The 55,906-nt window shown below is 68.4% G+C and carries 51 protein-coding genes and 1 tRNA gene; 27 read left to right on the forward strand and 25 right to left on the reverse strand.

The genetic code is table 11. The features are described from left to right. The first annotated feature begins 154 nt into the window (after positions 1–154). Positions 155–1,063, forward strand: a complete 909-nt coding sequence (locus J2847_RS03710) for an aldose 1-epimerase (protein WP_209777075.1) — start codon at positions 155–157, stop codon at positions 1,061–1,063. A gap of 64 nt (positions 1,064–1,127) precedes the next feature. On the opposite strand, the gene J2847_RS03715 is transcribed toward J2847_RS03710, so the two are convergent. Together J2847_RS03715 and J2847_RS03720 are read right to left on the reverse strand one after the other, a co-directional pair. Beyond that, positions 1,128–1,955: a lysozyme inhibitor LprI family protein gene (locus tag J2847_RS03715; RefSeq protein WP_209777077.1), complete on the reverse strand. Its 828-nt coding sequence runs from the start codon at positions 1,953–1,955 to the stop codon at positions 1,128–1,130. Between the two features lie 16 nt (positions 1,956–1,971). Next, positions 1,972–2,886 (reverse strand): hypothetical protein, encoded by a 915-nt coding sequence (locus J2847_RS03720; RefSeq protein ID WP_233474256.1) that lies wholly within the window; start codon positions 2,884–2,886, stop codon positions 1,972–1,974. Between the two features lie 258 nt (positions 2,887–3,144). Here J2847_RS03720 and J2847_RS03725 point away from each other — a divergent pair, with 258 nt between their 5' ends. The 4 genes from J2847_RS03725 (at position 3,145) to J2847_RS03740 (ending at position 12,532) form a co-directional block, all read left to right on the forward strand. Continuing rightward, the gene (locus tag J2847_RS03725; protein WP_209777080.1) at positions 3,145–6,501 is read left to right on the forward strand and encodes a transglutaminase family protein; all 3,357 of its coding nucleotides are present in this window, start codon (positions 3,145–3,147) and stop codon (positions 6,499–6,501) included. Between the two features lie 225 nt (positions 6,502–6,726). Continuing rightward, positions 6,727–8,781: a di-heme-cytochrome C peroxidase gene (locus tag J2847_RS03730; protein ID WP_209777081.1), complete on the forward strand. Its 2,055-nt coding sequence runs from the start codon at positions 6,727–6,729 to the stop codon at positions 8,779–8,781. A gap of 270 nt (positions 8,782–9,051) precedes the next feature. Next, positions 9,052–11,601: a circularly permuted type 2 ATP-grasp protein gene (locus J2847_RS03735; protein ID WP_209777083.1), complete on the forward strand. Its 2,550-nt coding sequence runs from the start codon at positions 9,052–9,054 to the stop codon at positions 11,599–11,601. Further along, positions 11,579–12,532, forward strand: a complete 954-nt coding sequence (locus tag J2847_RS03740) for a transglutaminase family protein (RefSeq protein WP_209777085.1) — start codon at positions 11,579–11,581, stop codon at positions 12,530–12,532. The genes J2847_RS03735 and J2847_RS03740 overlap by 23 nt, the downstream gene beginning before the upstream one ends. Positions 12,533–12,542: 10 nt before the next feature. Here the strand turns inward: J2847_RS03740 and J2847_RS03745 are convergent, their stop codons facing one another. From J2847_RS03745 to J2847_RS03770, 6 genes are all read right to left on the reverse strand, one after another. Further along, positions 12,543–12,923 carry a response regulator gene (locus tag J2847_RS03745; RefSeq protein WP_085556627.1) on the reverse strand — a complete coding sequence of 127 codons (381 nt, stop codon included), beginning with the start codon at positions 12,921–12,923 and terminating at the stop codon, positions 12,543–12,545. Continuing rightward, positions 12,916–14,511, reverse strand: a complete 1,596-nt coding sequence (locus J2847_RS03750) for a sensor histidine kinase (RefSeq protein WP_209777087.1) — start codon at positions 14,509–14,511, stop codon at positions 12,916–12,918. Before J2847_RS03750 ends, J2847_RS03745 begins: the two co-directional genes overlap by 8 nt. Before the next feature lie 262 nt (positions 14,512–14,773). Continuing rightward, entirely contained in the window at positions 14,774–16,381 is a 1,608-nt protein-coding gene (locus J2847_RS03755; protein ID WP_085556625.1) for a peptide chain release factor 3, read from the reverse strand. 146 nt (positions 16,382–16,527) lie between these two features. Next, positions 16,528–16,785, reverse strand: a complete 258-nt coding sequence (locus tag J2847_RS03760) for a phage tail protein (RefSeq protein WP_209777088.1) — start codon at positions 16,783–16,785, stop codon at positions 16,528–16,530. A gap of 183 nt (positions 16,786–16,968) precedes the next feature. Then, the gene (locus J2847_RS03765; RefSeq protein WP_209777090.1) at positions 16,969–18,003 is read right to left on the reverse strand and encodes an aspartate-semialdehyde dehydrogenase; all 1,035 of its coding nucleotides are present in this window, start codon (positions 18,001–18,003) and stop codon (positions 16,969–16,971) included. Positions 18,004–18,283: 280 nt separating this feature from the next. Further along, complete coding sequence (locus J2847_RS03770) at positions 18,284–20,785, reverse strand: glycogen/starch/alpha-glucan phosphorylase (RefSeq protein WP_209777091.1); 2,502 nt, start codon at positions 20,783–20,785, stop codon at positions 18,284–18,286. Positions 20,786–21,046: 261 nt separating this feature from the next. On the opposite strand from J2847_RS03770, the gene rimI reads away from it, so the two are divergent. Continuing rightward, positions 21,047–21,472, forward strand: a complete 426-nt coding sequence (gene rimI / locus J2847_RS03775; RefSeq protein ID WP_209777093.1) for a ribosomal protein S18-alanine N-acetyltransferase — start codon at positions 21,047–21,049, stop codon at positions 21,470–21,472. Positions 21,473–21,942: 470 nt separating this feature from the next. Continuing rightward, positions 21,943–22,416 carry a sigma-70 family RNA polymerase sigma factor gene (locus tag J2847_RS03780; protein WP_085556621.1) on the forward strand — a complete coding sequence of 158 codons (474 nt, stop codon included), beginning with the start codon at positions 21,943–21,945 and terminating at the stop codon, positions 22,414–22,416. A gap of 139 nt (positions 22,417–22,555) precedes the next feature. On the opposite strand, the gene J2847_RS03785 is transcribed toward J2847_RS03780, so the two are convergent. Beyond that, positions 22,556–23,416 carry an SDR family oxidoreductase gene (locus tag J2847_RS03785; RefSeq protein ID WP_209777094.1) on the reverse strand — a complete coding sequence of 287 codons (861 nt, stop codon included), beginning with the start codon at positions 23,414–23,416 and terminating at the stop codon, positions 22,556–22,558. Between the two features lie 347 nt (positions 23,417–23,763). Between J2847_RS03785 and J2847_RS03790 the strand changes: the two genes are divergently transcribed. Together J2847_RS03790 and J2847_RS03795 are read left to right on the forward strand one after the other, a co-directional pair. Beyond that, positions 23,764–23,988, forward strand: coding sequence for an anti-sigma factor family protein (locus tag J2847_RS03790; protein ID WP_085556619.1), 225 nt, complete (start codon positions 23,764–23,766; stop codon positions 23,986–23,988). 210 nt (positions 23,989–24,198) lie between these two features. Continuing rightward, the gene (locus J2847_RS03795; protein WP_209777096.1) at positions 24,199–25,650 is read left to right on the forward strand and encodes a hypothetical protein; all 1,452 of its coding nucleotides are present in this window, start codon (positions 24,199–24,201) and stop codon (positions 25,648–25,650) included. A 25-nt stretch (positions 25,651–25,675) separates the two neighbouring features. Here J2847_RS03795 and J2847_RS03800 read toward each other — a convergent pair whose 3' ends face one another. Further along, positions 25,676–27,010, reverse strand: coding sequence for a tetratricopeptide repeat protein (locus J2847_RS03800; RefSeq protein ID WP_325169324.1), 1,335 nt, complete (start codon positions 27,008–27,010; stop codon positions 25,676–25,678). Positions 27,011–27,624: 614 nt separating this feature from the next. Here J2847_RS03800 and J2847_RS03805 point away from each other — a divergent pair. Continuing rightward, positions 27,625–28,215 carry a transglycosylase SLT domain-containing protein gene (locus J2847_RS03805; protein ID WP_223677885.1) on the forward strand — a complete coding sequence of 197 codons (591 nt, stop codon included), beginning with the start codon at positions 27,625–27,627 and terminating at the stop codon, positions 28,213–28,215. 72 nt (positions 28,216–28,287) lie between these two features. Next, positions 28,288–29,127 (forward strand): 23S rRNA (adenine(2030)-N(6))-methyltransferase RlmJ, encoded by an 840-nt coding sequence (locus tag J2847_RS03810; RefSeq protein ID WP_209777100.1) that lies wholly within the window; start codon positions 28,288–28,290, stop codon positions 29,125–29,127. A 106-nt stretch (positions 29,128–29,233) separates the two neighbouring features. Here the strand turns inward: J2847_RS03810 and J2847_RS03815 are convergent, their stop codons facing one another. The 5 genes from J2847_RS03815 to J2847_RS03835 all read right to left on the reverse strand — a co-directional run bounded on the left by J2847_RS03815 (position 29,234) and on the right by J2847_RS03835 (position 34,996). Next, complete coding sequence (locus tag J2847_RS03815) at positions 29,234–29,896, reverse strand: phasin family protein (protein ID WP_209777102.1); 663 nt, start codon at positions 29,894–29,896, stop codon at positions 29,234–29,236. A gap of 353 nt (positions 29,897–30,249) precedes the next feature. Continuing rightward, positions 30,250–31,482: an ABC transporter substrate-binding protein gene (locus J2847_RS03820; RefSeq protein WP_085556613.1), complete on the reverse strand. Its 1,233-nt coding sequence runs from the start codon at positions 31,480–31,482 to the stop codon at positions 30,250–30,252. Between the two features lie 173 nt (positions 31,483–31,655). After that, complete coding sequence (locus J2847_RS03825) at positions 31,656–32,927, reverse strand: cation:proton antiporter (protein WP_209777104.1); 1,272 nt, start codon at positions 32,925–32,927, stop codon at positions 31,656–31,658. 239 nt (positions 32,928–33,166) lie between these two features. Continuing rightward, entirely contained in the window at positions 33,167–33,640 is a 474-nt protein-coding gene (locus J2847_RS03830; protein ID WP_085556611.1) for a MarR family winged helix-turn-helix transcriptional regulator, read from the reverse strand. 294 nt (positions 33,641–33,934) lie between these two features. Then, complete coding sequence (locus J2847_RS03835; RefSeq protein WP_209777105.1) at positions 33,935–34,996, reverse strand: enoyl-CoA hydratase/isomerase family protein; 1,062 nt, start codon at positions 34,994–34,996, stop codon at positions 33,935–33,937. A gap of 328 nt (positions 34,997–35,324) precedes the next feature. Between J2847_RS03835 and J2847_RS03840 the strand changes: the two genes are divergently transcribed. The 3 genes from J2847_RS03840 to hemB all read left to right on the forward strand — a co-directional run bounded on the left by J2847_RS03840 (position 35,325) and on the right by hemB (position 38,195). Further along, positions 35,325–36,218 carry a diacylglycerol/lipid kinase family protein gene (locus tag J2847_RS03840; protein ID WP_209777107.1) on the forward strand — a complete coding sequence of 298 codons (894 nt, stop codon included), beginning with the start codon at positions 35,325–35,327 and terminating at the stop codon, positions 36,216–36,218. Positions 36,219–36,237: 19 nt separating this feature from the next. Further along, positions 36,238–37,086, forward strand: coding sequence for a metallophosphoesterase family protein (locus J2847_RS03845; protein ID WP_209777108.1), 849 nt, complete (start codon positions 36,238–36,240; stop codon positions 37,084–37,086). 104 nt (positions 37,087–37,190) lie between these two features. After that, a complete protein-coding gene (gene hemB, locus J2847_RS03850) occupies positions 37,191–38,195 on the forward strand; it encodes a porphobilinogen synthase (protein ID WP_209777110.1) in 1,005 nt (334 codons plus the stop codon). 72 nt (positions 38,196–38,267) lie between these two features. Here hemB and J2847_RS03855 read toward each other — a convergent pair whose 3' ends face one another. After that, positions 38,268–39,254: a TerC family protein gene (locus tag J2847_RS03855; protein ID WP_411800560.1), complete on the reverse strand. Its 987-nt coding sequence runs from the start codon at positions 39,252–39,254 to the stop codon at positions 38,268–38,270. A gap of 428 nt (positions 39,255–39,682) precedes the next feature. On the opposite strand from J2847_RS03855, the gene J2847_RS03860 reads away from it, so the two are divergent. The 4 genes from J2847_RS03860 (at position 39,683) to J2847_RS03875 (ending at position 43,599) form a co-directional block, all read left to right on the forward strand. Next, on the forward strand, positions 39,683–39,958 hold the full coding sequence (locus J2847_RS03860) for an HU family DNA-binding protein (RefSeq protein WP_085556605.1): 276 nt from the start codon (positions 39,683–39,685) through the stop codon (positions 39,956–39,958). Between the two features lie 29 nt (positions 39,959–39,987). Beyond that, a complete protein-coding gene (locus J2847_RS03865) occupies positions 39,988–40,395 on the forward strand; it encodes a Ros/MucR family transcriptional regulator (RefSeq protein ID WP_085556604.1) in 408 nt (135 codons plus the stop codon). A gap of 580 nt (positions 40,396–40,975) precedes the next feature. Next, entirely contained in the window at positions 40,976–41,866 is an 891-nt protein-coding gene (gene rpoH, locus J2847_RS03870; protein ID WP_085556603.1) for an RNA polymerase sigma factor RpoH, read from the forward strand. 386 nt (positions 41,867–42,252) lie between these two features. Continuing rightward, complete coding sequence (locus J2847_RS03875) at positions 42,253–43,599, forward strand: globin-coupled sensor protein (RefSeq protein WP_085556602.1); 1,347 nt, start codon at positions 42,253–42,255, stop codon at positions 43,597–43,599. A 325-nt stretch (positions 43,600–43,924) separates the two neighbouring features. On the opposite strand, the gene J2847_RS03880 is transcribed toward J2847_RS03875, so the two are convergent. Further along, on the reverse strand, positions 43,925–44,095 hold the full coding sequence (locus J2847_RS03880; protein ID WP_179166164.1) for a hypothetical protein: 171 nt from the start codon (positions 44,093–44,095) through the stop codon (positions 43,925–43,927). Positions 44,096–44,484: 389 nt separating this feature from the next. Between J2847_RS03880 and J2847_RS03885 the strand changes: the two genes are divergently transcribed. Both J2847_RS03885 and J2847_RS03890 read left to right on the forward strand, forming a co-directional pair. Then, positions 44,485–45,069 carry a GNAT family N-acetyltransferase gene (locus J2847_RS03885; RefSeq protein ID WP_209777113.1) on the forward strand — a complete coding sequence of 195 codons (585 nt, stop codon included), beginning with the start codon at positions 44,485–44,487 and terminating at the stop codon, positions 45,067–45,069. A gap of 67 nt (positions 45,070–45,136) precedes the next feature. Continuing rightward, positions 45,137–45,352, forward strand: coding sequence for a hypothetical protein (locus tag J2847_RS03890; protein WP_209777114.1), 216 nt, complete (start codon positions 45,137–45,139; stop codon positions 45,350–45,352). Positions 45,353–45,425: 73 nt separating this feature from the next. On the opposite strand, the gene gatA is transcribed toward J2847_RS03890, so the two are convergent. The 3 genes from gatA to J2847_RS03905 form a co-directional block, all read right to left on the reverse strand. Continuing rightward, the gene (gatA, locus tag J2847_RS03895) at positions 45,426–46,907 is read right to left on the reverse strand and encodes an Asp-tRNA(Asn)/Glu-tRNA(Gln) amidotransferase subunit GatA (protein WP_209777115.1); all 1,482 of its coding nucleotides are present in this window, start codon (positions 46,905–46,907) and stop codon (positions 45,426–45,428) included. Continuing rightward, a complete protein-coding gene (gene gatC / locus J2847_RS03900; RefSeq protein ID WP_209777116.1) occupies positions 46,907–47,194 on the reverse strand; it encodes an Asp-tRNA(Asn)/Glu-tRNA(Gln) amidotransferase subunit GatC in 288 nt (95 codons plus the stop codon). Before gatC ends, gatA begins: the two co-directional genes overlap by 1 nt. Before the next feature lie 132 nt (positions 47,195–47,326). Then, a complete protein-coding gene (locus J2847_RS03905) occupies positions 47,327–47,632 on the reverse strand; it encodes a hypothetical protein (protein ID WP_209777117.1) in 306 nt (101 codons plus the stop codon). Positions 47,633–47,817: 185 nt separating this feature from the next. On the opposite strand from J2847_RS03905, the gene ruvX reads away from it, so the two are divergent. Continuing rightward, the gene (gene ruvX, locus J2847_RS03910) at positions 47,818–48,384 is read left to right on the forward strand and encodes a Holliday junction resolvase RuvX (RefSeq protein ID WP_209777119.1); all 567 of its coding nucleotides are present in this window, start codon (positions 47,818–47,820) and stop codon (positions 48,382–48,384) included. Between the two features lie 114 nt (positions 48,385–48,498). Here the strand turns inward: ruvX and J2847_RS03915 are convergent, their stop codons facing one another. The 5 genes from J2847_RS03915 to J2847_RS03935 form a co-directional block, all read right to left on the reverse strand. Next, positions 48,499–49,332: an FTR1 family iron permease gene (locus J2847_RS03915; protein ID WP_209777120.1), complete on the reverse strand. Its 834-nt coding sequence runs from the start codon at positions 49,330–49,332 to the stop codon at positions 48,499–48,501. A gap of 54 nt (positions 49,333–49,386) precedes the next feature. Beyond that, on the reverse strand, positions 49,387–49,737 hold the full coding sequence (locus tag J2847_RS03920) for a cupredoxin domain-containing protein (protein ID WP_209777122.1): 351 nt from the start codon (positions 49,735–49,737) through the stop codon (positions 49,387–49,389). Positions 49,738–49,886: 149 nt separating this feature from the next. Further along, entirely contained in the window at positions 49,887–50,300 is a 414-nt protein-coding gene (locus tag J2847_RS03925; RefSeq protein WP_209777123.1) for a GFA family protein, read from the reverse strand. After that, entirely contained in the window at positions 50,297–50,725 is a 429-nt protein-coding gene (locus tag J2847_RS03930) for a GFA family protein (RefSeq protein WP_209777124.1), read from the reverse strand. Before J2847_RS03930 ends, J2847_RS03925 begins: the two co-directional genes overlap by 4 nt. A 5-nt stretch (positions 50,726–50,730) precedes the next feature. Then, complete coding sequence (locus J2847_RS03935) at positions 50,731–50,967, reverse strand: DUF1127 domain-containing protein (RefSeq protein WP_209777125.1); 237 nt, start codon at positions 50,965–50,967, stop codon at positions 50,731–50,733. A 245-nt stretch (positions 50,968–51,212) separates the two neighbouring features. Between J2847_RS03935 and J2847_RS03940 the strand changes: the two genes are divergently transcribed. The 6 genes from J2847_RS03940 (at position 51,213) to J2847_RS03965 (ending at position 55,861) form a co-directional block, all read left to right on the forward strand. Beyond that, the gene (locus tag J2847_RS03940; RefSeq protein ID WP_085556589.1) at positions 51,213–52,103 is read left to right on the forward strand and encodes a transcriptional regulator GcvA; all 891 of its coding nucleotides are present in this window, start codon (positions 51,213–51,215) and stop codon (positions 52,101–52,103) included. A gap of 82 nt (positions 52,104–52,185) precedes the next feature. Next, the gene (locus J2847_RS03945) at positions 52,186–53,148 is read left to right on the forward strand and encodes an aspartate carbamoyltransferase catalytic subunit (RefSeq protein ID WP_085556588.1); all 963 of its coding nucleotides are present in this window, start codon (positions 52,186–52,188) and stop codon (positions 53,146–53,148) included. Beyond that, complete coding sequence (locus tag J2847_RS03950; RefSeq protein WP_209777127.1) at positions 53,145–54,437, forward strand: dihydroorotase; 1,293 nt, start codon at positions 53,145–53,147, stop codon at positions 54,435–54,437. Before J2847_RS03945 ends, J2847_RS03950 begins: the two co-directional genes overlap by 4 nt. A 10-nt stretch (positions 54,438–54,447) precedes the next feature. Further along, a complete protein-coding gene (gene plsY, locus J2847_RS03955) occupies positions 54,448–55,059 on the forward strand; it encodes a glycerol-3-phosphate 1-O-acyltransferase PlsY (protein ID WP_209777327.1) in 612 nt (203 codons plus the stop codon). 133 nt (positions 55,060–55,192) lie between these two features. Continuing rightward, a complete protein-coding gene (locus tag J2847_RS03960; RefSeq protein WP_209777129.1) occupies positions 55,193–55,588 on the forward strand; it encodes a COG4315 family predicted lipoprotein in 396 nt (131 codons plus the stop codon). 197 nt (positions 55,589–55,785) lie between these two features. After that, positions 55,786–55,861, forward strand: a tRNA-Asn gene (locus tag J2847_RS03965). The last annotated feature ends 45 nt before the right edge of the window (positions 55,862–55,906 follow it).

Raw genomic sequence — 55,906 nt, forward strand, 5'->3', positions numbered from 1 at the left:
GTTCCATCGCGCCGGTAAAGGAGGCGTGTACGATGTCGACATTTTTCATCGAATGCACACCTGTTGTGGCGATGCTGCGACAGCGGGGATGGGGCGTTTCCTTCCCACTTCGCATGTGCGATAAGACCGGAGCGGCTGAAAGCGGGGAGCACGCATGATTGGGGTCCACGACATGGTGGCGCTGCGGCACGGCGCCATGGAGTGCCTTCTCGCCCCCGGCTGCGGCGGCTCCATCGCCGCCTGGAGGCGGAGCGGCCCCGACGGGACGATCGATCTGTTCCGGCCGGCGAGCGAAGCGGCGATGGCCGGCGACTTCGCTCCGGACATGGCCTGCTTCCCGCTGATTCCCTTTTCGAACCGGGTCGCCGGCGGCCGCTTCACCTTCCAGGGGCGCCGTGTGGAGATGCCGACCGATCCCGGTTCCCCCCACCGCATCCACGGCCATGGCTGGGCGGTTCCCTGGCGGGTCGAGGGGCAGGTGGAGGAGCGGACCGCCTCGGCGGCGCGCCTGGCCTTCCGCCATCGGGCCGATTCCTGGCCGTGGAGCTACAGCGCGGCGCAGACCGTCGCGCTGGACGACGACGGGCTGACGGTGACGCTGGAACTGGTCAACGAGTCCGACAGCGTCATGCCGGCCGGCTTCGGCCTGCACCCCTATTTCCCGAAGCCGCCGGGCACGCGGGTCACGGCGCGGCTGACCGGGGTGTGGGACAGCGACGAGACCATCCTGCCGCGCACCCGCCGCCCGCTGCCGCCCGCCTGGTCCTTTCCCAAGGGCGTGGCGATGGACGGGCTGGTGCTGGACCACGGCTTCACCGGCTGGGACGGCCGGGCCGTCCTGGAATGGCCGGGGCGCGGGCTGTCGCTGACCATCGTCGCCGACGGGCCGTTCGGCCACCTGATCGTCTACGCGCCGGCCAGCGAGGATTACCTGTGCCTGGAGCCGGTCAGCCACATGACCGACGCGCTGAACCGCCCCCAGGAACCGGACGCCGGGGTGATCGCCCTGCCTCCCGGCGAACGGCTGACCGGCACCGTGCGCTTCCGCGTCGCGGCGCTGTAGACAACCGTCTCGCGGCTCCTTCCGTCATGCCCGTGCCAAGCAACGGGCATGACGTGTCAAGGCACTACCGGCAGCGCACGAAGGTCGCGGCGAAGGTGGCCGGCGGCGCCAGCCGCAGCACCAGACGGTCCAGCCTCGGCGTTTCCGCCGCCTCCAGCCGCAGGCTTCCCACCGGGCCGTTCTCGCCGGTCACCGCCACGCCCTCGGCCGGATCCGCGTCCGCGGCCAGCCGCCCTTCGATCGGGAAAACCGGCAGCCGGGGGTCCACCGCCTGGACGGCCTGCTCCCGCGTGACGTCCAGATAGGAGGTCCGGCAGTCGTCGATCGGCGCCCGGCTGACCGGATCGGCCTTGGCCCAGCGCCCGACCAGCGCCAGCGCCGACACCGGACGGGTCAGGGCCGGCGGCCGCGACGGCACCGCGACCAGCCGGGGAGCGGCCGCGTCGGTGATGATCAACGGCAGGTCGGCCACCGGCCTGCCGCGCGCCGCCCGCTCGGCGTCGAGCGCGGCCACGCGCGCCCTGCTCGCCCGCAGCAGGCAGTCGGTGCGGGCCTTCGCCACCTTGGGATCGGCGAGGTCGGCGGCTGCGACCGGGCAGCTCTCGTCCCGGCGCGAGCGCCACAGGGTCTGGCCGGCCTCGATGGCGGCGCGTCCCAGATCGTCGGTCGTCGCGCCCAGAGCCTTCAGCGCGCCATCCACCGCTTCCGTCGCGGCGGCCAGGGCGGGGTCGCGGCAGATCAGTTCGGAAACCGGCGATTCGTTCGCGGCGCACCCCTTTTCCGCGGCCTTCCCCGGGACAGCCTCCTTGACAGCCTCCTGGGCCGAAGCCTGAACGGAACCCGCCATCAGGAGCCCGGCCAGCAGGCCGACCGGAAGGGAGACAACGCGCATCGATCAAACCCCGAAATCAAGCCGCTGGAAAGGCTTCCAGCACCGCCTTGACCTGACGCTGGAAATCCTGGTCGCTGCGATAGCGCGTCAGGACCGACTTGTCACGCTCGACGAAGAACATCACCTCGTCGCGCCGGGGCATCGAGCGCGGGTTGGGCTTGTCGAGCAGCTCGCCGTTCCAGTCGACGCGCGCCATGAAATAGACGGCGCGGGCGAACAGCATGAACAGCTTGTTGTCGGGCGCCAGCTTCTCCCGCCGCAACAGCGCGTAGTAGTAGTAGTTCCGACCATGGAAATAATTGATGTAGATGGCCTGCAACGCGGCGAAGCGCTCGTCGGGATTGGTGACCTGCTTGATGTGCTTCTCCAGGCGGAAGCCGGCAAAGAAATACTCCCGCGCCTCATGCTCGAAGGAGAAGGGGCTGCCTTTGACCAGCGCCATCTGCTCGCCGTAGCGCTTCAGCGCGCGGGTCATCAGCAATTCCAGGAAACGCCGCTCCATCCCCAGGGCGGCGGGGATCTGGGGCAGCGTCTCGAAGACATGACGCAGGTGGTAGGGGTGGCGCACGACGATGACGGGCACCGACAGTTTCCGGCGCTTCGGCCCCGCCCGCTTCCCCGCCACCAGCGAGGCGGACGGCGACAGCGACGCCATGGTCGCGTGGATGGTGTCGTGCAGCTTCCAGCGCAGCCGCGTCTCCGACGACTGGCTGCCCAGGCTGAAGCGGGCGAGGAAGCGCTTGAACCGGCTGCCGGCGGTTTCCCTGGGCAGCTTGTGGGTCGGCAGGTCGGTGACCACCAGCGGGTTGCCGAGGATGTCGGCGGGCGGCGGCAGCGGCTTGAAGTTGAAGTATTTCCCCGTGACCACGCCGCGCACGGCGCCGCCCGTCCCGCTGCCCGCCATCCCGCTGCCCGCCATCGCGCTGCCCATGGAGGAAGACGCCAGTGACACCATCGCCCCCGCCCCGTCGCGAAACCCCGGACCCAGTGTGAACCGATATAACGGGGAACGCGAACGAATGAAAGCCGAGGCCCACCGGCCGGGCAAGATCGTGACTTTCTCGCAACTGCGATAGAGTCGGTGCGCGGGCACCCTGTCGGGCGGATTTCATCGGTGCTACCGTTTCCGACGAAGCGCCGGACCAACCGGCGGGCGAAGATATTCGAACAGGAAAGAGGCGGGGTATACATGGCGATCCACGTCGCGCTGAATCACAAGACCATCTACCGTTACGACCGGCTGGTGTCCCTCGGTCCGCAGATCGTCCGCCTCCGCCCGGCCCCGCATTGCCGGACGCCGATCCTCAGCTACTCCCTGCGCGTCACGCCCAAGCATCATTTCCTGAACTGGCAGCAGGATCCGCAGTCCAACTACCAGGCCCGCTTCGTCTTCCCGGAGAAGACCCGCGAGTTCATCGTCGAGGTCGATCTCGTCGCCGAGATCGCGTCGATCAACCCCTTCGACTTCTTCCTGGAGGAGAAGGCGCAGAGCTTCCCCTTCGCCTACGAGGACTGGCTGGAGAAGGAGCTTCGCCCCTATCTGGAGACGGAGACGGTCGAGCCGGCGCTGGCCGCCTATCTGGCGACGGTCCCCCGCGAGCCGACGCCGACCATCAATTTCCTGATCGACCTCAACCAGCGCCTCCAGAAGGACATCGGCTACGTCATCCGGCTGGAGCCCGGCATCCAGACCTGCGAGGAGACGCTGACCAGGCGCACCGGGTCGTGCCGCGATTCGGCGTGGCTGCTGGTGCAGATCCTGCGGCACATGGGTCTGGCGGCGCGCTTCGTGTCCGGCTACCTGATCCAGCTCACCGCCGACCAGAAGGCGCTGGACGGCCCGTCCGGCACCGAGACCGACTTCACCGACCTGCACGCCTGGACCGAGGTCTTCCTGCCCGGCGCCGGCTGGGTCGGGCTCGACCCGACCTCGGGCCTGCTGGCCGGCGAGGGCCACATCCCCCTGGCCTGCACCCCCGACGCCTCGTCCGCCGCCCCCATCTCCGGCCTCGTCGACGAGGCGGAGGTCGAGTTCGACCACGCGATGTCGGTCACCCGCATCTACGAGGCGCCGCGCGTCACCAAGCCCTACACGCCGCAGCAATGGTCGGCCATCGAGGCGCTCGGCCACCGCGTCGACGAGGATCTGAAGACCGGCGACGTCCGCCTGACCATGGGCGGCGAGCCGACCTTCGTGTCGATCGACGACATGGAGGGGGCGGAATGGAACACCGCCGCCGTCGGCCCCAACAAGCGCCGGCTCGCCGCCGACCTGATCCACCGCATGATGAAACGCTTCGCCCCCGGCGGGCTGCTGCATTTCGGCCAGGGCAAATGGTACCCCGGCGAATCGCTGCCGCGCTGGGCGATGACCGTCTACTGGCGCCGCGACGGCGAGGCGATGTGGGCCAACACCGACCTGCTGGCGAAGGAGAACGTCGATTACGGCCACACCGCGCAGGACGCCGGTGTCTTCCTGGTAACGCTGGCGAAGCGGCTGGGCGTCGACCCGGCGGTGGTGCTCGCCGCCTATGAGGATTCCTGGCATTACCTGAACAAGGAGGCCAAGCTCCCGATCAACGTCGATCCGCTGAACAGCAAGCTGGACGACAAGGAGGAGCGCGAGCGCCTCGCCCGCGTCTTCACCAGGGGGCTGAACGAGCCGGTCGGCTTCGCCATGCCGATCAACCGCCGCATGACCCAGAAGGGCCCGGTCTGGCTGTCGAGCACATGGCCGCTGCGCCAGGAGAAGCTGGTGCTGATCCCCGGCGACAGCCCGGTCGGCTACCGCCTGCCCCTCGGCTCCCTGCCCTGGGTGTCGAAGAGCGACTATCCCTACGCCTGGGAGACCGACCCGTTCGAGGAGCGGCAACCCCTGCCGCCCCACCCGCTCCAGCGCAGCGTCGACGCCCGCCGCACCGCCCGCGATTCTGACCGCGGCGTGCATGGCGAGGCGCGCGAGGCCCAGCGCCAGCGCGTGATGGCCGAGGTCCGCGCCGAGGTTCCGGAGGAGGGCAAGTCGGCCTGGTGGATCGTCCGCACCGCGCTGACCTGCGAGGCTCGCAACGGCCGGCTGCACCTGTTCATGCCGCCGATGAGCACGCTGGAGGATTATCTGGCGATGCTGGCGGAGATCGAGGCGACCGCCGTCGAGCTCGACATGCCGGTGGTGATCGAGGGCTACCAGCCGCCGAAGGACCCGCGCCTGAACTCGCTGGCCGTCACCCCCGACCCCGGCGTGATCGAGGTGAACATCCATCCGGCCCACAGCTGGGACGAGCTGGTGCGCAACACGCTGGACCTCTACGAGGACGCCCGCCAGTCGCGGCTGTGCGCCGAAAAGTTCATGATCGACGGGCGCCACACCGGCACCGGCGGCGGCAACCATGTGGTGATGGGCGGGGCCACGGCGGCCGACAGCCCGTTCCTGCGGCGGCCCGACCTGCTGCGCAGCCTGATCACCTACTGGCAGAACCACCCGGCGCTGTCCTACGTCTTCTCCGGCATGTTCATCGGGCCGACCAGCCAGGCCCCGCGCGTCGACGAGGCGCGCGACGACCAGCTCTACGAACTCGACATCGCCTTCACCGAGATCGACCGGCAGATCGCCAGCTTCGGCCAGTGCCCGCCCTGGATGATCGACCGCATCCTGCGCAACCTGCTGGTCGACGTGCAGGGCAACACCCACCGGGCCGAATTCTGCATCGACAAGCTCTATTCGCCCGACAGCTCCACCGGCCGCCTCGGGCTGGTCGAATTCCGCGCCTTCGAGATGCCGCCCCACGCGGAGATGAGCCTGACCCAGCAGCTCCTGATGCGGGCGCTGGTCGCGCGCTTCTGGAAGACTCCCTACAAGGGCCGGCTGGTGCGCTGGGGCAACGAGCTGCACGACCGCTTCATGCTGCCCCATTTCGTGCAGCAGGATCTGGCCGACGTGTTGCAGGACCTGCGCGACCACGGCTACCCGCTGGAGGATGCGTGGTTCGCCCCGCACATGAACTTCCGCTTCCCGACCTACGGCCAGGTCAGCCAGCGCGGCATCACCATGGAGCTGCGCATGGCGCTGGAGCCCTGGCACGTCCTGGGCGAGGAGCCGGGCGGCGGCGGCACGGTGCGCTATGTGGACAGCTCGGTCGAGCGGGTGCAGGTGCGGGTCACCGGCCTGATCGACGCGCGCTACGCTATCACCTGCAACGGCCGCCGCGTGCCGCTGGTCCCGACCGGAACCGAGGGCGAGTTCGTCGGCGGCGTGCGGTACCGCGCGTGGCAGCCGCCCTCCTGCCTGCACCCGACCATCCCGGTCCACACGCCCTTGATCTTCGACATCGTCGACACCTGGGCGGGCCGGTCGATCGGCGGCAGCACCTATCACGTCATGCATCCGGGCGGGCGCAACTACGACACCTTCCCGGTCAACGCCAACGAGGCGGAGGGCCGTCGCCTCGCCCGCTTCTTCCCCTTCGGCCACACGCCGGGTCCGATGACGGTGCCGGGCGAGGAACGCAACCCGCAGTTCCCGATGACGCTGGACCTGCGGCGGGGGTAGCACGGGAGGGGGCGGAGAGCTTTCACGATTCGCCCCCTTCACCCATCTCTCTTCACCGCAACCTTCAGCAGAGCAGCGGCCGGAACGCCTCCGGCCGCCTACCCATATATGCAGTGAATCACTTTTTCCGATAGATTGTCGATATTCATACCCGCATCACGGTTATCGGCCATACCCTCACCCGCTGAAGGCGACAAGCCATCAACCTGCTGGGGGACAACAGGGATGAAAGCCAGGATTTTCGGAACCGCCGCAGCCGCCAGCCTTCTGCTGAGCGCCTGCGCCGAGCCGCCGGCCCCGCCGCGCGAGGTTCCGGTCAAGCCGCCGACGCAGATCGACGGCGTCTGGTACCTCGACCAGAACTGGTCGCAGGACGCGCGCCAGTGGTATTACAACACGAGCCAGGGCTCGCAGATCATGCGCTATGACTGGTTCATGGCGCTGGAGGATCCGCAGACCAAGGCGCCCTTCGTCAAGAGCCTGTCCCGTTACGGCTATCCCGCCGACGCGGCCGGCAAATGGAATCCGGACGGGCTGCCGCTCGGCTTCGTCAAGGACGTCGATCCCGACAAGACGGCCTGGTTCGGCATGACCTGCGCCGCCTGCCACACCGGCGACCTGACGGTCAACGGCAAGACGCTGCGCCTCGACGGCGCGGTGACCACCGGCGACCTCTACGGCCTGATCAGCGCGATCCGCGACGCGGTCCACACCACCACCACCGTGGACGGCGTGTTCGAGCCCTTCTCCAACCGCGTGCTCGGCCCCAACGCCAACCCGCAGCAGCGGCTGGCGCTCCTCGAACAGCTCAAGGCGTTCGACGCCCGCTTCACCGCCTTCGTGGCGCAGAGCACCCCGGCCACCCCCTGGGGGCCGATGCGCACCGACGCCTTCGGCATGATCTTCAACCGGGTGTCGGGGATCGACCTGAACATCCCGAAGAACAACCGGCCGCCCGACGCGCCGGTCAGCTACCCCTTCCTGTGGGACGCCCCGCACCAGCCCTGGGTGCAGTGGAACGGCCTGCTGCCCAACAACAGCGCCTTCGACGCGCTGGGGCGAAACGCCGGCGAGGTGCTGGGCGTGTTCGGCGACGTGACGCTGAAGAAGCCCACCATCATGCATTATTACTACGATTCGACCGTGCGCGGGCGGAACCTCGTGGCGATGGAGAACCAGCTCCGCCAGCTCCGGTCCCCGGTCTGGCCGGACTCCATCGCCGGCACCGTCGACATCGTCAAGGCGGCGGCCGGCGCCGATCTCTACCAGCAGAATTGCGTGAGCTGCCACACGCTCCTGCCGCGCGGCGAGACCTACACCACCGCCCCCATCCACATGGAGCCGCTGTTCACCTGGCCCTACCCGAACGATCCCGCAAAGGTCATCGCCGCCTTCAACATGATCTGCACCCAGGGCATCGAGGCGGCGGTCACGGCGAAGATGGTGGCGGTCAACTACGCCTCCGACCCGAAGATGGCGGTGGACGCGCTGTGCCGCCAGTCCGACACCGGGGCCATCGCCGGCGTCGCCATGCCGCCGGAGCTGCTGGGCGGAGCCAAGCTGAAGAATCCGGACACCGCCGTCAACCTGCTGTCCAACGCGGTGATCGGCGCGATGCTCGGCGACATCGTCAAGGATCCGGGGCTGATCGACGACATCATCAAGAGCGGTTCCGGGGGCGGGTCCGCAACCCCGGCCTGGGCCGCCCCGTCACAGTCGCAGTCGCAGTCGCAGTCGCAGTCGCAGTCGGCCGCCCTGTCCGCCGCCGCGTCCCAGCCGCCCGGCAAGCCGCTCGACACCACCCCCTTCGTCAAGGCGGGCGCGCCGCTGACCGACCAGCACCGGAAGATCATCAGCGTCCTGCAAGCCTCCAGCAGGGTGAAGCCGCCGGTCCCCGCCGCCGGACCGAGCAGGGCAGCGGCGGAAAAGGCGAAGGACCCCGCCAAGGCGACACAGGAGTTCGCGGACACCATCAAGAGGCTGCTCGCCTACAAGGCGCGCCCGCTCGACGGCGTCTGGGCGACGGCTCCCTACATGCACAACGGCTCGGTGCCGAACCTGTACGAGATGCTGCTGCCGGCGGCCCAGCGCTCGGCCAGCTTCCGGATGGGCGGCGGCGCCCTCGACCCGGTCAAGGTCGGCGTTGATTCGGCGGCGCCAAGCTCGACCTTCCTGTTCGACACCAGCAAGCCGGGCAACCGGAACAGCGGGCACGAGTTCGGCGCCCATCTGACCGACACCCAGCGCTGGCAGCTGCTGGAGTATCTGAAGACCCTCTGACCGCATCGCCCGATATCGATCGGGGGAGCGATCCGGGGACCGCCGCCGGGGTACGCCGCAAGCCGGCGCCGGCGGCGGTCTTTCCTGAACGAACGGCCTAGCGGCATGATCCGGAAGGAATATTGCGCCATCGGAAGCCGTTCCGGCCCGCCGTTCTTGCATCGGCGGGCCGGGACGTTCACACTGTTGCTTCCTTCATAGGCAAAAAGCACCGTCCCGACCTTGTCCCAGTACGATCCCTCCGCCGCCGCACCGGCCAACGCACCCCTGATGGGAACGCAACCGGTGCCCTTCGCCCAGGGATCGCTGTTCGGCGAGGCCGACGCCATGGGCTACGGCTCCGGCCAGGTCTATGACGAGATGGTGACCGGCCAGGGCCGGCTGCGGCCGCACTGGCAGACCTTCATGAGCACGCTCGGCCCCCTCGACGCCGACCTGATGGCGGTGCGCTGGGAGGAGGCGCGGCGGCTGCTGCACCAGAACGGCGTCACCTACAACATCTACGGCGACCCCAAGGGGATGGAGCGCCCCTGGCCGCTCGACATGATGCCGCTGCTGCTGCCGGCGCACGAGTGGAAGGCCATCGAATCGGGGCTGATCCAGCGCGCCTCGCTGCTCAACGCCATCCTGACCGACCTCTACGGCCCGCAGACCCTGACCCGCTACGGCCGGCTGCCCCCGGCGGTCATCCACGCCGATCCGGGATTCCGCCGCGCCGTCCACGGCATCCGCGTTCCGAACGACGTCCATCTGCATTTCTACGCCGCCGACCTCGCCCGCGCGCCGGACGGGCGCTGGTGGGTGCTGTCCGACCGCACCCAGGCGCCGAGCGGCAGCGGCTACACGCTGGAAAACCGCGCGGTGATGGCGAAGGTGCTGCCCGACAGCTTCCGCCATTGCCAGGTCGAGCGGCTCGCCCCCTTCTTCGACACGCTGAAGGAGACGCTGCTGTCGATCAGCCCGCGCCGCGAACGGTCGCGCGTGGTGCTGCTGACCCCCGGCCCCTACAACGAGACCTATTTCGAGCATGTCTACATCGCCCGCTACCTCGGCATCACGCTGGTGGAGGGGGCGGACCTGACGGTGCGCGACCGGCAGGTGTTCCTGAAGACCCTGTCGGGGCTGGAGCCGGTCGACGTCATCCTGCGGCGGCTCGACGCCGACTTCGCCGATCCGCTGGAGCTGCGCGCCGACAGCTCGCTGGGCGTCGCCGGGCTGATCGAGGCGGTGCGCGCCGGCACGGTGGTGGTGGCCAACGCGCTGGGCTCCGGCCTGATGGAATCGATGGCGATCAAGTCGTCGCTGCCGACGCTGTGCCGCCATCTGCTGGGCGAGGAGCTGCGGCTGCCCGGCGTGGCGAGCTGGTGGTGCGGCAACGACGCCGAGCGCGCCTACGTCATCGACCATCTCGACGGGCTGGTCCTCAAGCCGGCCTTCCCGTCCCTGCCCTTCGAGCCGATCTTCGGTGCCACCCTGGCGGCCGGCGAGAAGGCGGCGCTGGTCGAGAAGATCCGGCAGCGCCCCTGGTATTACGTGGCGCAGGAGCAGATGGCGCTCTCCACCGCCCCGGTCTGGCAGGACGGCAAGCTCCAGCCGCGCCCGCTGGTGCTGCGCGTCTTCCTGTGCGCCACCCCAAGCGGCGGCTACACGGTGATGCCCGGCGGCCTGACCCGCGTGTCGAGCGAATCCGGCCGGCTGGTGGTGTCGATGCAGCGCGGCGGCGGCAGCAAGGACACCTGGATCCTCGCCGCCCGCCGGTCGGAGGTGGCGCCCGCCCAGCCGCGCCCGGCCATCGCCACCGAACCGACGCCCGCCGTCGCCCGTCCCGCCGCCGGCGACCTGCCGAGCCGCGTCGCCGACGGGTTGTACTGGCTGGGCCGCTACGCCGAACGGTCGGAGGGAACGGTTCGGCTGCTGCGCGCCACCCAGGGCCGGCTGACCGACGGCAACATGCCGGGCGCCTCGGCGCAGCTCCGCCCGCTGCTGACGCTCCAGGCGTCGACCGGCATGATCCCCTGGGAGATGACCCGCGTCACCGAGGCGGGCGGCGGGCGCGGCCTGCGCGACGCGCTCTATTCCGCCGTGGTCGATCCCGATCACCCGAACAGCCTGCGCTCGCAGGTCCTCCGGCTGCACCGCACCGCCTATTCGGTGCGCGACCGGCTGTCGATGGACATGTGGCGCGTCATCTCCACCATCGACCGCCAGACCCAGCCGCCGCGCGTCCGCCTGGACGCCGCCGCCCTGCTGCTGCGCATGGACGACCTGATGACCAGCCTCGCCGCCGTCGCCGGGCTGGAGCAGGAGAGCATGACGCGCGGCCCCGGCTGGCGCTTCCTCGACATCGGACGGCGGATCGAGCGGGCGCTGCACACGGTCGCCGTGCTGCGCGGCATCCGCATCGCCGACCTCGATCGCCAGGACGAGGCGGTGCAGGCCGCCTCGCTCGCCGTCCTGCTGGAGCTGGGAGAGAGCGTGATGACCTACCGCGCCCGCTACCTGACCAGCGTGCAGCGCACCCCGGTGCTGGAGCTGCTGCTGGCCGACGAGGGCAACCCGCGCGCGCTGGCCTTCCAGCTCGCGGCGCTGGAGCGGCATCTCAGCGCCCTGCCCAACCACGGCGCCGGCAGCACCGGCGACCCGACCGGCGGCGCCCTGTCGATCGTCGCCGCCGCGCGCGGCAGCCTGCGCAAGCCGGAGGCCCTGCGGTCGAGCGACGCCCTGCACACGCTGCTCGACACGCTGGCGATGTCGCTGCCGGACATATCCAACTTCCTCGCACACGCGTATTTCAGCCATGCCTTCGCCCGATCGGCCTGACCCCGCCCCCGCCGCCGCCGCCGCCCAGGGCTCCGCCCCGGCGGCCCCCATGCGCTACCGCGTGCGCCACGAGACAGCGTACGACTATGGCGAGGATGTGCCGGTCTCGCACCATCTGCTGCATCTGACCGCCCGGCCGCACCCGCGCCAGCGGGTCCGCCGCGCCCTGCTGACGGTGGAGCCGGCTCCGGCGGTGCGCAGCGACCGTGTTGATTATTTCGGCAACACCGTCACCTACGTCGCCGTGCAGGAGCCGCACCGGACCTTCAGCGTCATCGCCGAGAGCGAGGTCGAGGTTCATGACCAGCCGCCGCTGGACACCGCCGCGACGCAATCCTGGGAGCATGTCCGCGACAGCCTGCGCGGCCTGTCCGGCCCGGACGACGGGGCGGAGATCACGCAATACTGCTTCGACAGCGCGCTGGTGAAGGCCAGTCCGGAGCTGATGGACTACGCCCGCGTCTCCTTCACCGCCGGGCGGCCGGTGGCGTCGGCGGTCGTCGACCTGATGCAGCGGGTCAACAGGGATTTCGCCTTCGATCCGGCGGCGACCACCGTCGCCACGCCGATGGCCGAGGTCATGCGCAAGCGGCGCGGGGTCTGCCAGGACTTCGCCCACATCATCGTCGGCTGCGTCCGCACGATGGGGCTGCCGGCCCGCTACGTGTCGGGCTATCTGCGCACCCTGCCGCCGCCCGGCCAGCCCCGTCTGGTCGGCGCCGACGTCAGCCACGCCTGGGCCTCGGTCTGGTGCGGCCCGGCCGGCTGGCTCGACGTCTGCCCGACCAACGCCTGCGTCGCCAACCGCGACTTCATCACCGTGGCCTGGGGGCGCGACTACGACGACGTCAGCCCGGCGCGCGGCGTGCTGATCGGCGGCGTCGGCCACGGCCTGACCGTCAGCGTCGACGTGGAGCCGCTGGAGGGCTGATGAGCGCCGCTCAAGCCGTCCGCGGCACGCCCAGCATGCGCCGCAGCGTCTCCAGGATCGTCTGCGGGTTCACCGGCTTGCTGAGGATCTCCAGCGGCTTCCAGCGCTCGTCCGTCAGGTCGGTGTCCTGGGTCAGGAAGCCGGTCATCACCAGCACCGGCAGCGTGACATGGCGCGCCCGCATCTCGCGGATCAGCGCGTGCCCGTCCATGCGCGGCATCCGCAGGTCGGTGATCAGCGCGTCGGCCGGATCCTCGGCGTAGCGCTCCATCGCCTCGATCCCGTCCCCGGCCAGCGTCACGCGAAAGCCCTTGATCGACAGGAAATCCTCCAGGGCCATCGCGGCCAGGGCCTCGTCCTCGGCGACCAGGATGTGGAAGGGGTCAGGCATGCGACAGCTCCCGATCCTGGGGGGCGAGCGGCTGAACCGGCAGCGTGATCGTGAAGCGCACGCCGCGGCGGCCACCGCCCAGCTCCACATTGACCGCCTCGATGCGGCCGTTCATCGAGTCGATGATGCCATAACCGATCGACAAGCCAAGCCCCGATCCCTTTCCTACATCCTTGGTCGTAAAGAAGGGATCGAAGATGCGCGGAAGTATCGCCGGGTCGATGCCGCCGCCATCGTCGGTCACCTGGATGACGGCGACGCCCAACGTCGCGTCGTCGCGCACCGCCACCTCGATGCGGCCGGCCGCCTCATCGCCCGCCGCCCGCCGCGCCAGAACGGCGTCGCGCGCGTTGGCCAGCAGGTTCAGCACCACCTGCTCGAGTTGCAGGGGACGGCCGCGCACCACCAGCTCCGCCGCTCCGCCCGTCACGGCTTGCGGGGGCAGCTCCTCGCGCAGGTCGATGTTCTCCAGCCCATACTGGTGGCGGACCAGATCGACGGCGCTGCGGACGCTGCCGGCCGGCGCGAAGTCGCACTGCCCGCCGCCGTCGCGCCGCCCGAAGGTGCGGACATGGTCGATCAGCTTGCCCATCCGCTCGGTCTGCTCGATCACCAGCGTCATGGTCCGCTCCAGCCGGACCGGGTCGGTGGCGCCCGCGCGCAGCCGGTCGAGGGCGTTCTCGATCCACAGGCGGATGACGTTGAGCGGCTGGCTCATCTCGTGCGCCATGCCGGCCGCCAGCGTGCCGAGCGTCGCCATCTTGGTGGTCTGGACCAGATCCTCCTGGAAGCGCTTGCGCTCGGTGACGTCGCGGCCGCTGCCGAGAATCTGGGACACCCGCCCGTCCGCGTCGCGCACCGGCACCAGAACCGTGTGGAAGACCCGGCGGCCGGCCGGCAGATCCAGCGTCTCCTCGTAATCGACCGGGACTCCGCCGTCGCGGCATTCGGTGTAGCGGGGAAGGATGTCCCCGGCCAGGGACGGATCCAGCGCCTCGGTGACGAGCCGGCCGCGCAGGCGCTCCGGATCGAGCCCGGTCACCCGCGCCAGAGCCGGGTTGATCGCGTCGTAGACGAACTGCCCGTCGGGCCGCACCGAGACGATGAACAGCGCTTCGCCCAGATTGTTGAAGAAACCGGAATAGCGCTGCTCGGCCTGACGGCGGATCTCGATCTCGCGCTGGAGCGCCTCGTTGGCTTCGGCCATCTGACGCGGGCTGGGCAGGGCCAGCAGGCGCGGCATCAGCAGCCACAGCGTCACCGCCGTCAGCAGCGAGACCAGCGCGGTGAAGCCCTTGATCACCGCCTCGGTAACGTAGTCGGCGTTCCACAGGGTCCAGATGTTGAAGAAATGCGTGGTGCCGCAAGCGAGGATGAAGACCGCGAAAAGCACCGCGACCCAGCCGAAGGCGATGTCGCGGCGGCGATGGACGAAATAGAGCAGGGCCAGCGGAATCGAAAAATAGGACAGACCGATCAGGCTGTCGGCGCCGACATGCAGCGCCAGTATGTCCGGTCTCCACAACAGGCACACGCCGTGCGGCACGAACTCGCTCGCATCCCACACCGACTCCAGTGCTCCCGCCATACGGACCTCGCTTCCCTGCCCCGGCCCGGCCCCCTGGTCACCGGATCGAGGTGACCGTTTCGAGCCGAAACAACCCGAAGCCATGCCACGTTTGACCAATGGATTGACGCCGTCAAGACGCCAATCGGTCCACTCCATTCATCGAAGGAAATAGAGTCAGGCCCCCCGGCCATGCCCGCCGACCGGCAAATCACCGGCTGGGCGCGAGAGGGCGGCGGCCCATGGGGATCGAGCCGCCGCCGACGCTCGCAAGCGGTGCCTGTCAGGCGGCCGTGTGGACCTTGCGGTTCTGTTCGCGCGTCTTGAGGAAGCGCAGGGCCGGATAATCCTCCTGCGACCGGTTCAGGTGCCAGGCGTTGCGGGCCAGGAACACCAGCGCGCCGTCATGGTCCTCCGCCAGCGCCGAGCGGTTGAGGTCGATGAACTTCTCCAACTGGACCTTGTCGTCGGTCTCGATCCAGCGCGCGGCGTCGAGCCCGGCCCCCTCGAAGCGGGCCTGGAGTCCGTACTCCGCCTCGATGCGGGCGGCGAGCACCTCGAACTGGAGCTGACCGACCACGCCGACCACCCAGTCGGCCCCGGTCAGCGGCTTGAACACCTGGGAGGCGCCCTCCTCCGCGAAATGCTCCAGCGCCTTGCGCAGATGCTTGACCCGCATGGGGTCGTCGGGCCGCACGCGCTGCAACAGCTCCGGCGCGAAGCTCGGCACGCCGGTGAAGCGCAGCTCCTCGCCCTCGGTCAGCGTGTCGCCGATTCGCAGGGATCCGTGGTTGGGGATGCCCATGATGTCGCCCGGCCACGCTTCCTCCGCCACCTCGCGGTCGCGGGCCAGGAACAGCACGGCGTTGTTCACCGCCATCAGCTTGCCCGAGCGGACATGCTTCAGCTTGGCGCCGCGCTTGTAGCGGCCCGAGCAGAGGCGGACGAAGGCGATGCGGTCGCGATGGTTGGGGTCCATGTTGGCCTGGACCTTGAACACGAAGCCGGTGATCTTCTCCTCGTCCGGCTGGACGGTGCGCGGATCGGCCGGCTGCGGGCGCGGCGGCGGCGCGTTCTCGGCCAGACCCGACAGCAGCTCGCGCACGCCGAAGTTGTTGATCGCCGAGCCGAAATAGATCGGCGTCAGGTGGCCGGCGCGGTACGCCTCCAGATCGAAGGGCGGCATCAGGCCGCGCGCCATCTCGACCTCCTCGCGCAGCTTGGCGGCGGCGTGGGCGGGCAGCAGCTCGTCGAGCCGGGGGTCGTCGAGGCCGTTGCACTCGATGCCCTCGTCGATCTCGTCGCCCTTGCTGCGGTCCATCAGGATCAGCCGGTCGCGGATCAGGTCGTAGCAGCCGAGGAAGTCGCGGCCCATGCCGATCGGCCAACTCGCCGGGGTGACCTCCAGCGCCAGCGAGCTTTCGATCTCCGAGATGAGGTCGAAGGGGTCGCGGGCCTCGCGGTCCATCTTGTTGCAGAAGGTGATGATCGGCACGTCGCGCAGGCGGCAGACCTCGAACAGCTTCAGCGTCTGCGATTCGATGCCCTTCGCCCCGTCGATCACCATCACGGCGCTGTCCACGGCGGTCAGCGTGCGGTAGGTGTCCTCCGAGAAGTCCTCGTGGCCCGGCGTGTCGAGCAGGTTGAAGGTGCGCCCGTCGTAATCGAAGGTCATCACCGAGGCGGTGACCGAAATTCCGCGCTCGCGCTCCACCTTCATCCAGTCGGACTTGGCGCGGCGCTGCTCGCCGCGCGCCTTGACGGCGCCCGCCATCTGGATGGCGCCGCCGAACAGCAGCAGCTTTTCCGTGAGGGTGGTCTTGCCGGCGTCGGGGTGCGCGATGATGGCGAAGGTCCGACGGCGGGAGACGGCGTCCTGAAGCTCGGACATGCGCTAGGTCCCGTAACTGAGGCGATGAAGGATCGAAAACGGCGAAAAGGGCCGGCAGGCGGATCGCGCCCCCCGGCCCTCGTCGCTTCTTCCGCCTCTACATAGCAGCCGGTGGGTCCGGTTTCCAGTAGACCCGCATCATGGGGTCAATCGTCGCCCATCGGGAACTCACCGTCACAGCAGATCATGTACCGAAGCGCCGGCGCCGGCCCCTTGTCGCGCAGATCCGGCAAGGCGAAGGTCGCCTGCCCCGGATTGCCGCCCCACTTGTTCCCGATCAGGGAGTAGAGGGCCTGCATGCGATGATCGCTGCCGAAGGACAGGACACGTCCGTCGCACGGGAGGAAGCCGCGCGGAGTCCTGTCGAACGGCACCAGGATGATTTCACCAAGAAAACGTTCCACGTCATCTCTCCATGTCGCATCGCCACGAATGCCGGCCCTTCAGGAAGCAGCTCGGCACGGGAGAGAAAAAATCGCATGGAACACGGATAAGGCGTTGTCCGCAACCTGTCTTTCGCGAAAAAGGACGCGGGCGCGGTGCGCGGGAAAACCCGTCTCCCGCGCACCGCGCCCTTGCGCCACCCGTTAGAGCGCCAGCTCGGCGATCTGCACCGCGTTCAGGGCCGCGCCCTTCAGCAGCTGGTCGCCGCAGACGAAGAGGTCGAGGCCATGGTCGCCGAAGACGAGGTTGCTGCGGATGCGGCCGACCTCGACGTCGAACTGGCCGGCGGCGTTCAGCGGCATCGGGTAGGCGCCGTTGGCCGGGTCATCCACCACCTTGACGCCGGCGGCGTCCGCCAGCACGGCGCGGGCGGCGTCCGGCGTGACCGGCTGGAGCGTCTCGATGGTGATGGCCTCCGAATGCGCCCGGTAGGTCGGGATGCGCACCGCCGTGCAGCTCAGGGCCAGATCGGGCAGATCCAGGATCTTCCGCGTCTCCCAGGTGACCTTCATCTCTTCCTTGGTGTAGCCGTTGTCCTGGAAGGCGTCGATCTGCGGGATCAGGTTGAAGGGGATCGGGTGGCGGAACACGCTGTTGGTGACCGGCTTGCCGTCGAGCTGGTTGCGGGTCTGCTCCTCGAGCTCGGCCATGCCCTCGGCGCCGGCGCCGCTGGTCGCCTGATAGGTCGAGACGATGACGCGGCGAAGGCCGAACGCCTTGTGCAGGGGCCCGAGCGCCACCACGGCGATGGCCGTCGTGCAGTTCGGGTTGGCGATCAGCCGGCTGCCGGCCTGGAAGGCCTCATGGAAGGCGGCGGCGTTGATCTCCGGAACGATCAGCGGAATGTCGGCGTCGTAGCGGAAGGCCGAGCTGTTGTCGATCACCAGCGCCCCGGCCGAGGCGAGGTTCTTGGCGTGCTCCTTGGCGAAGTCACCCGACACGGCCAGCAGCACCACGTCGTAGCCCTTCACCACCTCGGCGTCGAAGGCCTTGAGGGTCAGCGGGCCGTAGGGGCCGTCCTGCACCTTGCCGGCGCTGCGCTCCGACGCGAAGAGCGCGATCTCGGAGACCGGGAAGTTGCGGGCGTGGAGGACGCTGACCATCTCGCGGCCAACGGCGCCGGTGGCGCCGACGACGGCGACGCGGCGGGGGGCGGGAGAGGCTTGGTTGCTGCTCATTGTCGGGGTCCGTTCCTGTCTGGTCCTGGTGGTTGGACCGGACGCAGACCCCGGATACGACGAGGCCCCGTCCGTGTCCGGCGGGGCCTGCCTCGTGGAAGATACGCGCGGATCGGTCCGATCAGCACACGCCACGAGACGGCCCGCCGCAGCGAGTCGCTTTTTTCGTAGTCGTGGTGGTGATGGCGATGCGGATCATGGTCACGCTTCATACTGGACCGCGCGGGGCTTGTAAAGCGCCCGCGCGGCCGTCGCCGCATTTATTCCAACCGCCCCCAGGTTACGGCCGGAAGCCGTCGCCCTCGTGGATCGGCTTGACCGGGTGCACGTCCCAGATCTCCTTGGCGTACTCGTTGACCGTGCGGTCGGACGAGAACCAGCCCATGCTCGCCGTGTTGAGGATCGCCTTGCGGGTCCATTCCTCCGGATCGCGGTAGAGCTGCATCGCCGCCTCCTGCGCCCGGCAATAGTCGGCGAAGTCGGCGGTCACCAGGAAATGGTCGCCGCCGTCGGTCAGCGCCTGGAGGATCGGGTGGTAGCGGTTGCGGTCGTCCGGCGAGAAGACGCCGGTCGAGATCATGTCGAGCGCCCGCTTCAGGCTGGGGTTCGAGGCGATGACCTCGCGCGGGTTGAAGCCGCCCGACGCCCGCAGGTCGTTCACCTCGTCGGCGGTCATGCCGAAGATGAAGATGTTGTCGGGGCCGACATGCTCGCGGATCTCGACGTTGGCGCCGTCCAGCGTGCCGATGGTCAAGGCACCGTTCAGCGCCAGCTTCATGTTGCCGGTGCCCGACGCCTCCATGCCGGCGGTGGAGATCTGCTCGGAGATGTCGGCCGCCGGGATGATGATCTCCGCCGCGGTGACGTTGTAGTTGGGCAGATAGACGACCTTCAGGTTGTCGTGCACCGACGGGTCGTGGTTCACCACCTTGGCGACGTCGTTGATCAGTTTGATGATCAGCTTGGCCATGTGGTAGGAGGGCGCCGCCTTGCCGGCGAAGATCTTGGTGACCGGCACCCAGGAGACGGTCGGGTTGTCGCGCATCTCGTTGTAGAGCGCCACCGTGTGCAGCACGTTGAGGAGCTGGCGCTTGTACTCGTGCATGCGCTTGACCTGCACGTCGAAGATGCTGTCGACCTGCACCTCCTCGCCGGTCTGGCGGGCGATGTAGGCGGCCAGCCGCTTCTTGTTCTTGCGCTTGGCGCGGCGGAACTCCTCGCGGAACACCACGTCGTCGGCCTTCTCCTTGAGCGCCGAGATCTGCTCCAGGTCGGAGATCCAGCCCTCGCCGATGCGCGACGTGATCAGCTCCGACAGGGCCGGGTTGGCCTGCTTCAGCCAGCGGCGCGGGGTGATGCCGTTGGTCTTGTTGTTGATGCGGTCGGGGAATTCCTCGTGGAAGTCGGCGAAGACCGTCTGCTTCATCAGGTCGGTGTGCAGCGCCGAGACGCCGTTGACCTTGTGCGAGCCGAGGAAGGCCAGGTTGCCCATGCGCACGCGGCGGTCGCCGCGCTCGTCGATCAGCGACAGGCGCGACAGCTTGGCGTTGTCGCCCGAGGTCCGCGCCTTGGAGCGGTTCAGGAACTTGGCGTTGATCTCGTAGATGATCTGCATGTGGCGCGGCAGAACGCGCTCGACCATCCGCACCGGCCAGGCTTCCAGCGCCTCCGGCAGCAGGGTGTGGTTGGTGTAGGCGAAGGTCGCCCGCGTGATCTCCCACGCCGCGTCCCAGCGCAGCGCGTGCTGGTCGACCAGCAGCCGCATCAGCTCGGCGATGCCGATCGCCGGGTGGGTGTCGTTGAGCTGGATCGCCGCCTTGTTCGGCAGATTGTCGAAGCTGGTGTGGTGCTGGAGATAGCGGCGCAGGATGTCCTGCAACGACGCCGAGGTGAAGAAGTATTCCTGCTTGAAGCGCAGCTCCTTGCCGGTTTCGGTGGCGTCGTTCGGGTAGAGGACGCGGCTGAGATTCTCCGACAGGATCTTCTGCTCGACCGCCTTCATGTAGGCGCCGTCGTTGAAGTGCCCGAAGTTGAAGTCGCGCGTCGCCCGCGCCGACCACAGGCGCAGCGTGTTGATGGTGTCGCCGCCGAAGCCGACCACCGGCGTGTCGTAGGCCATCGCCAGCACGCGGTCGGCGTCGACCCAGCGGTAGGCGCGCTCGCCGACGCTGTCGCGGAACTCCTCGACGCGGCCGTAGAACTGGACCGGGTAGAGCACCTCCGGCCGGGCGAACTCCCAGGGGTTGCCGAACTGAAGCCACTGTTCCGGGTATTCGACCTGCCAGCCATGCTCGAAGCGCTGCTCGAACAGGCCGAACTCGTAGCGGATGCCATAGCCGTAGCCGGGCAGCCCTTGGGACGCCATGCTGTCCAGGAAGCAGGCGGCGAGACGGCCGAGGCCGCCGTTGCCGAGTGCCGCGTCCGGTTCGGAATCGGTGACGTCGTCCATCGACAGGCCCAGCCGGTCGAGCGCCTGCCGGCACTCCTCGATGATGCCCAGGTTGGACAGGCTGTTGGTCAGCAGCCGCCCGATCAGGAATTCGAGCGAGAGGTAGTAAACACGCTTGGCATCCTCGTGGTAATAGCTGCGCGTCGTGTCCATCCAACGGTCGACGACACGGTCGCGGACGGCCAGCGCCACGGTGTGGAACCAGTCGCGGCGCGTCGCGGCGCGGGCATCCTTGCCGACCGAATAGACCAGCCATTCAAGGAATGATCGTTTGAGGCCGTCGACATCCAGACTGCGGCGTTCGATTTCACGGGATTTGTACCGAGCGTCCATGTCTTGACCTTCTGCGTTGACTGGGCCAGCGGGAGCGGGAGGATCACGAGGGGGCGTGGATCACACGGCCGGCGCTTCCTGACGACAACAGTCCATTGGCTTGGTTAAGCATTGCTTTCCGGAATCGGCGGAGCGCCCGCTTTCCCTTTGGTGCAAAGGGAGTAGGATGGCTCGCCCTCCTCTTCCGACCCCTCAACGATGCGTCACGAAATCGATCCTGTCCACTGCGCCGCAACACCGATTGCGTTCCGCCGGGCCGAATTGCGCGACATTCCGGCGCTGCTGGCCATCGAGGATCTGTGCTTCCCGACCGACCGGATGAGCCGGCGCAACTTCCGCTACGCCATCACGCACGCCAAGGGTGCGTTCCTGGTGGCCGAGCGGGCCGGGCGCGTCGCCGGCTATGGGGTCGTCGGGTTCCACGCGGGGACGCGGATCGGCCGCCTGACCTCCTTCGCCGTCGATCCCGGCTGCCGCCGGCTGGGGATCGCCCGCCGCCTGCTGGCGGCGCTGGAGGACGCGGCGCGGGGCCATGGCTGCCGCGCCATCCGGCTGGAGGTGCGGCGCGACAACACCCCGGCCATCGCCCTCTACACCCGCACCGGATACGGCGTGTTCGGCCTGTACCTCCAGTATTATGAAGACGACATGGCGGCGTTGCGATTGGAAAAGCGGCTGGAGGCCTGAATCGTTCCGGTCCGGCAACCGTCGCGCGCCCTGTCATAACGATAGGGTTAAGCCTTTCTGCGGCCGTCGGGCCGAAATCGCCGCCCGACCTCGCCGAAGTCGCTCTTTCCGCCCCCGGCCGGGGAACAACCCGGATCGCCCCGCGTTCATGAACCAACGCGATCATCACCGGGAGCGTTCTCCAGAGCGGTCCGCCGCCGGAAGCGCCCCCTTGCCGAGCGATGAGGGACCTATGACGACCGTTCGTTCCGCGCGCCTTTCCGGCTCCATCGGCCGGGCCTTCTAACCGCCGTTACCGACCCCGACACCGCCTTGTCACTCCCCGGAAACCGGCCCGCGATCGAACCGCGCGCCGGATGGGGAATCGTCGTCTCCGTCCGGGCGCCACCCGGCCGGCAGCCCCGCCGCGCCTCCGAACGGGACGCGCGGCGGACGGGGACGCGGCATACCTTGTGGAGGAAATAACGATCATGGCGTACTCGTTCGAATCCGAGCTGATCCGCTGCATGCCCAACCTGCAACGCTACGCCTGCAAACTGACCCGCGACGCCAGCGCGGCGGAGGACCTGATGCAGGATTGCCTGGCCCGCGCCCTTTCCCGTCAGCATCGTTTCGAACCCGGCACGAACATGCAGGCGTGGCTGACCACCATGCTGAAGAATCTGCATTTCAACAACCTCCAGCGCGACCGCCACGTCACCAAGGTGGAGCTGTGGGACGGCGCCATGTCGGTCGAGGCCGCGCAGATGTCGCGGCTGATGTTCCGCGACGTCGACCGCGCCTTTTCCGCCCTCACCCCCAGCCAGCGCAAGGTGGTGAAGCTGGTCGCCATCGAGGGGCGCCCCTACCAGGAGGCGGCGGAAACGCTGAACGTGTCGATCGGCACCATCCGCTCCCGCCTGTGCCGTGCCCGCGAACGGTTGAACAACCTGATGGCCGCCTGACCCTTCCCTCCCCTGTCCCCTTTTCCCGACTCGCCCGAGGCCCCTCCCCTTCGCGGGGGAGGGGCCTTTTCCATGCTCGCCCGCTCATTTCCATCCGCCAGATCGAGCCCCGGAGACGGCCCCGGAGTCAGTCCCGGAATCAGCCATTGACCACGGTGCCGCCGTTCGGATGCAGCACCTGCCCCGACATGTAGGAAGAGTCGCTCGACGCCAGGAACACATAGGCCGGCGCCACCTCGTCGGGCTGGCCGGCGCGCTTCATCGGGGTGTTGCCGCCGAACTCGGCGACCTCCTCGGCGGTGAAGGTCGAGGGGATCAGCGGGGTCCAGATCGGGCCGGGCGCCACCGCGTTCACGCGGATGCCGCGCTCCGTCAGCGCCATCGACAGCGAGCGGGTGAAGGCGACGATGGCCCCCTTGGTCGCCGAATAGTCCAGCAGCTTCGGGCTGCCCTTGTAGGCGGTGACCGACGCCGTGTTGATGATGCAGGCCCCCTCGGTCATGTGCGGCAGGGCGGCCTTCACCAGATGGAACTGGGCGAAGACGTTGGTGCGGAAGGTGCGCTCCAGCTGCTCGGCGGTGATGTCCTCGATCGACTCCTGCGGGTGCTGCTCGGCGGCGTTGTTGACGAGGATGTCGAGGCGGCCATGCTCCCCGATCATCCGCGCCACCGCCTCGCGGCAGGTCTCCTCCCGGCCGGCGTCGCCGCGCAGAAGGGTGCAGGGCTGCCCCTCCGCCTCCACGAGGCGGCGGGTGTCCTCGGCGTCCTCGTCCTCGCACAGGTACAGGATGCCGACTCTGGCGCCCTCTCGGGCGTAGAGCACGGCGACGGCGCGGCCGATGCCGCTGTCGCCGCCGGTGATCAGCGCCACCTTGTCGCGCAGCTTGCCGCTGCCGTGGTAGCCGGGGGCCGTCTCGGACGGCTTGGGGTGCATGGGCCCCTCATGGCCGGGGCGGCTGTCCTGATGCTGGGGCGGTTGGCGGCTCTCTTGTCGGGCCATGGCCTTCTCCTTTGCGGTGGTCCGGATGGGGCGACCGGAACATGCGTTGCACTGTCACAACAGAAGGCGGATCCAGGCGTTCCCGGCGGAAATGGCCGGGAACAACCCTCCCGCACCGCTGTTACCCTCCGCGAGAGACACGGAAAAGGATGATGCTGGGGGCCGAACGTCGAGGGGAAGAGCGTGGACTGAGCCTTTCGTCCGACTGGCGAGGGCCACGTTGCACACCATAAGATGAGGTAGGCTCCGTTCCGCCAGCCCATGCAGGATGGCAACACCGCCGAATGCCGTACGGTTTGTTTTCGTCCCCTGGGCTTGATCCCCGGCGACCTCCGGGAACGACAGACATGAAGCGTGTGACGATGACCGATATCAACGCCTATCTGGACGGCGCCCTGGACGACCAGGAGCGCCAGCGGTTCGAGAGCGCCGTCGAAAGCGATGCCGACGCCAAGGCGCTGCTGTCGCTTCACCGCCAGCATGTCGAGGAGCTTCACCGGCTCTACGACCCCGTGCTCGACGAGGAGGTTCCCTCCCGCATGCTCGATCTGTTGCGCAAGCGGAACAGCTAGGCGCGCGCTTCCGCGCGCTCCATGTCGCCGAAGAGCGGGATGACGCAGGACAAGGCGACCGGTTCGGTTCCGGCCGCCTTTTTTATACCCTGACGCGGGCCGGAACGGCTTTTTCGCATGCGCGGGACGGCGCGTTCGGCTATCGGATCCGGGCAAGCCGGCCGGCGCGACCGCGCCGGGGCTCGACCGGAACCGGGTGAGACGACGGGCATGGCGCGCAGACGGGCCGAACCGAGCATCCTGCTCGGCCCCATTCTTTATTTCCGTGGCGAGCAGCGCGACCGCTGGTGGCTGTCCGCCCTGTTCGTCCTCGACGGCGAGGTCGAGCCGGAGGATCTGCGGGTCGACGGCGTCACCCTGCCCGTTCCGCCGCGCCATCTGACCCAGTGGCGGCGACGCCATGTCTGGCGCTTCGACTTCGCGGTGCCGCGCGGCATGCAGGACACCGACGTCACCTACGGTTTTCCGGACGGGCCGTCCTGGAGCATCGTCGTTCCGGGTCGCTTCTCGCGCCCGCGCCTCGCCTTCGTCTGCGGGGGCGGAACGATCGGAACCGGCGCGGAGCCCGGCCTGTGGGGGGACCTGCTCGCGCGCCACGCCACCGACCGCCACCATCTGCTGCTGCACGGCGGCGGGCAGATCGACGGCGACGCCGTGATGGCCGAGTCCCCGCAATTCGTCGCGTGGCGCCGCCAGTCCGGACGCGCGCGGGCGACCCAGCTCTTCTCCCCGGCGATGGCGGAGGAACTGATCGACGCCGGCTTCGAGCGCTATCTTCGCCAATGGGCGCAGGCGGACACGGCGCAGACCCTGGCCAGCATCCCCTCGGTCATGATGTGGGACGACGCCGACATCGCCACCGGCTGGGGCCGCCTGCCGGAGGCCGAGGCGGCGAGCAAGGTCATGCGCGGCGTCCTGATGGCGGCGCGGCGCAACGCCTCGCTGTTCCAGATGGGGGCGCTCGCCGAGTCGCCGCCGGACTGCGCCTGGGGCGCCGCCCGCGGAACGGCGAGCCAGGGCTTCCACATCGGCGAGACCGGCCTGCTGACGCTTGACGCGCGCGGCGAGCGGACACGGAGCCGGATCCTCTCCGACGCCAGTTGGGCGCAACTGCCGGACTGGCTCGACCGTTTCCAGGATTGCCGGCACCTGATCCTGATGACCGGAACGCCCCTGCTGTTCCCGGCGACGGCCGGGCTGGAGCGGCTGGCCTCCTGGCTGCCGGGGATGGCCGGACGGGCCCGTTCGCTGGGGGACCAGTGGCGCAGCCGGGACCATGCCGCCGAATGGGAGCGGCTGATCGGCACGCTGACCGACTTCTCCCGCCGCACCGGCTGCCGCGTCACCGCCCTGTCCGGCGGCGCGGGCTTCGCGGGCCGATCGGTGCTGCGCGGCGGCGGCGTCGAACTCTGGCAACTGCTGGGGCCGCCGCTGACCGCGACTCCGCCGGCCGGTTGGCTGGCCCAGGCGATGGAAAGGCTGGCGGCGCGGCGGGAACAGCCTTTGCCCGGCCATGGGCTCGACACGCCGGCCTTCGCGGAAACCGGCCGCCGCACCATCGCCAAGCGCGGCTGGACCGCCCTGGCCTTCGACGGCAAGGGGCAACTGCACGCCCGCTGGACCGCCGAAAAGGACGAGACGCGCTACGCCCAGGCGATCTGAACCCTGGCGATCCGACTTTTGGCGATCAGAGCGGCCGTTCGGCCACGAACAGCAATCCCGGCACGCCAACGCCCTTTTCCCGGCGCGGGGTGCAGGGCTCCATCAGCCGGATCGTCAGGCCGGCCGCCTCGGCCGTCGCCCGCAGGTAGGTCTCGGCGTGGGCGTAGCGGCGCGCCGGGCCGAGGGTGAAGCCGTCCTCCGGCGAGCGCTCCACCGTCGCGGCGAACCGGCCGCCGGGAACCAGCGCCCGCGCCGCCGCCCGGAAGACCGGATCGAGGTCGCCGATGTAGACCAGCACGTCGGCGGCCACCAGCAGATCCCAGGCGGCCGGAGCCTCGTCGAGCGCGGCCACCACGTCGCCGACCCGCAGGTCGTCGTAGAGCCGCCGGTCGCGCGCCTTGTCGACCATGCGCGGCGACAAATCGACTCCGGCGAGAAAACCGGCGAGCGGACGGAAGCTCACCCCCGCCAGACCGGTGCCGCAGCCGAGATCGAGCACCCGCAGCCCGGCGGCCGGCCCGATCGCCCCGGTCCCCACCCTCGCACCGGATCCGCTCACCCGGTCCACCGCCGACCGCAGCAGATCGGGAGCCGCGTAACCGAGCTTGCCCAGCAGATCCTGGTCGAAACGGTCGGCGTAGCGGTCGAACAGCGCCCGGACATAGGCGGCGGACAGATCGGCCCCCTCCCCGGCCTCCAGCGCCGCGATCAGGGGCGCGATGCCCAGCCGGTCCTCCGGATCGAGGGCGCGGGCGCGGCGCAGGGCGCTCAGCGCCTTCTCCGGTTCGCGCAGGGCGATCCAGGCGCGGCCGACCGCATGGTGCAGAACCGCGTCGTCCGGCGCGCGGCGGGACAGCGGTTGCAGCAGCTCCACCGCGGCGAGGGCGTCCCCGGCGGCGACCAGCGCCTCGGCCAGCTCCAGGGCGGACTCGGAGTCGTCGGGGCGCAGCGCGGCGGCCTCCCGATGTTCGGCGAGCGCCTCCGCGGCGCGGCCGGCGGCGCGCAGGGCGCGGGCATGGCCGAGACGGACCGGTGCCGAATCCGCCCGCTCCTCCGCCAGGACCCGGTAGAGGGCGATGGAGTCGTTCAGCGCGCCGGCGAGCCGCAGCGCCTCGGCGAGCCCCAGCCGCCACATCCAGGAACGCGGATCGATGGCGACCGCACGGGCGTGGGCCGCAACGGCGCCGGCCGTCTCCGCCAGGGCGGCCCAGGCCTCGCCGTTGCCGGGATCGGCGGCGACCGCCAGGCGGAAGGCGGCGGCCGCACCGTCGGCGTCACCGGCGTAGAGGCGGTCGTACCCCCGTTGAAACAGGCTGTCGATGTCCACGGCGATAGCGCCGGCGGCCGGGTCCGATGACACGCGCGTGATCCTCAAGGATGCGGGGGAACGAAACGGGGCGCCCGCCCGGCGGCTCGCGGCGACTCGCCCGAGTCCGGGGCGTTCGCGAGGCTGGAGCCGGGTCATGGGGCGGCACAGCTTATTGCCCGATCATGTTGCGCCGCGCAAGGGGGTCCCGAAAATGATCCGGCCGTGTGATTCCGGCGACACGCGGTTGCAGTAGCCCTTTTTTCGTAGGGTCTCGCCCGGCCGTTCGGAGAGGTCATGACCCATTGTGCAGTTTCGGCTTAATTCAAAGGCTTATGGCCGGAATCACAGGGCATAGGCACGCCGATTCGCCGCCTTCTGTGACATTCGACGAGCGAAGGGTGTGGTATTACCAAGGCGCAAGTGGGTTGACGATGGATCAAATTTTTGGAAATGTCACCCCGGCGCCCGATTGGGAGGCGTCGAACCCAGGTTAGGAGGCGGTCGCCGTAAGCGACTCGGCGATCGGAAAAAGGACCCCGCGCAGGGGGTCAAACAGCCACCGTACAAGGCGGGGCACCAGACAGAGGAGGTCGGAGATGCGAGGACGAAAACAGCGCGTACGCGCCACATTGGGTGGACGCTGCGCACTGGCTGCCGGACTCTTGATGGCCCCGCTGGCAGCGAAGCCGGCCCTGGCACAGGAAAGCTGCGTGACCCACGCGGTGGAAGCCGAGCAGAAGCTCAACATCCCCTCCGGCCTGCTGGTGGCGATCGCGCTGGTCGAGAGCGGACAGGACGGCGCTCCCCACCCCTTCGCCATGAGCCTTCAGGGCCGCTCCTACTTCGCCCGCAACGTCGGCGACGCCGCCAAGCATCTTCGCGACCACCGCGGCCAGCTTCGCTCCAACACCTATGTCGGCTGCATGCAGCTGTCGCTGGCATCGCACCGGGGGCAGTTCCAGCCCGTCGAGAAGATCGTCCAGCCCCGCGACAACGTGTTCTACGCCGGCCAGCTCCTCGTCCGCTTCCATGGGGAAGAGGGCAACTGGAAGACCGCCCTGGCCCGCTACAACGGCAGCTCCAGCCACCGCTCCCAGGCCTATGTCTGCAAAATCTGGCAACATCTGAGCGAGCTGGACGCGCAAAGCGCCAAGCTGCTGGCCTCCTCGCGCTGCGAGGACACCGACACGGTCAGCGTCGCCCCCAAGACCCGCCGCAGCTTCCGCAACGCCCAGCAGGTCGCGGCCATCGATTGACCGCCCGCGGCGCGGATTCGAAGCTTTGAGAGGGATCTGGCGCGGGCGCCCATGATGGGGTAGATCCCCGGCATGAACTACCGCCACATCTTCCACGCCGGCAACCCGGCCGACGTGATGAAGCACGCCGTCCTGGCGCTGATCCTCGACCATCTGCGCGCCAAGCCCGCCCCGTTCTGCGTGCTCGACACCCACGCCGGCATCGGGCTCTACGACCTGTGGTCGGAGCCCGCGCAGAAGACGCGGGAACATGCGGACGGCATCGGCCGCCTGTTCGGCGCCCCCGCCCCGCATCCGGGGCTCGAGCCCTATCTGCGCAGCGTGGCGGCGGCGAATCCGGACGGGCAGCTGCGCTGGTATCCGGGATCGCCCTGCATCGCCCGCAATGCCCTGCGCGACCAGGACCGGCTGGTCCTCGCCGAACTGCACCCCGACGACGCCCGCAGCCTGAAGGCCGAATTCGCCGGCGACCGCAGCGTCGCCGTCCACCAGACCGACGCCTATGTCGCGCTCAAGGCGCATCTGCCGCCGAGGGAGAAACGTGGCCTCGTCCTGATCGATCCGCCTTTCGAGCAACCCGACGAGTTCGCCCGCATGGCCGAGGGGCTGGCCGCCGCGCATCGCCGCTGGCCGACCGGAATCTACGCCCTGTGGTACCCGATCAAGGAGCGCGCCGCCGTCTGGCGGTTCCAGGACGCGGTCGAGAAGACCGGCATCCCGAAGATCCTGCTGGCCGAACTGACATGGCATCCGGAGGACACGCACCTCCGCCTCAACGGCTCGGGCCTGCTGATCGTCAACCCGCCCTGGACGCTGGACGACACGCTGCACGCCATGCTGCCCGCCCTGCACGATTCGCTTCCCACCACCGGCGGCGGAACGGCGGTGAGTTGGCTGGTGCCGGAACGCTGAACCTTCCCCGCTCCGCCGGAACGCAAAATCCCCCGGCCCTTGCGGGCCGGGGGCAAGTCAGGATGGAACTCTCGAAACGGATTGCCGAAACGGATCGTGCCGATCGTCAGACGTGGCGGCCGGTTTCCCTGGCGGCGTCCTCGGCGCGGTTGGCCAGCTTGCTGATCGCATCATGGGCGGTGCGGGCCGACAGCTCCGACACCTTGACGCTGCGGTCCAGCACGAGCTGGACATTCTCCTTCAGCACACTGCTCTGGGTGGCGTAGAAATCGGGAACGCTGCGGCTGCGCATCAGCGAGTTGACCGCGCTGGCGTTGCGGGTCGCGACCTCCTGCGCCAGCCCCATCCATTCCTTCCAGATCGACTGGAAGCCGTCGGCCAGCACGCTGCCGCACTTGACCATGACATCCATGTTCTCGCGCGCTTGATGCATCACCTCGCCCTGGGCCTCGCTCGACAGTCCGAAGGTCCGCTGGAACTGGCTGGTCGTGCGGTTCGCGACCTCCTGGGCGGTGCCCGCCAGATCACGCGCTGTTTCGGCCCCGCGCCGGGTCAGGTCGGCCCCGGCGTCGAACGCCCTGCGGCCGGTCTCCGCCCCCTCGTCGACGGCGCGGCGGCCGGCCTCGGCGCTGTCCTCGGCCATGGAGCGCGCGGCGTCGGCGGCGCGGCGGGTTGCGGACTCACCGGCCCGCACCGCTTCGTCGACCGCACCCCTGGTGCGTGCCGTCGCCTCGCGCAACGCGGTCTGCGTATCCTTGTCGGTGGCCATGCCAATGCTCCTCGTTTTGGTTCGTCCGATTCGGACGTTTCTTCCCAAAATTGCGCGTGGACCCTTATGCTGCACCGCCACACGCGTCGAGGATATAACACGTCAAATCAAAAACCATCCATGGCGCAAAGTAATAAAAGAATATCCATTCTTTCGGGGTATAGGATTCTTCAATCCCTTGAAGCCCTTCACTTATTAACCTTCCGCTGCATTGCGACAGTATTGCTGCCGCAATGCAGCGACGCTTCCGCTCGACGATGCCCCTTGCTGGCGCACCTTGCCGGCACACTCGACGAACCTTGCCAGGAACGTCCACCCCCCGATTTCCCGAGCGGGGCGGACGTCGCGTCAGGTCACTTCGCCGCGATCTTGCAGCCGCTCTCCGCCAGCGTGGCGAACGCCTCCTCGCCGGGGATGGTGCGCAGGATCTGGTAATAGTCCCACGGCCCCTTCGATTCGGACGGCTTCTTGACGCGGGCCAGATACATGTCGTGGACCATGCGGCCGTTGGCCAGGATCTTGCCGTTCTTGGCGAACATGTCGTTGACCGGCATCTCCTTCATCTTGGCCGCGACGGTCGGGCCGTCGTCGGTGCCGGCGGCCTCCACCGCCTTCAGGTAATGGCGGACGGCGGAATAGCTGCCGGCCTGCACCATGGTCGGCATCCGGCCGCCGAACTTCTCGGCGAACTTCTTGGACCAGGCGCGCTTCTCGTCGTCCATGTCCCAGTAGAAGCCGGTGGTCAGCACCAGGTCCTGCGCCACCTGGAGCCCCAGCGCGTGGACATCGGAGAGGAAGATCAGCAGTCCGGCCAGCCTCTGCTTGCCGCTCTGGGTCAGACCGAACTCGGCCGCCTGCTTGATCGAGGTGATGGTGTCGCCACCGGCGTTGGCGAGCCCGACGACCTGCGCGCCCGACGACTGGGCCTGGAGCAGGAAGGAGGAGAAGTCGGCGGTGTTCAGCGGGGTGCGGACCGCCCCCATCACCTGCCCGCCGGCCTTCTTCACCTCGGCCGAGGTGTCGGCCTCCAGCTGGTGGCCGAAGGCGTAATCGGCGGTCAGGAAATACCAGCTCTTGCCGCCCTCCTGCACCATGGCGCGGCCGGTGCCGACGGCCAGCGCGTGGGTGTCGTAGGCCCAGTGGAAGCCGGTGGGCGAGCAGGCGTCGCCGGTCAGCCGCGAGGTCGCCGGCCCTTCCATCAGGAAGACGGTCTTCTTCTCGCGCGTCACCTCCTGCACCGCCAGCGCGACGCCGGAGTTCGGCACGTCGACGATGACGTCGACGCCGTCCTGGTCGATCCATTGGCGGGCGAGGTTGGAGCCGATGTCCGGCTTGTTCTGGTGGTCGGCTGTGACGATCTGGATCGGCTTGCCGAGAATCTTGTTGCCGAACTCCTCGGCCGCCATGCGGGCGGCGATCGCCGATCCCTCGCCGCCGAGATCGGCGTAGAGGCCGGAGCGGTCGTTCAGCACACCGATCTTGACGGTGTCGCCCGACAGCTTGCCCTGCGCCGAGGCGGGGCCGGAAGCGATGCTTCCCACGGTCAAGGCGGCCAGCGCGGCACCGGCCAGAAGACGTGCGTTCATGCGTGAATCCTCCCCCTCAGCGATTCTTGGATGTGGCTCTCGGGATATGGCACCTGGGCGGTCGGCGACGGTGACGGAACGGTCCGGCCATGTCCTCGCCGACAACACTATGCAGGCGCATCATCTTGGAGGCGAAGCGGATTTTCAGCATATGAAACAGATTTCGGGAATGGTCAGGCGGCGTGCGCGCTTTCTCCATCCGGCGCTGCCGAACCGCCGGAGCCGCGCCGCCGCCGGTTGTCCATGCGCCGCATCACCGGCGTCACCGTGGTGCCATGGACGAGAATCGAGAGAAGCACCGTGAGACCGGTCAGCGCCCACAGCTTGCCCTGAACACCGAAGTCGGCGGCGTTCAGGGCAAAGGCGATGTAATAGATGCTGCCCATGCCGCGGATCCCGAAGAAGCCGATGGCAAGCTTCTCGCCCGTGGACATCGCGGCCCCCCACAGGCCGAGCCAGCCCGTCAGGGGCCGCAGGACGAACAGGATGACCAGGACCGCCAGCACGGCCCCCCCTGTCAGTGGATGGAGCAGGCCATCGGCCAGCGTGCCACCGAACAGCACCAGCACGACCATCATCAGCAGGCGCTCGGTCTGCTCGATGAAATCATGCAGCGTCTCGTGGTAGCGGTGGGACCGCTCGGCATCGCGCAACGCCACGGCGCTGACGAAGACGGCGACGAATCCGTAGCCGCCCACCAGTTCGGTGGAGCCGTAGGCGATCAGCGTGATTCCCAGCGAGACGAAGCCGTCGCCGGTCCGCGACAGCTTGGCCCGGTTCGGCACGCGGAAGGTCGCCAGCGCCAGGAGCTTGCCGATCCCCCACCCCATCCCGATTCCGGCGGCGAGCTTCCACAGAACGTCCAGCGCGAACCAATGCAGCACCCACCCGGCGCCGCCCCCCTCGTCCAGGACGACGGCCACGGCGAGATGGACGAAGGGGAAGGCCAGCCCATCGTTCAGCCCGGCCTCCGAGGTCAGGCTGAAGCGGATCTCGTCCTCCTCGCCGGATTGCGGCGGCCCCACCTGGATGTCGGAGGCGAGCACCGGATCGGTCGGCGCCAACGCCGCTCCCAGCAGGATCGACGCCGCCAGCGGCAGCCCGAGCCCGAACCAGCCGATCAGACCGATGCCGAGAATCGACAGCGGCATGGTGACGCCGAGCAGCCGCCATGTGATCGACCAGGATCGCCAGCCCGGCGGCCGGTCGAGCTTCAGCCCGGCCCCCATCAGCGCGACGATGACCAGCAGTTCGGTCAGCCGCTCGGTGGCTTGCGGAAAGGCCATCGGATCCGGCGCGTCCAGCCCCGACAGCGCGACGACGCCATAGCCCAGCCCGACGCAGATGATGGGCAGCGACAGCGGAAGCTCCTTCAGCACCATCGGCAGCCACGCCACCAGCAGCACCAGAAGGCCGAACCCGACCAGCATGACGACGTAGGACATCCACCGCCCGATCCGTGGCGGCCGCGAAACGCGCAGCCGAATCCAACGTCAACAAGGCCCGAGGCCTTTCGGTCCGGACGGGCCGGGACGCTGGCGCGACGGAAGGGGATGTCGGGGGAAAGGCGGCGATCTTCTACCGCCGCGAATCGGCTCTGATAAGGGGACGTTCCCCAACCGGGATCGGGAAACGTCGCAGAAGGCGGCCGCGCGAGCCAAACGCGGCCGGCAACAGCCGGCGGTCAGGCCGCCGAGGTCATCGGAAAGCCGCTGTAATCGAGCGAGGCGGACCAGAAACGCTCCAGCTTGCGGAGGGTCTCGTTCGCCTTGGTCAGCTCCTCGTCGCTGAAGCCGGCCTTCTCCAGGGCGGTCAGGTGACGCTCGAACATCAGGCTGATCTTCTCGCGCAGGTCGAGGCCCTTCTCCGACAGGCGGACGCGCACCGACCGGCGGTCGTGCGGCGAACGCTCCTGCCCGAGATAGCCGTTCTCGACCATCTTCTTGACGTTGTAGGAGACGTTGGAGCCCAGATAATAGCCGCGCGCGGTCAGTTCGCCGACCGTCATCTCGTCTTCGCCGATGTTGTAGAGGATGAGGCTCTGGACGTTGTTGATGTCCTGGATCCCCAGCCGGTCCAGCTCGGTCTTGAGCACTTCGAGGAAATGGCGGTGAAGCCGCTCGATCAACAGGATGCTTTCATAATAGGGTTTGCGCACCGCGGTCTCCTTTGGCTCTCACCGGACCGTCCCCGCGCAAGGACGTTACCGGGACCTTAAGACGAGATTAACCGATCATTCGTCGGCAATCATCTTAATAATTCCGGAAAAGACGAGGCGCAATGGAAAGGGCGGCGTCCTGTTGATTTGCCGTTCAAATAGGACATTCGATCAAACCGAGAGCAGCCACTCGGCCGCGGTACGGCCGCACCGCCAATGCCCGACCGCCCTTCTCGAGAATTGGCCGGACCGCGCCCGGCGAAAGCCGGAGGGTCTCCCCTCCGGCCATCATTCTCAATCGGCGAAGACGAGATCGCCGCCGGCCGGCTCCGCGAAATGGCGTTCGACGTCGGACGGGCCGACCCCGGCCAGATCGGCCGGCTTCCATTTCGGGTTCTTGTCCTTGTCGACCAGCGCCGCGCGGATTCCCTCGTAGAAATCGTCGCCGGCCAGGAAGGCGAGGCTGAGGCGCAGTTCCTGAACCATGCAGGCGTCGAAGTCGAGCTTGGCGCCGCGCCGCAGCGCGGTCAGCGTGACCTTCAGGCTGGTCGGCGACACGCGCTTCAGCGTGGCGAGCTGGGCGGCCGCCCAGTCGGTGCCCTCGGCCTCCAGCGCCTTGACGATGGCCTCCACCGTGTCGAAGCCGTAGCAACGGTCGATGGCCGCCCGGTTGGCGGGAACGCCGGCCTCGCCGGCCGAACCCTTGGCCTTGGCGACCGCCTCGTCCGGCGGGGTGCCGGCGGCGAGGTCGGCGACCAGCGCCTCGATCCCGGCGCTCGGCACGAAGGCGTCGGCGGCGCCGATCGCCAGCATGTCGGCCGCCTTCAGCCGGTCGCCGGTCAGGCCGAGCCACACCCCGGTCTGTCCCGGCAGGCGCGGCAGGAAATAGGTGCCGCCGACGTCGGGGTAGAGGCCGATGCCGGTCTCCGGCATGGCGAACAGCGTGCGCTCGGTGACGATGCGGTGGGTGCCGTGTTCCGACAGCCCGACGCCGCCGCCCATCGAGATGCCGTCGATCAGCGCGACGTAGGGTTTGGACAGGCGCTTGATCAGGCGGTTGAGGATATACTCCTCGCTGAAGAAGGCGCGGACGATGGACCCGTCGCCGTTGCCCTCGCGCGCCGCCTTGCCGGCCTCGTAGAGCCCGACCACGTCGCCGCCGGCGCAGAAGGCCTTCTCGCCGGCGCCCTGGATGACGACGGCCTTGACCTCGGGATCGGCGTCCCAGGCCCGGAGCTGCGGAATGAACAGGCGGACCATGTTGAGCGTCAGGGCGTTCAGCGCCTTCGGCCGGTTGAGCGTGACGAGGCCGATGGCGCCCCGGCGTTCGAACAGAATCTCAGCAGCGTCGCTCATCGTCTTGGTTTTTCTCGGTTATCGTTGTCGAATCGGGCGGTCGCGATAGCGCAGCGTCCCGCGTCCGGCTGTCTCTCGGTCAAAAAACCGGACGGCCCCGATGATACGTGCGGCGGCGGATCTGTCAAACCAACCATACGCCGGCGGATCGAAAGGGACCGGCCATCCCGCCAGTCGCCGCCAGGTGCCCCGCCAGGCGTCCCGCCAGGCGTCGCGTCGACCGGAACGATCGACGCGACGGCGGCCGGGAACCAAGCGGGGGCTTGGCCCGTTGCGACCGCGCCCTCATCTGTGAGGGACAACGACCGGGGAAGGCCGAGCCAGCGTCATGAAGGTTGCCGTCATACTGAACCAGTCGGCCGGATCGCTGGTCGACCGTCCGCTCGAAGGCCCGGTCTCCGCCGTGCGCGCCGCCTTCGAAGCCCAGGGCGCCGAGGTCGATCTGCGCACCGTCGAGGGCGCCGCCTGCACCGGGGAGATCGAGCGCGCGCTGGCGTCCGACGCCGACTGCGTCGTGGTCGGCGGCGGCGACGGCACCGTCCACACCGCGGTGCGGCTGGCGCTGCCGACCGGCAAGGCCCTGGGCGTGCTGCCGCTGGGCACCCTCAACCTGCTGGCCCGCGACCTCGCCGTCCCGCTCGAGATCGAGGCTGCGGCCCAGGCGCTGGCCGCCGGCCGGATGCGGGCGATCGACGTCGCCGAGGTGAACGGGGAGCCTTATCTCAACAGCTCGGTGCTTGGATTCTACCCGGCCGTGGTGCAGGAGCGCGAGCGGCACCGCAAGCTGCACCGGCTTCTGAAATGGCCGGGCGCCGCCGTCGCGCTGGCCAAGACGCTCCACCGGCTGCCGATGCTGGACGTCCGGCTCGACTGGGGCGACGGGCCGCGCCGGGTCCGCACGCCGGTGCTGGCGGTGTCCAACAACCCCTACGACGACGGCTTCGGCCTCGTGCTGCGGCGGGCCTCGCTCGACGGCGGCCGGCTGGGCGTCTATGTGGCGCACGAACGCAGCGCGCTCGCGATGCTGCGGCTGATGGGACGGCTGGTGACGGGAACCTGGAGGCAGGATGAGGCGTTGGATACGTTCACCGTGACGAGCCTGACGGTCCACAGCCGGCGGCGGACGCTGAAGATGGTCAACGATGGCGAGGTGCGGAAGATGGCCGGCCCCCTGCACTACCGGATTCGTCCGGGAGCGCTGAAGGTGCTGGCCCCAGGCTGACGCAACGCGAGAGGTTCGGGTGAAGAGGCTGGCGCACATCTCGGACCTGCATTTCGGACGGATCGACCACAAGGTCGTCGATGGGCTGCTGGCCGATCTGGCGGCGCAGCGCCCCGACCTGATCGTCATCTCCGGCGACCTCGTGCAGCGGGCCAAGCCCCGCCATTTCGAGGCGGCGCGCGCCTTCCTGCGCGAATTGACCGCTCCCTATCTGGTGGTGCCGGGCAACCACGACATCCCGGTCTACAACGTCTTCCGCCGCTTCACCGACCCGTTCGGCCATTACCGCCGCTACATCTCGGCCGATCTCAGCCCGATCCACGTCGATTCCGAGATCGCCGTGCTGGGCATCAACACCGCCCGCCCGGTCATCCTGGACTTCTCCGAAGGCCGCATGAACAAGGCGCAGATCCAGCGGGTGCGCGAGGTGTTCTGCGAGCTGCCCGAAACCGTGTTCAAGGTGCTGTTCACCCACCATCCCTTCCTGCCCCCGCCGGATTCCCCCGACACGCGGCTGGTCGGCCGCCACAAGCTGGCGCTGCCGGCGCTGGAGAGCTGCGGCGTCGACCTGATGCTGGCCGGTCATCTGCACAAGGCCTATTCCGGCGACATCATGAGCCACCACACCCAGGTCGCCCGCTCGATCCTGGTCGCCCAGGCCTCCACCGCGACCTCGACGCGGCTGCGCAACGAGGCCAACGCCTACAACCTGATCGCCATCGCCCCGCCCCAGGTCACCTTCGAGGTCCGCTCGTGGGAGGGCGCGGCCTTCACCGCCGGCCTCGTCTCCACCTGGGTCAAGCGGGGGCAGCGCTGGGAGTTGCAGGCGCAGGACAGCGGTTTCCGCCCGGTCGGCAGCGCGGCGTGAGGCCGCTTGGCAGGTTCCCTGTGGCATGGTGGCCCGCCGGCTTGAGTTACCGGCAACGGAAGGCGTAGGATCGCGCAACTTTCCGCACGATGCCTGGTTCCGCGATGCCGATCTCCCTGCCCGCCTCCTTCCCGCGCACGCGTCTGCGCCGCAACCGCGCCGATGCCTGGACCCGGCGCCTCGTCGCCGAGAACAGGTTGACGGTCGACGACCTGATCTGGCCGGTCTTCGTCATCGAGGGGGAGAACCAGCGCCAGCCGGTCGCCTCGATGCCGGGGGTGGAGCGGCTGACCATCGACCTTCTGTGCGAGGCGGTGGTCGGGGCCGGCGACCTCGGCATTCCCTGCGTCGCGCTGTTCCCGGTGGTCGGCGCCGAGGGCAAGTCGGAGGACGGGGCCGAATCTTACCGCCCCGACAACCTGATGAACCGGGCCATCCGCGCGCTGAAGGCGGCCGCGCCCGACGTCGGCGTGCTGTGCGACGTGGCGCTCGACCCCTACACCAGCCACGGCCACGACGGCATCCTGCGCGACGGCCGAATCCTGAACGACGAATCGGTGGAGGTTCTGGTCCGCCAGGCCCTGTCCCAGGCCGAGGCCGGGGCCGACATCATCGCGCCGTCCGACATGATGGACGGGCGAATCGGCGCCATCCGCGACCGGCTCGACGCCGAGGGGCACCAGCTGGTGCGGGTGTGCTCCTACGCGGCGAAATACGCCTCGGCCTTCTACGGCCCCTTCCGCGACGCGGTGAATTCCGGCGGCTTCCTGAAGGGCGACAAGAAGACCTACCAGATGAACCCGGCGAACAGCGACGAGGCCCTGCGCGAGGTGGCGCAGGATCTCCAGGAGGGCGCCGACATGATCATGGTCAAGCCCGGCCTGCCCTATCTCGACATCATCCGCCGGGTGAAGGACAGCTTCGCGGTGCCGACCTTCGCCTATCACGTGTCGGGCGAGTACGCGATGCTGCGCGCGGCGGCGGGACATGGTTGGCTCGATTACGACAAGGCGCTGATCGAGACGCTGACCGGCTTCAAGCGCGCCGGCTGCGACGCGATCCTGACCTATGGCGCTGTGGACGCGGCGAAGCTGCTGCGGCAGGGCTGAGGCCGCTTCCGAACGCCCGCTTTTCAGCGCATGACGGAAAAGGGCCGGGATATCCCGGCCCTTTTCCCATGCTCAACCGGTTTTCATGCCGGCGTCACGCTCTCCGGAGTCGAGCGCCGCCCGTTCCTCCTGCCGGGTCTTGACCAGCGAGACGACGACGCCGCCAGCGATCAGGCCCAGCGTCACGCCCAGCGAGATCAGCGGGTCCATCTTGCCGAAGAACTGCGTGTAGAAGATCTTCGAACCGATGAACACCAGCACCAGCGCCAGCGCGTATTTCAGGTAGCGGAAGCGGTGGACCATTGCCGCCAGCGCGAAATACAGGGCGCGCAGGCCCAGCACGGCGAAGATGTTGCTGGTGTAGACCAGATACGGGTCGGTGGTGATGGCGAAGATCGCCGGCACGCTGTCGACCGCGAAGACCAGATCGGCCAGCTCGACCATGATGAGCGCCAGCAGAAGCGGCGTCGCCGCCCAGCGCAGGGCGCCACCCGGCCCTTCCGGCAGCTTCACGAAGAAATGATGCCCGTGGAAGCGGTCGGTGACGCGGAGATGGCGCTTCAGGAAGCCCAGCACCGGGTTGTGCGCGATGTCCGGCTCGGAATCCGACGCGAACAGCATCTTCACGCCGGTCAACAGCAGGAAACCGCCGAAGATGTAAAGGACCCAGTGGAATTCCGACACCAGCGCCGCGCCGGCGCCGATCATCAGGCCGCGCAGCAGGATCACGCCGAGGATGCCCCAGAACAGCACGCGGTGCTGCACCGCGCGGGGCACGGCGAAGAAGCCGAAGATCAGCGATATGACGAAGACGTTGTCAAGCGACAGGCTCTTCTCGATGAAGAAGCCGGTGTAGTAGAGGATGGCCGATTCCTGGCCCATCGACCACCAGATCCAGCCGCCGAACAGCAGGGCGACGGTGATGTAGAAGGCCGAGAGCTTCAGGCTTTCCGCGATGCCGATCTCATGGTCGCGGCGGTTGAGGACACCCAGATCGAACGCCAGCAGCGTGGTGACGATGCCAATGAAGGCCAGCCAGACCCAAAGCGGTTTCCCCATGACTTCAAAAAGAAAGGACGCGTATAAGCTGTCCATCGAAACGATCCACTTGATGGCGCTGCGTCAGCGGGAAAATCAAGCGGTTCCGACATCACGACCGACGCCTCGGTCGCCAGAGGGGCCCGGACCCGAACGTCTGGTTACGTGGTGAGGCCCGCCGCCGCGTCAAGAGCACCGATTTCAAGCCTTTCGCCACACCCGCGAGTCGCCGCCATCCGGCCGGGCGGCGCCGGCGCCACGACCGCCCCCGCCTTCCGCCCCCGGTCCGCGGCCAATGGCTTGGTGCATCCCAGCCACAGATCGGACACGAACGGTGTCAAAGAAAAACACCGACAGTTGCCTTTTCTGTGTTGCCTCTTGTGCAGATGGAGACGTTCTGCCAATAACTCCGAAAAACCGAAACCAAACCAAACCCAATGGAGTGTTGCATGAACCAGGCCGAACTGATCGAAACCGTCGCCACCAACGCCGGCATCAAGAAGGCCGACGCGGCCAAGGTCGTTCAGGCGGTGTTCGAGGGCATCTCCTCCGCTTTGGGCCGTGGCGAGGACGTCCGTCTCGCCGGCTTCGGCATCTTCGAGGTCGCCGAGCGCGCCGCCCGCGAGGGCCGCAACCCGCGCACCGGCGAGGTGGTCGCCATCGCCGCGTCGAAGGCCCCGAAATTCAAGCCGGCCAAGCAACTGCGCGATTCGGTGAACGGCTGATCGCCCCCGCGCCGGAAGGGAATGCCGCCATGACCATCGAGTCCGCCGATCTGCAATCGCTGACCGCAAAGGTCGTCGCCGCCTATGTCGGCAACAACACGGTGTCGGTCCATGAACTGCCGTCGCTGATCCACAACGTGCAGGCGGCCTTCCGCAACCTGGGTGAGGACAAGCCGGCTCCCGCCAAGTCGGAGCTGATTCCCGCCGTGTCGATCAAGAAGTCGGTCACGCCGGAATACATCGTCTGCCTGGAGGACGGGAAGAAGCTGAAGATGCTGAAGCGGCATCTGAAGACGGTCTACGACCTGTCGCCCGACGAATACCGCGCCAAGTGGGGCCTGCCGGCCGAATACCCGATGGTCGCCCCGAACTACGCCAAGGCGCGCTCGGAAATGGCGACCAAGCTCGGTCTCGGCCGCAAGCGCTCCGCGGAGTAATCTCCGCCCGCGCTCCCGCCGCCTCGGAAAGGCGCATCCCGCCGGGATGCGCCTTTTTTCCTGCCCGAATGTCCGGGTCGATGAAATGAAGGCATAGGCCGAAGGTTCGGGTGGTGCTCTGCCGCAGCCTTCCCATCTAGGGTTCCTACGCCCCGCCCGGCCCTCTTTCCTTCCGCCGGTCCGATGCATAGACGACCATGGTCATAAGGCCGACAGGGGTCGTCCGGCATTCCACCGGGGCACCGCCGATCCCGCGGCGGAAAGAGCGCGCACCTGTCCGAACGGCCATCGGCCAAATGGTCAGGGTCATAGCAAGGTCCGATCCGCCGGAGCGCCTGCCCCCGTGGCAGAAGAGCGTGGGTATACGCCGAAAAACACCCGGCATCTTCCCTTTAAGGGCTTGATCCAACAGGAACGCCCATTCACATTAACAGTGTCTGACGGACGTTGTTCCTGAAGAAGCGCGGCGAATACAAACCCCGACAAAGCAAAAAGCCGACGTGGTGGATGCTGGTCTTGCATTCGCCAATGGAACACCGCGTCACGGCCGACCGTGGAGCGTTGGAGAGGAGGCATTAGCGTGCTGAAGAAACTTCTGACCGGCGAAAGCGCCAGCCTGACCCGCTACGTCGAAGAATCCAAGCGGTTCCCAATCCTGGCTCCGGACGACGAGCGTGAGCTTGCCATAGCCTGGCGCGAGCGCGGCAACCCGCACGCCCTGGAGCAACTCGTCGGCAGCCACCTCCGCCTCGTCATCAAGATCGCCCGCGGCTTCGGCGGCTACGGCCTGTCGCTCGTCGATCTGGTGGCGGAAGGCAACGTCGGCCTGATGCAGGCCGCCCAGAAATTCGATCCGCAGCGCGGCTTCCGCTTCGCCACCTACGCCACCTGGTGGATCCGCGCGGCGATCCAGGAATACATCCTGCACAGCTGGTCGCTGGTGAAGATGGGCACGACCGCCGCGCAGAAGAAGCTGTTCTTCAACCTGCGCCGCCTGAAGAGCCAGATGGCCGAGCTGGAGCAGGGCGACCTGTCGCCCGAGACCGTCGCCACCATCGCCACCGAGCTGGACGTGCCGGAAACCGAGGTCATCGAGATGAACCGCCGGCTGGCCGCCAACGACAGCTCGCTCGACGCCACCCTGTCGAGCGACGGCGAAACCAACTGGCTGGAGCTGCTGGCCGACGACCGCCCGACGCAGGACGTCATGCTGGCCGACGCCGATGAGCTGGCGCTCCGCCGCCGTCTGGTCGGCCAGGCGCTCGACCGGCTCGATCCGCGTGAACGCCGCATCCTGTTCGAGCGCCGCCTGAAGGACGACCCCTCGACGCTGGAAGCGCTGAGCCAGCAATTCTCCGTCTCGCGCGAGCGGGTGCGGCAGATCGAGGTCCGCGCCTTCGAGAAGCTTCAGAAGGCGGTGCTGAGCGCCGCGCAGGCCCTGCGCCGTCCGGCCACGCCGATGGTCGCCTGACCGCTTGACACAGTTTTCCCACAGGGCCGCCGTTCCGGCGGAGGCTCCGTGGGCGTGCCGGCCGGCTCGACGAGAGCCGCCCGCGCACGGCGCCGCGGGCCGTTCGCCCGCTTCTAGCCTCCAGACCTGTCGAACTTCCAACCGGCGGCGCCCTTGGCTCCGCCGGTTTCTTTCTGTCCTCATCCCCTCGATTCCGCTTCAGAGGCTCGCAAAAACCCCGCCGCCCCCTCGGAAGCGGAATTCGGCCTCTTCAAAATCTTGAAGTGCGACAAAGTGACGTCTTTAAAGATACGTTAAGATACGCATGATGACCGGCCCGCCTTAAGCTCCCAAAATTTTAACAAACTCTTTGTATACTGCTCATAACGCTATCCGGAGATCACTCCATGTCGAATCCTGCCCAGACCCAGTCAATCGCGGATCGCATCGCTTTCCTGCGGATCGATGACTCCACGAAAGCCGCGCTTCGCGAGTTCCAACCCTACCTGGCGCAGCGGATCGACCAAATCCTGGATGACTTCTATTCATACCTGCGCGCGGTCCCGCAGATCTCCCAGCTCCTGGCCAACCCGGCCACCGTCGGCCGCGCCCGCGACCTGCAAAAGCAGCATTGGCTGCGCAACGTCTTCACCGGAACCTTCGACGATTCCTACGTCAGCCAGGTCCTGAAGATCGGCCAGACCCACCAGCGCATCGGGCTGGAGCCGCGCTGGTACACCGGCGCCTACTGCTACATGCTGAACCGGCTGATCGACCAGGCCGCCCAGCTCCACCGCAAGAAGCCGGAGAAGCTGGCGGCCCTGCTCCAGGCCATCAACAAGGCCGTCTTCCTCGACATGGATCTGGCGACCTCGGTCTACATCGACCTGAACACGGCGGCGATCATCACCCGCGAACTCGGCTCGACCGCCGACAGCTTCGAGCGCGAGGTGAAGAGCGTCGTCCAGGGGGTGGCCGCCGCCGCCGGGCAGTTGCAGACCACCGCACAGAGCATGAACCGCACGGCCGCCCAGACCAGCGAGCAGTCGACCCAGGTCGCCGCCGCCGCCGAGGAGGCGTCCGTCAACATCCAGACCGTCGCCGCCGCGGCGGAGGAGCTGACCGCCTCGATCGGCGAGATCAGCCAGCAGGTCACCCAATCGGCCGCCATCGCCAGCGCCGCCATGACCGAGGCCGAGCGGACCAACGCCACCGTGCAGGGGCTGGCCGACGCCGCCAGCAAGATCGGGCAGGTGGTGAAGCTGATCCACGACATCGCGTCCCAGACCAACCTGCTGGCGTTGAACGCGACGATCGAGGCGGCGCGGGCGGGCGAAGCCGGCAAGGGCTTCGCGGTGGTCGCCAGCGAGGTGAAGAGCCTCGCCAACCAGACCGCCAAGGCCACCGAGGAGATCAACGCGCAGATCGGCGCCGTCCAGGGCGCCACGCAGGAGGCGGTCGGGGCAATCCGCTCCATCTCCGGCACGATCTCCCGCATCAACGAGATCTCGACCTCGATTGCCACGGCGATGGAGGAACAGGGAGCCGCGACCACGGAGATCGCCCGCAACGTCCAGCAAGCATCGGTCGGAACCCGCGAGGTCAGCGAGACCATCGTCCGCGTCAACAACTCGGCCAACGACGCCGGGGGCGAGGCCCGCAGGGTTCTGGAGGCGACCAACCAGCTCTCGCATCAGGCGCAGACCCTGGGGAACGAGGTCGACCGCTTCCTCGCCCGCGTGCGCGCCGGCTGACCTCCGCCCAGCGCCGCGTCCGTCGCGGCACCGCTGACGAGAAAGGGGCGTGTCCAGTGCGTGGACGCGCCCCTTAGAGCGCCTAACAGAAGCTTGAGTCGTCTCTCGACTCGTCATCCCCGCGAAGGCGGGGATCCAGAGTTTTCCGAGCGGAACCAAGGGGAAAAGCTTGGATCCCCGCCTTCGCGGGGATGACGGCCCCATTGGGCACCGATGGTGAAAACGGAATTCTGTTCGGCGCTCTTACCGTTTGTTCCGCCTTACCGTGTGACCTGCCCTGTTCCGGACGCCGCACGCGTCGCAAGGATTCCCGCCGGACGGATTCTCAAGGCATCGTCCGCACGACAAAATCACTGACCGGCAGGTTGGCCATTTGCGCCGCCCGGCGCGCCTCATCGGCCGATCCCCAATGGCTGCGGCCGTCGAGATTGGCCAACGCGCCGCCACGCATCACGACGAAGAGCCCCGTGCGTCCCAGATTGACGATTCTCATCATGTTCCGCCTCCGCCCTGAAGCTAAAATTTTAGATAATGTTGTGATTAACTTCATTGTCGCCACGAAGTTCCCAACATCTTTTCTATGGGTATCAAACAGTGCGGACGGTTGTCAATCCGCCGAACACCACTCAACTTGCTACCATCCCTTCATGAATCATGAAATTCTTTCCGGACCTTGATCACTCTCCACACACCCCGGACGTTTTATTGTATTTTCGATATATTTTCTGAAATTCGGCGACAAATGCTTCCCTCTTCCGTCCTGTCCATGAGGCAGAGGCGGGAACGCCGGCTTTTCCCAGCCGTTCATCTGTCGACCCGGAAGTTCCAGGCGGGAAGGCCGCGGGACGGGCCGAACGGGCGCGCAGGAGAGGAAGGAGCCGAGCGATGGCGGATGGCGGGTGGGGCTTCAGGATGCGGCCGGCATCGGCGACCACGGACCCGGACAAGCTGTCCCTGACGGTGGCGATCCGCCCGGCACGCGCCGACGACCTTCCGGTGCTGGAATGGTTCGGCCTGCACACCGCGCACCGCGAGATCATCGGCAACGCCTTCCGCATGCAGGAACGGGGCATCGGCGCGATGCTGCTGGCCGAGGTGAACGGCTTTCCGGCCGGCCAGATCTGCGTGGACTTCATGCGCAAGCGCCATCTCGGCCGCGCGACCCTGTGGGCGCTGCGGGTGTTCCAGCCCTTCCGCGGAGCGGGGCTGGGCAGCCGGCTGATGCGCGCGGCGGAAGAGGTCGTGGCGGAACGCGGCGGCGGTGTCGCCGAGTTGGGCGTCGACCGCGACAACGCCGGGGTCCTGCCCTTCTACGACCGGCTCGGCTATCTGCGCTGTGGAACCGAGCGCGGCCATTTCAGCTACCACACCCCCGACGGCGTGCTGGTCCGCGTCGTCATCGACCAGTGGCTGCTGCACAAGCGCGTCGCACCGGCCCAGGCCTCCGCGGCGATCCTGGCGGCGGAGTGATCATCGCGCCCGCCTCCTGTTGTAGGAAGCGACCGCAACCACCCGCAGCCAAGAGGAAGCCCCGACGATGGCCGACGACCGCACGCCCGACCGCACGCAAACGGATCGCCCGCAAAACGACCGTCCGGACGCCGACCGGCCGGCGGCCAAGCCGATTCCGGTCCAGCCGCGGAACGAACCGCTGAGCGACCGTGACGAAGCCGCTCCCGGCACGCCCGGCACCGGCGAGGCCATCGACCCGAAGACCGGCGAGACCTACATCAAGGGCATCGGCGGGGCCTGACCGTCCCGCCCGTCCTCAAAGAAAAAGGGCCGGCCCCATCGGAGCCGGCCCTTTTCCCGTCGAAGACGAATCTTCAGGCCACGAAGGGCGGCAGCGCCGTGACGTTCGCCGCCTTCTCCACCACCTGACCGACGCGGAGCAGGGTCTCCTCGTCGAACGGGCGGCCGATCAGTTGCAGGCCGAGCGGCAGACCGTCGGCGCCCAGACCGGCCGGGACCGACATCGCCGGCAGGCCGGCGAGGTTGATCGGCACGGTGAAGACGTCGTTCAGGTACATCTGCACCGGATCGTCCATCTTCTCGCCGATGGCGAAGGGGGTGCTGGGGGCGGTCGGCGTCAGGATGACGTCGCAGCTCTTGAACGCCTCGTCGAAGTCCCACTTGATGCGCGTGCGCACCTGACGGGCCTTGTTGTAGTAGGCGTCGTAATAGCCGGCCGACAGCACATAGGTGCCGACCAGGATGCGGCGGCGAACCTCGCTGCCGAAACCGGCGCCGCGCGTGTTCTCGTACATCTCCGACAGGCTGCCGCCCTCGACCCGCAGGCCGTAGCGGACACCGTCGTAGCGCGCGAGGTTGGAGGACGCCTCGGCCGGGGCGATGATGTAGTAGGCGGCCAGCGCGTACTTCGTGTGCGGCAGGCTGATCTCGACCGGCACGGCGCCGGCCTCCTTCAGCCACTCGATGCCCTGATTCCACAGCGCGTCGATCTCGGCCGACAGCCCCTCGACGCGGTATTCCTTGGGAATGCCGACGCGCAGGCCGCGGATGTCGCCGGTCAGGGCGGCGCGGAAGTCCGGCACGGCCATGTCGACCGAGGTCGAATCCTTGGGATCGAAGCCGCACATCGAGCGCAGCATGATCGCCGCGTCCTCGACCGTGCGGGTCATCGGCCCGGCCTGATCGAGCGAGGAGGCGTAGGCGACGATGCCCCAGCGTGAGCAGCGGCCATAGGTCGGCTTGATGCCGACCGTACCGGTGTAGCCGGCCGGCTGGCGGATCGAGCCGCCGGTGTCGGTGCCGGTGGCGCCCAGCGCGGCGCGCGCGGCGATGACGGCGGCCGAGCCGCCCGACGAGCCGCCCGCCACGATCCTGCGCTCCCAGGCGCCCGGCGCGCCGGGGCTCCACGGGCTGACCGTCTCGCCCTGGTGGGCGGTGATGGTGGCCGAGCCCATGGCGAACTCGTCGAGATTCACCTTGCCGAGCATCACGGCGCCGTCGCGCCAGAGCTGCGACGTCACCGTCGACTCATACTCCGGCTTGAAGCCGTCGAGGATGTGGCTGCCGGCCGTGGTGGCGACGCCCTTGGTGCAGAACAGGTCCTTCACCGCGATGGGCAGGCCGTCCATCGGACCGGCCTCGCCCCTGGCGCGGCGCTCGTCGCTGGCCTTGGCCATCGCCAGAGCGGCGTCGGGCGTCTCGGTGATGAAGATGTTGAAGGGGCGCACAGCCTCGACCGCGCGCACATGCGCCTCGGCCAGTTCGACCGCGGTGAACTCCTTCTTGGCGAGGCCGTCCAGCGCCCCGGCCATGGTCAGATGCGTGAGCGCCGTCATCACTCGACCACCTTCGGCACGACGTAGAAGCTTTCGGCCGTTTCCGGACCGTTCGACAGGACCTGGGGCGCATAGCCGCCGTCGGTGACCGCGTCCTTGCGCCGGCGCAGCTTCTGCGCGGCGACGCTGGTCATCGGCGGCACGTCCTTCGTGTCGACCTCGTTGAGCTGTTCCACGAAGGTCAGGATCTGGCTGAGTTCCCCCGCCAGCGATTCCAGTTCCCCGTCCGGCACCTTGATGCGGGCCAGATGCGCGATCTTGGCCACCGTGGCCTTGTCGAGCGACATGCCTCTACTCTCTTCCAAAATATTGGAAATCCGCCGCGAAGCTATCACCCGCGCCGGCCCGCCGCAACGTTCGCGGCACCCCGCGCGGCCGAAGACGGCGACAAGGACGCGAAAAGGGCCCTGCCGAACCGCTCAGAAGGCGTCGGACGCGCCGGCCGGCGGCATCAGGGGGCAGCCGCAGTCCGGGCACGCGGTGCGCCGAAGACGCTCGATCACGCGCGGGTCGGGAACAGTCAGGCCGAACGCCTTCTCGACCTCGGCGATCTGCCGCTTGTGGTCGGCCGACGCCCCGCAGGCCGCGTCCAGCACGGCGCCATAATCCGAGGACGGCCGGACGGTGATGGCGCCGGCCCCCGATCCGGAAAGCAGGAGCGCTCCACCGGCCGCCAGCCCCCGGAGTATGTCCCGCCGGCCAGTGCTCCGCGTCTGTGCGTCCATGCTTCCGCTCCATCGGTTCGGCCATACCACAGGGGTGCGGGAAACGTTATGCCAGAGAAGGCCGAGTGACAAGGCGGGCAGCGCCCGCGCCCGCGCCGTCGCCACGAACCGCCTTCCGGGCCGACCGCCCTCCGGACAACTCAAGTGGTCTTGCGGCAATCCCCGTGGGCTCCTATGGTCGGCGCATGATCCACACACTCTCCGAACTCGCCGCCCGGCTGGGCAAGGGGCAACGGCTTCTCGGGCTCGACGTCGGCAGCAAGACGGTCGGGCTGGCGGTCGCCGATCCCGGACTGGTCGTCGCCTCGCCCATCGGCACGCTGAAGCGGACCAAATTCACCCAGGACGCGCGCGAACTGGGAAAGACGATCCGCGATTACGGCATCGGCGGGCTGGTGGTCGGGTTGCCGCTGAACATGGACGGGTCGGAGGGACCGCGCGTCGAATCGGTGCGCGCCTTCGCCAAGAATCTGCTGGAGCGCGCCGATCTGCTCGGCTGGGAGGCGGAGATCGCCTTCTGGGACGAGCGGCTGTCCACATCGGCGGTCGAACGCTTCATGATCGGCGAGGCCGACATGACCCGCAAGCGGCGCGACGAGGTGGTCGACAAGATGGCCGCCGCCTACATCCTGCAAGGCGCGCTCGACATGCTGGCGAACCAGCGCCGCCGCGAGGCCGAGGGGGCGGACGGTGACGACGACGGTGACGACGACGACGGCCCCGGCGGCTGGACAGACCGCACCGACCGCTGAACGGCGCTCTTTCACTCCACGGTTCATGCCCATGCCCGGCACGGGCATCCACGGGCGAACCTCTCCTTTCCGCCGCGACCGGGCCAATCCCGGTCACGTCGGGAAGGGCCGGCCTCAGGCCGCGCTGACGCGGCCGCCCGGCGGCTGGTTGCGCGCCGCCCAGCGGGTCAGCAGCAGAATGCCCAGCACCACCGCCACATAGGCGATCAGTTGCGCCTCGGTCGGCCGGTCGGTGTAGCCGACCAGCACATGCAGCGCCTGCCCGAACAGGCTCTTGTCGCGCAGCAGGAACGAGCTGTCCCACAGAATCTCGCCGCCGGCCTCCAGCAGGCCGGCCTGGGCCAGGAAGGTCACGGCGGTCGAGGCCATGCCCGCCGCCAGCAGGGTCAGCAGCCACGTCGTCACCGAGAAGAGATGGCGCGTCGGGATGCGCAGCAGACCGGCGTAGAGCAGCACCGACACCAGCGCCCCCAGCGCCATGCCGCCGAGTCCCCCGACCAGCACGGTGGCGAAACCGCTCTCTTCCGACGCCAGGATGCCGGTGAGGAACAGCACGACCTCCGACCCCTCGCGCAGCACCGCGACCCCGATCACGACGGCCAGCGCGGCCAGAGAGCGCTCGCCGCTCGCCACCGCGCGGCCGACCGCCGCCATGTCGCGCGCCAGCTCCCGGCCATGCTGGGCCATCCAGGCGTTGTGCCAGGCCAGCATGACGACGGCGACCAGCAGGACACCGGCGTTGAACATCTCCTGCCCGGTGTCGGCGAACAGCGCGCTGATGCCATCGGCGAAGACCGCGACGACGCAGGACCCGACGATGCCGGCGGCGATGCCGGTGGCGATCCAGCGGGCGCGCCCCACAACCCCCTGGGTGGCGGCAAGCACGATGCCGATGACGAGGCCGGCTTCGAGCACCTCGCGGAACACGATGATCAGACTGGCAAGCATGGCGGACGTCTCCGAGGAAGGACCGGCGCGAAGGGGAAAGCGAAACGGCCGGCCTCACTCGGCCAGGACGGCGCCCTGGGCGGTGGCTTCGTGGAACTCACCGAAGAAGGGATAGCGTCCGGGTTTCAGCGGCCCGATCGCGACCTTCATCTGCTTGCGGCCGCCGACGATCTTCTCGACCTTCAGCTCGGCGCTCTCGAACTCCTCGGACGTCACGTCCTGGTTGTCGACCAGCAGCGTCACCCGCTTGTTCGCGGGGACTTTCACCTCGGCGGGCTCGAACCTGTGGTCCTTGATGACGATGGTCACCGGAGCGTCCTCGGCCAGCGCCGGCGTCGCAAGCGGCAGGGCAAGGGCCAGCAGGGCGAAAGCCGGAAGGGCGAGCGAGACAAGCGGGCGACGCATCGTGACGGACCTCGAAGCGGATGAATGACCTTGCACCTGCAAATCATTCTCACCCGAAGCATCCACGGTCAACGATAAAGCGCCCCGCGCGCCGCGCAGCCCCCCTGCGACGGAACAGCACAGCTTGCCGGCCACAGTTTGTCGATGGCTCAGGGCAGTTCCGACACGGATCCGTCGAACTGTTCCAGACCGTCGGCGATGTCGTAGTAATCGGCCTTGTCCGCGACATAGCCATGCCGCAGCGTCGCCAGCCCGGTCGGCTGGTCGAGGCTGCCCGCCGCGATCTCGAGGTGCGGGTTGCCGTCCTCCTTCCAGAACAGCGACGAACCGCAACGCCCGCAGAAGCCGCGCCGGGCGAAGTCCGACGAGCGGTACCAGGACAGCGTCGCGTCAGCGTCGAAGACCACGGTGTCGTGCGGCACGGTGACGTAGGCGCCGACATGGCCGTGGAAGCGGCGGCATTGTCCGCAATGGCAGTTCACCACGCCCATCGGCCGCTCGGTCATCAGAAACCGGACGCCGCCGCACAGGCAGCCGCCGGGCAACCCCTTCCGATCGCTCATACCGTGTCTCCCGTGCTGGTTCGCCGTTCCAACCCGTCCGCGCCGATCTCGTAATAGGGTCCCTTGCAATCGACCAGGATGTGCCGGTCGGCGCGCAGCACCGATTGGTCATCCAGGCTGCCGGCGGTCACCGTGATGCGCTCCGCGTCGCCCACCGCCTCCCAGAACAGCCCGGCGCCGCAGCGCGCGCAGAAGCCGCGCCGCGCCCGCTCCGAGGAGGCATACCACGCCAGGGTGCCGTCGGCGGTCAGGCGGAACCCGGCGCGCGCCACGCCGGTGTAGGCGCCGACGTGGCTGTGCTGGCGGCGGCACTGCCCGCAATGGCAGAAGGACACCGGCTCCACCGGGCCGTCGATCGCGTAGCGCACGCCGCCGCACAGACAGCCACCCGTCAACGCCCCCGTCGACGCCCGTATCGACGTCATGCCCCTCACCCCCGCCAGAAGGGCTTTTCGGCTTCCTGGCTGGCGTCGGCGCGCGACACGCCGATGTCCGCCAGCAGATGGTCCGGCAGCGATTCCAGCGCCAGCCGCTGGCGCCTCCGCTCGCTCCAGGTCGCCATGCGGTCGAACAGCGCGGCCAGCAGGCCGCCGGCACCGGCGAAAGCGGAACGCTCCGCCGCCGTGGTCCGGGTGCTGGACAGGGTGGATTGGGTGATCCGGCTCATGATCGGTCTCCTTGCCCGATAAGCGGGGCCCGATAAGCGGGGCCGTGCAGGGATGATGGGAAAGACACGCTTCGAGGGGCTGGATGCGGGGATCGGCGGAAGGCGCCTCGACCGCACCGCATCGGCTGTCATCCTGGGGCTGTCGTCGTGGGACTGAAGATGACCCAACGACGCCTTGCGGACAAACGACGCTTTCTCATAGAGTCGATTAGAGAAACTAATCCGACCCCCTCCCCCGGATCCCGATGTCCCGCCGCCTGCCCCCGCTGAACGCGCTTCGCGCCTTCGAAGCCGCCGCCCGTCACCTGTCCTTCACCAAGGCGGCCGACGAACTCCATGTCACCCAGGCGGCGGTCAGCCACCAGATCAAGGCGCTGGAGGAGTGGCTCGGATTACCCCTGTTTCGCCGAATGAACCGCGCGCTGGCGCTGACCGAGGCCGGGCAGAACTACCTGCCGCCGGTGCGGGAGGCGATGGACACGCTGTCCCAGGCGACCGAGAAGCTGATCCGCACCGACAGCGCCGGCGCCCTGACCATCTCCACCATGCCGAGCTTCGCGTCGAAATGGCTGGTGCCGCGGCTGATGCGCTTCCAGAAGCGCTATCCCGACACCGACGTCCGCGTGCAGAGCACCATCCAGATGGTGGATTTCACCCGGCACGACGTCGATCTGGCGATCCGCTTCGGCACCGGCGTCTGGCCCGACCTGCGGGTCGAGCGGTTGCTGACCGAGGACATCTTTCCGGTCGGCCACCCGTCGCTGCTCAACGGCGAGCGCCCGCTGACCTGCCCGGAGGATCTCTGCAACCACACCCTGCTGCACGACGACTACAACATCTCCTGGGCGGTCTGGTGCCGGGCGGCCGGGATCGAGGGGGTGGACGTCGACCGCGGGCTGCGCTTCGACGATTCGTCCTTCACGCTGCAAGCGGCGATCAACGGCCACGGCATCGCGCTGGCGCGCGGCGTCCTGGTGTCCGACGACATCGCCAGCGGCCGGCTGGTGCGGCTGTTCAACGTCGGGCTGCCCGGCAGCCTGGCCTACTACGTCGTCGCCCCGCCGCATTACTTCAACCGGCCCAAGGTGAAGGCCTTCCGCGACTGGCTGTTCGAGGAGGCCGCCAACACGCCGTGAGCGCGCGGGGGCCTCAAGCGATAGCCCTGAACCCCCGCCACCCGCTTGCGGGCGCCCCGCACCGCTCCTATAGTCCGCGCCCATGAGCGCCCCCCACCCCCAAGACGAGATCTTCCCGCACCGCCACCTTCTCGGCATCGAGGGGTTGCGGGCCGGCGAGATCACCCGGATCCTCGACCTCGCCGACGGCTATGTCGAGCAGAACCGCCGCCCCGTGAAGAAGTCCGCCCTGCTGGACGGCCGCACGCTGGTGAACCTGTTCTTCGAGAACTCCACCCGCACCCGCACGAGCTTCGAGCTGGCCGGCAAGCGGCTGGGCGCCGACGTCATCAACATGTCGTCGGACGGCAGCTCGGTGAAGAAGGGCGAGACGCTGATCGACACGGCGATGACGCTCAACGCCATGCATCTCGACGCGCTGGTCGTGCGCCACGCCGATTCGGGCGCCGTCAAGCTGCTGGCCGACAAGGTCAACTGCTCGGTCATCAACGCCGGCGACGGGCACCACGAGCACCCGACCCAGGCGCTGCTCGACGCGCTGGCGATCCGCCGCCGCGTCGGCCGGCTGGAGGGGCTGGTGGTGGCGATCTGCGGCGACATCCTGCACAGCCGGGTGGCGCGCTCCAACATCCATCTGCTGAACGCCATGGGCGCCCGCGTGCGCTGCGTGGCACCGCCGACCCTGCTGCCCTCGCAGATCGACCGGCTCGGCGTCGAGGTCCATCATCAGATGAAGACCGGCCTGAAGGACGCCGACGTCGTGATGATGCTGCGGCTCCAGACCGAGCGGATGAGCGGCCAGTACATCCCGTCGACCCGCGAATACTTCTACTTCTACGGCCTCGACTACGAGAAGCTGGAGGTCGCCAAGCCCGACGCGGTCATCATGCACCCCGGCCCGATGAACCGCGGCGTCGAGATCGACTCGGAGGTCGCCGACGACCTCAAGCGCTCGATGATCCTCGACCAGGTCGAGCTGGGCGTCGCCGTGCGCATGGCCGTCCTCGACCTCCTGACCCGCGAACGCCGGAAGGCCGACCAATGAACAGCCGCGTCGCCTACCTGAACGCCCGCCTGCTCGATCCCGCGACCGGGCTGGACCAGCGCGCCGACCTGCTGACCGACGGCGGCAAGATCGCCGATTTCGGCCCCGACCTGTTCCGCGACGGCGTGCCCGCCGACGCCGAGGCGGTGAATCTGGACGGCCTCTGCCTCGCCCCCGGCCTCGTCGACATGCGCGTGCTGATCGGCGAGCCGGGCGAGGAGGAGAAGGACACGATCAAGAGCGCGTCGCGCGCCGCCGCCGCCGGCGGCATCACCGCGATGGCACTGCTGCCCAACACCACGCCGGTCCTCGACGAGGTCGCCGGGCTGGAATTCGTCGCCCGCCGCGCCCGCGAGGCCAAGCTGGTCAAGGTCTTCGCCTACGGCTCCGCCACGCGCGGGACCGAGGGCAAGGAGATCACCGAGATGGGCCTGCTGGCCCAGGCCGGCGCCGTCGCCTTCACCGACGGCACCAAGGCGATCGGCAGCGCCAAGACGATGCGCCGGGCGCTGAGCTACGCCAGGACCTTCGACAAGCTGATCGTGCAGCACCCGGAGGAGCCGTCGCTGTCCTCGGGCGGCATGATGAACTCCGGCGAGATCGCCACCCGCCTCGGCCTCGTCGGCATCCCGCGCGAGGCCGAGATCATCATGATCGAGCGCGACCTGCGGCTGGTCGAACTGACCGGCGGCCGGCTGCACTTCGCCCACGTCACCACGTCGGAGTCGGTGGAGCTGATCCGCCGGGCCAAGGCGCGCGGCCTGCGCGTGACCTGCGACACCGCCCCGCACTATTTCGCCCTGACCGAGGTCGATGTCGGCGACTACCGCACCTACGCCAAGGTCTCGCCGCCGCTGCGCGGCGAGATGGACCGCCGCGCGGTGGTCGAGGGGCTGGCCGACGGCACCATCGACGCCATCGCGTCCGACCATGTCCCGCAGGACCAGGACCAGAAGCGCCTGCCCTTCGCCCAGGCCGCCTTCGGCGTGATCGGGCTGGAGACGCTGCTGCCGCTGACGCTGGAACTGGTCCACAAGGGCAGGCTGCCGCTGCTGAAGGCGCTGGCCTGCGTCACCGCCAACCCGGCGGCGATCCTCGACCTGGCCCTCGGCCGCATCGCCAGGGGGGCCGCCGCCGACCTCGTGGTCTTCGATCTCGACAGCCCCTGGCAGATCGACGTCTCGCGCTTCAAGTCGAAGTCGAAGAACTCGCCCTTCGAGAACCGCCCGGTCCAGGGCCGTCCGCTGCGCACCATCGTCGACGGCCGCACCGTCTGGACGGAGGGCTGAGCCGGTGGTCATGCTGGCCGTCTGCGCCCTGCTGGGCTATCTGCTGGGCTCGATCCCGTTCGGCCTCGTGCTGACCCGCATGGCCGGTCTGGGCGACATCCGCCAGATCGGTTCCGGCAACATCGGGGCGACCAACGTGCTCCGCACCGGCAACAAGCCGCTGGCGCTCGCCACGCTGCTGCTCGACAGCGGCAAGGGCGCCATCGCGGCGCTGCTCGCCTTCCTGTGGGCCGGCCCGGCCTTTCTCGGGCTGGAGGCGGCGGTGCTGGCCGCCGGCGGGGCCATGCTGGGCCACAGCTTTCCGGTCTGGCTCGGCTTCAAGGGCGGCAAGGGGGTCGCAACGGCGCTTGGCGTGCTGCTGGCGGTGTGCTGGCCGGCCGGGCTGCTGGCCTGCCTGACCTGGCTGGTCATGGCGGCGGTCTTCCGCATCTCGTCGCTGTCGGCGCTGACCGCGCTGGCTCTCAGCCCGCTGACCGGCTGGTATTTCGGCGGCCCGCTGGTCGCCGGCCTGTGCCTGTTCATCGCCGTCCTGGTCTTCATCCGCCACGAAGCCAACATCCGCCGCCTGCTGAAGGGCGAGGAACCGAGGATCGGCGCCGGAAAGAAGAAGGCGGTCCCCTGAAACGCCCCCTCTTTGAAGGTGGACGCGGATCAAACGACCGTATCCGTCCTTGAGGAATATTTGCCGCCTCCCCGCGTCCATGATGAAGCGGCGCCGCCAACCGGCGCGCTTCGTTTATGGGGAGGATCGAACGATGACATCCGCAACCCGCATCACCGCGCTCGCCTTCGGCCTGGGCATCGCCCTGTTCGGCGCGCCCGTCCTTGCGCAGGGAAAAGAGCCGGCGATGACCGGCAAGACGGCCATGGGGCCGGTGCTGACCGACGCGAAGGGCATGACGCTCTACGTGTTCGACAAGGACACCGCCGGAAAGTCGACCTGCAACGGCCCGTGTGCCGCGAACTGGCCGCCGCTGATGGCCGATTCCTCCGCCAAACCGATGGGCAAATACACCGTCGTCACCCGCGACGACGGCTCCAGGCAGTGGGCCTACAACGGCAAACCCCTCTACACATGGGCCAAGGACGCCAAGGCCGGCGACACCACGGGGGACGGCGTGAACAGCGTCTGGCACGTCGCGAAGCCATGACAGGACCGGCGCGCCGAGCGGCTTCCGAAACGGACCGGCCGGCGCGCAACCCGGCGGGAGCGGGCGTCACGGCAGCCCCCCTCCCGCCGCTTCTCCAGCGGTTTGCGTTTTTTCGTCGGATAGGGCTTGGCAGGCGGGAAATCTTTCGCTATACACCCGCCCACGCCAACAACGGCAGCCCGAACAAGGGCTTCCGATCCCGGTTAGCTCAGTTGGTAGAGCAGCGGACTGTTAATCCGCTTGTCGCTGGTTCGAGTCCAGCACCGGGAGCCAGATTGGAAAAGGGCCGGACGCCAGCAGCGTCCGGCCCTTTTTCTT

It is taken from the genome of Azospirillum agricola, from assembly GCF_017876095.1.
GTDB classification, from domain to species: domain Bacteria; phylum Pseudomonadota; class Alphaproteobacteria; order Azospirillales; family Azospirillaceae; genus Azospirillum; species Azospirillum agricola.

Excerpts from the sequence above, each read along its gene's own strand:
- J2847_RS03710 (WP_209777075.1), top strand. The coding sequence starts at position 155 with ATGATTGGGGTCCACGACATGGTGGCGCTGCGGCACGGCGCCATGGAG.
- J2847_RS03715 (WP_209777077.1), bottom strand. The coding sequence starts at position 1,955 with ATGCGCGTTGTCTCCCTTCCGGTCGGCCTGCTGGCCGGGCTCCTGATG.
- J2847_RS03720 (WP_233474256.1), bottom strand. The coding sequence starts at position 2,886 with ATGGGCAGCGCGATGGCGGGCAGCGGGATGGCGGGCAGCGGGACGGGC.
- J2847_RS03725 (WP_209777080.1), top strand. The coding sequence starts at position 3,145 with ATGGCGATCCACGTCGCGCTGAATCACAAGACCATCTACCGTTACGAC.
- J2847_RS03730 (WP_209777081.1), top strand. The coding sequence starts at position 6,727 with ATGAAAGCCAGGATTTTCGGAACCGCCGCAGCCGCCAGCCTTCTGCTG.
- J2847_RS03735 (WP_209777083.1), top strand. The coding sequence starts at position 9,052 with ATGGGAACGCAACCGGTGCCCTTCGCCCAGGGATCGCTGTTCGGCGAG.
- J2847_RS03740 (WP_209777085.1), top strand. The coding sequence starts at position 11,579 with ATGCCTTCGCCCGATCGGCCTGACCCCGCCCCCGCCGCCGCCGCCGCC.
- J2847_RS03745 (WP_085556627.1), bottom strand. The coding sequence starts at position 12,923 with ATGCCTGACCCCTTCCACATCCTGGTCGCCGAGGACGAGGCCCTGGCC.
- J2847_RS03750 (WP_209777087.1), bottom strand. The coding sequence starts at position 14,511 with ATGGCGGGAGCACTGGAGTCGGTGTGGGATGCGAGCGAGTTCGTGCCG.
- J2847_RS03755 (WP_085556625.1), bottom strand. The coding sequence starts at position 16,381 with ATGTCCGAGCTTCAGGACGCCGTCTCCCGCCGTCGGACCTTCGCCATC.
- J2847_RS03765 (WP_209777090.1), bottom strand. The coding sequence starts at position 18,003 with ATGAGCAGCAACCAAGCCTCTCCCGCCCCCCGCCGCGTCGCCGTCGTC.
- J2847_RS03770 (WP_209777091.1), bottom strand. The coding sequence starts at position 20,785 with ATGGACGCTCGGTACAAATCCCGTGAAATCGAACGCCGCAGTCTGGAT.
- J2847_RS03780 (WP_085556621.1), top strand. The coding sequence starts at position 21,943 with ATGGCGTACTCGTTCGAATCCGAGCTGATCCGCTGCATGCCCAACCTG.
- J2847_RS03785 (WP_209777094.1), bottom strand. The coding sequence starts at position 23,416 with ATGGCCCGACAAGAGAGCCGCCAACCGCCCCAGCATCAGGACAGCCGC.
- J2847_RS03790 (WP_085556619.1), top strand. The coding sequence starts at position 23,764 with ATGAAGCGTGTGACGATGACCGATATCAACGCCTATCTGGACGGCGCC.
- J2847_RS03795 (WP_209777096.1), top strand. The coding sequence starts at position 24,199 with ATGGCGCGCAGACGGGCCGAACCGAGCATCCTGCTCGGCCCCATTCTT.
- J2847_RS03805 (WP_223677885.1), top strand. The coding sequence starts at position 27,625 with ATGGCCCCGCTGGCAGCGAAGCCGGCCCTGGCACAGGAAAGCTGCGTG.
- J2847_RS03810 (WP_209777100.1), top strand. The coding sequence starts at position 28,288 with ATGAACTACCGCCACATCTTCCACGCCGGCAACCCGGCCGACGTGATG.
- J2847_RS03815 (WP_209777102.1), bottom strand. The coding sequence starts at position 29,896 with ATGGCCACCGACAAGGATACGCAGACCGCGTTGCGCGAGGCGACGGCA.
- J2847_RS03820 (WP_085556613.1), bottom strand. The coding sequence starts at position 31,482 with ATGAACGCACGTCTTCTGGCCGGTGCCGCGCTGGCCGCCTTGACCGTG.
- J2847_RS03825 (WP_209777104.1), bottom strand. The coding sequence starts at position 32,927 with ATGTCCTACGTCGTCATGCTGGTCGGGTTCGGCCTTCTGGTGCTGCTG.
- J2847_RS03835 (WP_209777105.1), bottom strand. The coding sequence starts at position 34,996 with ATGAGCGACGCTGCTGAGATTCTGTTCGAACGCCGGGGCGCCATCGGC.
- J2847_RS03840 (WP_209777107.1), top strand. The coding sequence starts at position 35,325 with ATGAAGGTTGCCGTCATACTGAACCAGTCGGCCGGATCGCTGGTCGAC.
- hemB (WP_209777110.1), top strand. The coding sequence starts at position 37,191 with ATGCCGATCTCCCTGCCCGCCTCCTTCCCGCGCACGCGTCTGCGCCGC.
- J2847_RS03855 (WP_411800560.1), bottom strand. The coding sequence starts at position 39,254 with ATGGGGAAACCGCTTTGGGTCTGGCTGGCCTTCATTGGCATCGTCACC.
- J2847_RS03860 (WP_085556605.1), top strand. The coding sequence starts at position 39,683 with ATGAACCAGGCCGAACTGATCGAAACCGTCGCCACCAACGCCGGCATC.
- J2847_RS03865 (WP_085556604.1), top strand. The coding sequence starts at position 39,988 with ATGACCATCGAGTCCGCCGATCTGCAATCGCTGACCGCAAAGGTCGTC.
- J2847_RS03875 (WP_085556602.1), top strand. The coding sequence starts at position 42,253 with ATGTCGAATCCTGCCCAGACCCAGTCAATCGCGGATCGCATCGCTTTC.
- J2847_RS03880 (WP_179166164.1), bottom strand. The coding sequence starts at position 44,095 with ATGATGAGAATCGTCAATCTGGGACGCACGGGGCTCTTCGTCGTGATG.
- J2847_RS03885 (WP_209777113.1), top strand. The coding sequence starts at position 44,485 with ATGGCGGATGGCGGGTGGGGCTTCAGGATGCGGCCGGCATCGGCGACC.
- J2847_RS03890 (WP_209777114.1), top strand. The coding sequence starts at position 45,137 with ATGGCCGACGACCGCACGCCCGACCGCACGCAAACGGATCGCCCGCAA.
- gatA (WP_209777115.1), bottom strand. The coding sequence starts at position 46,907 with ATGACGGCGCTCACGCATCTGACCATGGCCGGGGCGCTGGACGGCCTC.
- gatC (WP_209777116.1), bottom strand. The coding sequence starts at position 47,194 with ATGTCGCTCGACAAGGCCACGGTGGCCAAGATCGCGCATCTGGCCCGC.
- J2847_RS03905 (WP_209777117.1), bottom strand. The coding sequence starts at position 47,632 with ATGGACGCACAGACGCGGAGCACTGGCCGGCGGGACATACTCCGGGGG.
- ruvX (WP_209777119.1), top strand. The coding sequence starts at position 47,818 with ATGATCCACACACTCTCCGAACTCGCCGCCCGGCTGGGCAAGGGGCAA.
- J2847_RS03915 (WP_209777120.1), bottom strand. The coding sequence starts at position 49,332 with ATGCTTGCCAGTCTGATCATCGTGTTCCGCGAGGTGCTCGAAGCCGGC.
- J2847_RS03920 (WP_209777122.1), bottom strand. The coding sequence starts at position 49,737 with ATGCGTCGCCCGCTTGTCTCGCTCGCCCTTCCGGCTTTCGCCCTGCTG.
- J2847_RS03925 (WP_209777123.1), bottom strand. The coding sequence starts at position 50,300 with ATGAGCGATCGGAAGGGGTTGCCCGGCGGCTGCCTGTGCGGCGGCGTC.
- J2847_RS03930 (WP_209777124.1), bottom strand. The coding sequence starts at position 50,725 with ATGACGTCGATACGGGCGTCGACGGGGGCGTTGACGGGTGGCTGTCTG.
- J2847_RS03935 (WP_209777125.1), bottom strand. The coding sequence starts at position 50,967 with ATGAGCCGGATCACCCAATCCACCCTGTCCAGCACCCGGACCACGGCG.
- J2847_RS03940 (WP_085556589.1), top strand. The coding sequence starts at position 51,213 with ATGTCCCGCCGCCTGCCCCCGCTGAACGCGCTTCGCGCCTTCGAAGCC.
- J2847_RS03945 (WP_085556588.1), top strand. The coding sequence starts at position 52,186 with ATGAGCGCCCCCCACCCCCAAGACGAGATCTTCCCGCACCGCCACCTT.
- J2847_RS03950 (WP_209777127.1), top strand. The coding sequence starts at position 53,145 with ATGAACAGCCGCGTCGCCTACCTGAACGCCCGCCTGCTCGATCCCGCG.
- plsY (WP_209777327.1), top strand. The coding sequence starts at position 54,448 with ATGCTGGCCGTCTGCGCCCTGCTGGGCTATCTGCTGGGCTCGATCCCG.
- J2847_RS03960 (WP_209777129.1), top strand. The coding sequence starts at position 55,193 with ATGACATCCGCAACCCGCATCACCGCGCTCGCCTTCGGCCTGGGCATC.